General features: G+C 68.8%; 57 protein-coding genes (2 of these 57 cut by a window edge). 43 read left to right on the top strand and 14 right to left on the bottom strand.

Annotated elements, in window-relative coordinates; translation table 11 throughout:
- From BRESU_RS13260 to BRESU_RS13250, 3 genes are all read right to left on the bottom strand, one after another.
- Positions 1 to 308, bottom strand: the 5' portion of a protein-coding gene (locus BRESU_RS13260) for a hypothetical protein (RefSeq protein WP_245528566.1). It extends 763 nt beyond the left edge of the window; only the first 308 of its 1071 coding nucleotides appear in the window; it begins with the start codon at positions 306 to 308; its stop codon lies off the left edge, out of view.
- 106 nt (positions 309 to 414) lie between these two features.
- Entirely contained in the window at positions 415 to 1650 is a 1236-nt protein-coding gene (locus tag BRESU_RS13255) for a hypothetical protein (RefSeq protein ID WP_013270072.1), read from the bottom strand.
- A gap of 71 nt (positions 1651 to 1721) precedes the next feature.
- The gene (locus BRESU_RS13250; protein ID WP_013270071.1) at positions 1722 to 2654 is read right to left on the bottom strand and encodes a ribose-phosphate pyrophosphokinase; all 933 of its coding nucleotides are present in this window, start codon (positions 2652 to 2654) and stop codon (positions 1722 to 1724) included.
- A gap of 190 nt (positions 2655 to 2844) precedes the next feature.
- On the opposite strand from BRESU_RS13250, the gene BRESU_RS13245 reads away from it, so the two are divergent.
- From BRESU_RS13245 to BRESU_RS13235, 3 genes are all read left to right on the top strand, one after another.
- The gene (locus BRESU_RS13245) at positions 2845 to 3717 is read left to right on the top strand and encodes an outer membrane protein assembly factor BamD (RefSeq protein ID WP_041761620.1); all 873 of its coding nucleotides are present in this window, start codon (positions 2845 to 2847) and stop codon (positions 3715 to 3717) included.
- 55 nt (positions 3718 to 3772) lie between these two features.
- Positions 3773 to 5473 carry a DNA repair protein RecN gene (recN, locus tag BRESU_RS13240; RefSeq protein WP_013270069.1) on the top strand — a complete coding sequence of 567 codons (1701 nt, stop codon included), beginning with the start codon at positions 3773 to 3775 and terminating at the stop codon, positions 5471 to 5473.
- 160 nt (positions 5474 to 5633) lie between these two features.
- Entirely contained in the window at positions 5634 to 6041 is a 408-nt protein-coding gene (locus BRESU_RS13235) for a response regulator (protein ID WP_013270068.1), read from the top strand.
- 27 nt (positions 6042 to 6068) lie between these two features.
- Here the strand turns inward: BRESU_RS13235 and BRESU_RS13230 are convergent, their stop codons facing one another.
- Positions 6069 to 6587, bottom strand: coding sequence for a hypothetical protein (locus BRESU_RS13230; protein ID WP_013270067.1), 519 nt, complete (start codon positions 6585 to 6587; stop codon positions 6069 to 6071).
- Positions 6588 to 6764: 177 nt separating this feature from the next.
- Here BRESU_RS13230 and BRESU_RS13225 point away from each other — a divergent pair, with 177 nt between their 5' ends.
- Positions 6765 to 8291, top strand: coding sequence for a pectinesterase family protein (locus BRESU_RS13225; RefSeq protein WP_013270066.1), 1527 nt, complete (start codon positions 6765 to 6767; stop codon positions 8289 to 8291).
- Positions 8292 to 8304: 13 nt separating this feature from the next.
- Here BRESU_RS13225 and BRESU_RS13220 read toward each other — a convergent pair whose 3' ends face one another.
- From BRESU_RS13220 to BRESU_RS13205, 4 genes are all read right to left on the bottom strand, one after another.
- The gene (locus tag BRESU_RS13220; RefSeq protein ID WP_013270065.1) at positions 8305 to 9213 is read right to left on the bottom strand and encodes a hypothetical protein; all 909 of its coding nucleotides are present in this window, start codon (positions 9211 to 9213) and stop codon (positions 8305 to 8307) included.
- Between the two features lie 93 nt (positions 9214 to 9306).
- Positions 9307 to 9822, bottom strand: coding sequence for a hypothetical protein (locus BRESU_RS13215; RefSeq protein WP_013270064.1), 516 nt, complete (start codon positions 9820 to 9822; stop codon positions 9307 to 9309).
- Positions 9823 to 9837: 15 nt separating this feature from the next.
- On the bottom strand, positions 9838 to 10632 hold the full coding sequence (gene xth, locus BRESU_RS13210) for an exodeoxyribonuclease III (RefSeq protein ID WP_013270063.1): 795 nt from the start codon (positions 10630 to 10632) through the stop codon (positions 9838 to 9840).
- 56 nt (positions 10633 to 10688) lie between these two features.
- The gene (locus tag BRESU_RS13205; protein ID WP_013270062.1) at positions 10689 to 11666 is read right to left on the bottom strand and encodes a hypothetical protein; all 978 of its coding nucleotides are present in this window, start codon (positions 11664 to 11666) and stop codon (positions 10689 to 10691) included.
- Positions 11667 to 11826: 160 nt separating this feature from the next.
- On the opposite strand from BRESU_RS13205, the gene BRESU_RS13200 reads away from it, so the two are divergent.
- The 6 genes from BRESU_RS13200 to BRESU_RS13175 all read left to right on the top strand — a co-directional run bounded on the left by BRESU_RS13200 (position 11827) and on the right by BRESU_RS13175 (position 16732).
- Positions 11827 to 12921 (top strand): MBL fold metallo-hydrolase, encoded by a 1095-nt coding sequence (locus BRESU_RS13200; protein WP_013270061.1) that lies wholly within the window; start codon positions 11827 to 11829, stop codon positions 12919 to 12921.
- Positions 12918 to 13694 carry an enoyl-CoA hydratase gene (locus BRESU_RS13195; RefSeq protein WP_013270060.1) on the top strand — a complete coding sequence of 259 codons (777 nt, stop codon included), beginning with the start codon at positions 12918 to 12920 and terminating at the stop codon, positions 13692 to 13694. The genes BRESU_RS13200 and BRESU_RS13195 overlap by 4 nt, the downstream gene beginning before the upstream one ends.
- A gap of 62 nt (positions 13695 to 13756) precedes the next feature.
- Complete coding sequence (locus tag BRESU_RS13190) at positions 13757 to 14248, top strand: GNAT family N-acetyltransferase (RefSeq protein ID WP_013270059.1); 492 nt, start codon at positions 13757 to 13759, stop codon at positions 14246 to 14248.
- 39 nt (positions 14249 to 14287) lie between these two features.
- Complete coding sequence (locus BRESU_RS13185; RefSeq protein WP_013270058.1) at positions 14288 to 14851, top strand: DUF1285 domain-containing protein; 564 nt, start codon at positions 14288 to 14290, stop codon at positions 14849 to 14851.
- Between the two features lie 10 nt (positions 14852 to 14861).
- A complete protein-coding gene (locus BRESU_RS13180) occupies positions 14862 to 15527 on the top strand; it encodes a CoA pyrophosphatase (protein ID WP_013270057.1) in 666 nt (221 codons plus the stop codon).
- Positions 15524 to 16732: a CCA tRNA nucleotidyltransferase gene (locus tag BRESU_RS13175; protein WP_013270056.1), complete on the top strand. Its 1209-nt coding sequence runs from the start codon at positions 15524 to 15526 to the stop codon at positions 16730 to 16732. The genes BRESU_RS13180 and BRESU_RS13175 overlap by 4 nt, the downstream gene beginning before the upstream one ends.
- On the opposite strand, the gene BRESU_RS13170 is transcribed toward BRESU_RS13175, so the two are convergent.
- Entirely contained in the window at positions 16701 to 17660 is a 960-nt protein-coding gene (locus BRESU_RS13170; RefSeq protein WP_013270055.1) for an endonuclease/exonuclease/phosphatase family protein, read from the bottom strand. The genes BRESU_RS13175 and BRESU_RS13170 overlap by 32 nt on opposite strands.
- Positions 17661 to 17745: 85 nt before the next feature.
- On the opposite strand from BRESU_RS13170, the gene BRESU_RS13165 reads away from it, so the two are divergent.
- The 16 genes from BRESU_RS13165 to BRESU_RS13095 all read left to right on the top strand — a co-directional run bounded on the left by BRESU_RS13165 (position 17746) and on the right by BRESU_RS13095 (position 31071).
- Complete coding sequence (locus BRESU_RS13165; RefSeq protein ID WP_013270054.1) at positions 17746 to 18219, top strand: DUF4112 domain-containing protein; 474 nt, start codon at positions 17746 to 17748, stop codon at positions 18217 to 18219.
- A gap of 72 nt (positions 18220 to 18291) precedes the next feature.
- Complete coding sequence (locus BRESU_RS13160; protein ID WP_013270053.1) at positions 18292 to 18849, top strand: sigma-70 family RNA polymerase sigma factor; 558 nt, start codon at positions 18292 to 18294, stop codon at positions 18847 to 18849.
- A complete protein-coding gene (locus tag BRESU_RS16965; protein ID WP_013270052.1) occupies positions 18846 to 19586 on the top strand; it encodes an anti-sigma factor in 741 nt (246 codons plus the stop codon). Before BRESU_RS13160 ends, BRESU_RS16965 begins: the two co-directional genes overlap by 4 nt.
- Positions 19587 to 19879: 293 nt before the next feature.
- Positions 19880 to 21337: a DUF2793 domain-containing protein gene (locus tag BRESU_RS13150; protein ID WP_013270051.1), complete on the top strand. Its 1458-nt coding sequence runs from the start codon at positions 19880 to 19882 to the stop codon at positions 21335 to 21337.
- A 5-nt stretch (positions 21338 to 21342) separates the two neighbouring features.
- Positions 21343 to 21507 (top strand): hypothetical protein, encoded by a 165-nt coding sequence (locus BRESU_RS17435; protein WP_013270050.1) that lies wholly within the window; start codon positions 21343 to 21345, stop codon positions 21505 to 21507.
- Positions 21500 to 21766: a hypothetical protein gene (locus tag BRESU_RS13145; protein WP_013270049.1), complete on the top strand. Its 267-nt coding sequence runs from the start codon at positions 21500 to 21502 to the stop codon at positions 21764 to 21766. The genes BRESU_RS17435 and BRESU_RS13145 overlap by 8 nt, the downstream gene beginning before the upstream one ends.
- Positions 21763 to 22146, top strand: coding sequence for a M15 family metallopeptidase (locus BRESU_RS13140; RefSeq protein ID WP_013270048.1), 384 nt, complete (start codon positions 21763 to 21765; stop codon positions 22144 to 22146). Before BRESU_RS13145 ends, BRESU_RS13140 begins: the two co-directional genes overlap by 4 nt.
- Positions 22143 to 22619, top strand: a complete 477-nt coding sequence (locus BRESU_RS13135; protein ID WP_013270047.1) for a hypothetical protein — start codon at positions 22143 to 22145, stop codon at positions 22617 to 22619. The genes BRESU_RS13140 and BRESU_RS13135 overlap by 4 nt, the downstream gene beginning before the upstream one ends.
- Positions 22620 to 23080: 461 nt before the next feature.
- Positions 23081 to 23914 carry a flagellin gene (locus BRESU_RS13130; RefSeq protein WP_013270046.1) on the top strand — a complete coding sequence of 278 codons (834 nt, stop codon included), beginning with the start codon at positions 23081 to 23083 and terminating at the stop codon, positions 23912 to 23914.
- 81 nt (positions 23915 to 23995) lie between these two features.
- The gene (locus tag BRESU_RS13125) at positions 23996 to 24283 is read left to right on the top strand and encodes a flagellar protein FlaG (RefSeq protein WP_013270045.1); all 288 of its coding nucleotides are present in this window, start codon (positions 23996 to 23998) and stop codon (positions 24281 to 24283) included.
- Between the two features lie 138 nt (positions 24284 to 24421).
- Positions 24422 to 25252, top strand: coding sequence for a flagellin (locus BRESU_RS13120; protein WP_013270044.1), 831 nt, complete (start codon positions 24422 to 24424; stop codon positions 25250 to 25252).
- A 241-nt stretch (positions 25253 to 25493) separates the two neighbouring features.
- Positions 25494 to 28313, top strand: a complete 2820-nt coding sequence (locus tag BRESU_RS13115; protein WP_013270042.1) for an NHL repeat-containing protein — start codon at positions 25494 to 25496, stop codon at positions 28311 to 28313.
- An 87-nt stretch (positions 28314 to 28400) separates the two neighbouring features.
- Entirely contained in the window at positions 28401 to 29102 is a 702-nt protein-coding gene (locus BRESU_RS13110) for a hypothetical protein (RefSeq protein WP_013270041.1), read from the top strand.
- A complete protein-coding gene (locus tag BRESU_RS13105) occupies positions 29102 to 29533 on the top strand; it encodes a hypothetical protein (protein ID WP_013270040.1) in 432 nt (143 codons plus the stop codon). The genes BRESU_RS13110 and BRESU_RS13105 overlap by 1 nt, the downstream gene beginning before the upstream one ends.
- A 78-nt stretch (positions 29534 to 29611) precedes the next feature.
- Complete coding sequence (gene ssb / locus BRESU_RS13100; RefSeq protein ID WP_013270039.1) at positions 29612 to 30100, top strand: single-stranded DNA-binding protein; 489 nt, start codon at positions 29612 to 29614, stop codon at positions 30098 to 30100.
- Positions 30101 to 30162: 62 nt separating this feature from the next.
- Positions 30163 to 31071: a DMT family transporter gene (locus BRESU_RS13095; RefSeq protein WP_013270038.1), complete on the top strand. Its 909-nt coding sequence runs from the start codon at positions 30163 to 30165 to the stop codon at positions 31069 to 31071.
- 8 nt (positions 31072 to 31079) lie between these two features.
- Here the strand turns inward: BRESU_RS13095 and BRESU_RS13090 are convergent, their stop codons facing one another.
- A complete protein-coding gene (locus tag BRESU_RS13090; protein ID WP_013270037.1) occupies positions 31080 to 31649 on the bottom strand; it encodes a superoxide dismutase family protein in 570 nt (189 codons plus the stop codon).
- A gap of 122 nt (positions 31650 to 31771) precedes the next feature.
- On the opposite strand from BRESU_RS13090, the gene gyrA reads away from it, so the two are divergent.
- Complete coding sequence (gene gyrA / locus BRESU_RS13085) at positions 31772 to 34573, top strand: DNA gyrase subunit A (RefSeq protein WP_013270036.1); 2802 nt, start codon at positions 31772 to 31774, stop codon at positions 34571 to 34573.
- Positions 34574 to 34581: 8 nt separating this feature from the next.
- Entirely contained in the window at positions 34582 to 35376 is a 795-nt protein-coding gene (locus BRESU_RS13080) for an aminotransferase class IV (RefSeq protein WP_013270035.1), read from the top strand.
- Positions 35377 to 35400: 24 nt separating this feature from the next.
- Here BRESU_RS13080 and BRESU_RS13075 read toward each other — a convergent pair whose 3' ends face one another.
- Positions 35401 to 37338 (bottom strand): M61 family metallopeptidase, encoded by a 1938-nt coding sequence (locus tag BRESU_RS13075; protein WP_013270034.1) that lies wholly within the window; start codon positions 37336 to 37338, stop codon positions 35401 to 35403.
- A gap of 178 nt (positions 37339 to 37516) precedes the next feature.
- Here BRESU_RS13075 and serS point away from each other — a divergent pair, with 178 nt between their 5' ends.
- The 11 genes from serS (at position 37517) to BRESU_RS13020 (ending at position 47260) form a co-directional block, all read left to right on the top strand.
- Complete coding sequence (gene serS, locus BRESU_RS13070; RefSeq protein ID WP_013270033.1) at positions 37517 to 38932, top strand: serine--tRNA ligase; 1416 nt, start codon at positions 37517 to 37519, stop codon at positions 38930 to 38932.
- Positions 38932 to 39720 (top strand): 5'/3'-nucleotidase SurE, encoded by a 789-nt coding sequence (surE, locus tag BRESU_RS13065; protein WP_013270032.1) that lies wholly within the window; start codon positions 38932 to 38934, stop codon positions 39718 to 39720. Before serS ends, surE begins: the two co-directional genes overlap by 1 nt.
- Entirely contained in the window at positions 39717 to 40361 is a 645-nt protein-coding gene (locus BRESU_RS13060) for a protein-L-isoaspartate(D-aspartate) O-methyltransferase (protein ID WP_013270031.1), read from the top strand. The genes surE and BRESU_RS13060 overlap by 4 nt, the downstream gene beginning before the upstream one ends.
- Complete coding sequence (locus BRESU_RS16960; RefSeq protein ID WP_156796165.1) at positions 40358 to 41113, top strand: OmpA family protein; 756 nt, start codon at positions 40358 to 40360, stop codon at positions 41111 to 41113. The genes BRESU_RS13060 and BRESU_RS16960 overlap by 4 nt, the downstream gene beginning before the upstream one ends.
- Positions 41114 to 41199: 86 nt before the next feature.
- Entirely contained in the window at positions 41200 to 42300 is a 1101-nt protein-coding gene (locus BRESU_RS17710) for a peptidoglycan DD-metalloendopeptidase family protein (protein ID WP_013270029.1), read from the top strand.
- Positions 42301 to 42420: 120 nt separating this feature from the next.
- Positions 42421 to 42723, top strand: coding sequence for a preprotein translocase subunit YajC (yajC, locus tag BRESU_RS13045; RefSeq protein ID WP_013270028.1), 303 nt, complete (start codon positions 42421 to 42423; stop codon positions 42721 to 42723).
- A gap of 30 nt (positions 42724 to 42753) precedes the next feature.
- A complete protein-coding gene (gene secD / locus BRESU_RS13040) occupies positions 42754 to 44358 on the top strand; it encodes a protein translocase subunit SecD (RefSeq protein ID WP_013270027.1) in 1605 nt (534 codons plus the stop codon).
- Positions 44355 to 45338 (top strand): protein translocase subunit SecF, encoded by a 984-nt coding sequence (secF, locus tag BRESU_RS13035; RefSeq protein ID WP_013270026.1) that lies wholly within the window; start codon positions 44355 to 44357, stop codon positions 45336 to 45338. The genes secD and secF overlap by 4 nt, the downstream gene beginning before the upstream one ends.
- A gap of 42 nt (positions 45339 to 45380) precedes the next feature.
- Complete coding sequence (locus tag BRESU_RS13030; protein ID WP_013270025.1) at positions 45381 to 45998, top strand: membrane protein; 618 nt, start codon at positions 45381 to 45383, stop codon at positions 45996 to 45998.
- A gap of 6 nt (positions 45999 to 46004) precedes the next feature.
- The gene (locus BRESU_RS13025) at positions 46005 to 46634 is read left to right on the top strand and encodes a DUF998 domain-containing protein (RefSeq protein ID WP_013270024.1); all 630 of its coding nucleotides are present in this window, start codon (positions 46005 to 46007) and stop codon (positions 46632 to 46634) included.
- The gene (locus BRESU_RS13020) at positions 46631 to 47260 is read left to right on the top strand and encodes a squalene/phytoene synthase family protein (RefSeq protein WP_013270023.1); all 630 of its coding nucleotides are present in this window, start codon (positions 46631 to 46633) and stop codon (positions 47258 to 47260) included. Before BRESU_RS13025 ends, BRESU_RS13020 begins: the two co-directional genes overlap by 4 nt.
- A 121-nt stretch (positions 47261 to 47381) precedes the next feature.
- Here BRESU_RS13020 and trmFO read toward each other — a convergent pair whose 3' ends face one another.
- On the bottom strand, positions 47382 to 48779 hold the full coding sequence (gene trmFO / locus BRESU_RS13015; RefSeq protein ID WP_013270022.1) for a methylenetetrahydrofolate--tRNA-(uracil(54)-C(5))-methyltransferase (FADH(2)-oxidizing) TrmFO: 1398 nt from the start codon (positions 48777 to 48779) through the stop codon (positions 47382 to 47384).
- 135 nt (positions 48780 to 48914) lie between these two features.
- Between trmFO and BRESU_RS13010 the strand changes: the two genes are divergently transcribed.
- The 4 genes from BRESU_RS13010 (at position 48915) to BRESU_RS12995 (ending at position 52592) form a co-directional block, all read left to right on the top strand.
- Positions 48915 to 49724, top strand: a complete 810-nt coding sequence (locus tag BRESU_RS13010; protein WP_013270021.1) for a hypothetical protein — start codon at positions 48915 to 48917, stop codon at positions 49722 to 49724.
- Entirely contained in the window at positions 49721 to 50674 is a 954-nt protein-coding gene (locus BRESU_RS13005) for a hypothetical protein (RefSeq protein WP_013270020.1), read from the top strand. The genes BRESU_RS13010 and BRESU_RS13005 overlap by 4 nt, the downstream gene beginning before the upstream one ends.
- A 23-nt stretch (positions 50675 to 50697) precedes the next feature.
- Positions 50698 to 51588: a hypothetical protein gene (locus tag BRESU_RS13000; protein WP_013270019.1), complete on the top strand. Its 891-nt coding sequence runs from the start codon at positions 50698 to 50700 to the stop codon at positions 51586 to 51588.
- An 80-nt stretch (positions 51589 to 51668) separates the two neighbouring features.
- Positions 51669 to 52592, top strand: coding sequence for a CPBP family intramembrane glutamic endopeptidase (locus BRESU_RS12995; protein ID WP_013270018.1), 924 nt, complete (start codon positions 51669 to 51671; stop codon positions 52590 to 52592).
- A gap of 19 nt (positions 52593 to 52611) precedes the next feature.
- Here the strand turns inward: BRESU_RS12995 and uvrA are convergent, their stop codons facing one another.
- Together uvrA and BRESU_RS12985 are read right to left on the bottom strand one after the other, a co-directional pair.
- Complete coding sequence (uvrA, locus tag BRESU_RS12990; protein ID WP_013270017.1) at positions 52612 to 55551, bottom strand: excinuclease ABC subunit UvrA; 2940 nt, start codon at positions 55549 to 55551, stop codon at positions 52612 to 52614.
- A gap of 184 nt (positions 55552 to 55735) precedes the next feature.
- Positions 55736 to 55873, bottom strand: the 3' end of a protein-coding gene (locus BRESU_RS12985) for an EAL domain-containing protein (RefSeq protein WP_013270016.1). 1458 nt of this gene lie beyond the right edge of the window; 138 of the gene's 1596 nt are visible here — the last part of the coding sequence; its start codon lies beyond the right edge, outside the window; its stop codon occupies positions 55736 to 55738.

Raw genomic sequence — 55873 nt, 5'->3', positions numbered from 1 at the left:
GCCAGGATGGAGCCATAGGCGATCATGCCGCGCGACAGGGTCGCGGGGTCATAGGCCGCGCCCTTGTGCATGGCGTTCTGGATCGACTCGGCGTCGGGGAAGCCCGCCTGGATGGTGCCGACGTCGCGGATGAAGGACACATAGATGGAGGCGGCCTGGGCCACGCCCTCGTTGAGGGTGACCGGAGGCGGCGGGGGCGGGGGGGCTTCGACGACGACGACCGGTTCGGGAGCCGGTGTGCTGCACGCGGTCAGAACGGCGCTAGAGGCGGCGACGGCGATTGCCAGCGCGCGACGCGAAAAAGCCATTCGCATGGATGGTCCCCCGGATACGGATACTGAGGCGCGCTCCGGCGCCACGGCTTCTATATCGCGTTGTCTATGGTTTTCCGAACGTTAATCCCGGCGCGCGAGTTCATCTTTGTGGTGCCGGGGGCGCGGCGTTCAAACGCTGGGTCGGGCTCGCGCCGGGGGCGAGCGCGGGATTGGGCGTGATCGACGGCGCGGGCGGCACGACGGGGGTCACGGTCGCCGGCGTAGCGGGCGCGGGCGAGACAGGGAGTGGCGTCGACGGCTGTATCGGCTCGGTCCGGATGACCGGTGTCGCGGGCTGAGAGCGGCTCTGGGTCGGCGCGCCGACCGTGATCTGGCCGGCCGGCTGGCTGGTGCCGCGGGCACAGGTGGCCAGGTCGCGCACGACATGGCGGCCCAGGCAGAACTCGACCTCATAGCTGGGGCGCGAGGCGGCAAGGCACTGGAACAGGTTCAGCTTGGAACTGGCGAAACAGTCCTGGCTGGCGCGGTCGTACTGCAGGGCGTCTGTGTTGGAGACGGCGTTTTCGCCGGCTCCGTCCAGGACCGCCAGGGCGGCCAGGGCGAGGGCGCTCGAGACGGCGGGGGGATAGGGGGGCTGGCGCAGGCGCGGGGTCGAGACCCCGAGGCCGGAGCCGGAAGACGCTGCGGCCGACAGGCGCGCTACGTCCTCCGCATTGGCGACCATCCGGCGGGCGGACAGATCCTTGACGCCCTGGATGCGGGCCTCCCGGTCGGGCACCGGCTGGCGCGCCCACGACGCGCGGCCGTCCGCCTGGATGGCATAGGCGTCATTCTCGATCGAATCGGCGGCCGTGCGCAGGGCGGCAATATCGGCGTCCAGAACGCCCATGATCAGGCCGGCGGCGGCGTCGGCGCCCGGCAGGGTGGAAGCATAGGTCGGGTCGGCGACGATCCGGGCCACGGTCTGGTTGCGCGTCTCGCGATCCGTTCCATACTGGCGCACGCCCGTGAGGAACTCCGGCGACTGCAGCGCCAGGATCGAGGCGTAGGCCACCAGGCCGCGCGAAATCTGGTCCGGCTGGTAGGCGGCGCCGCGCTGCATGGCGGCGAGAATCGCCTCGGGGCTTTCGAAGCCGCCGCGCAGGGTCGCCATGTCGCGGGTGAAACCCAGATAGATGGCGGCGGACTGGATGACGCTGTCGTTCAGCGCGATGGGCTTGGGCTGAGCGGCCAAGGCCGCAGCGGCGGCGACCTCGGCGGCGACCCGCGTGGCTTCGGCTTCCTCGGCGGCCTTGTTCGACGCGCAGGAGGCCAGGGTGGCGGCGATCGCCAGCGCCGCCAGGGCCGATGCCCCACGGCTCGAAAACAGTCCCATCAATGATCCTCCGCAGCGTCCCCTGTCGGACTCAGATAGCAGGCTCCCGGCGGTTTTGAGGCAGGGTCGCCTCAGTCGAACAGTTTCGACACCGATTCCTCGTTGGCGATCCGCCGGATCGCTTCGCCGATCAGGGGTGCCACGGGCACCGAGCGGATCTTCGAACAGTTCGAGACCTCGAACGGCTGTTCGATCGAATCGGTGATGACCAGTTCCTTCAACGGGCCGTCGGTGACGCGCTGGACCGCCGGGCCGGACAGGACGCCGTGGCTGATGTAGGCCGAGACGCTGGTCGCGCCCGCGTCCATCAGCGCCTTGGCGGCGTTCACCAGGGTGCCGCCCGAATCGACGATGTCGTCGAACAGGATGCATTCGCGGCCCGACACGTCGCCGATGATGTTCATGACCTCGCTCTCGCCCGCGCGCGGACGGCGTTTGTCGACGATGGCCAGGTCGACGTTCAGACGCTCCGCCAGGGACCGGGCGCGCACCACGCCGCCGACGTCGGGCGACACGATCATCAGATTGCCGCGCTGGTAATGGTCGCGGATGTCCTGGGCCAGGACGGGCGTCGCCACCAGATTGTCTGTCGGGATGTCGAAGAACCCCTGAATCTGGCCCGCGTGCAGGTCCATGGTCAGGACCCGGTCCGCGCCGGCGCGGGTGATCATGTTGGCGACCAGCTTGGCCGAGATCGGCGTGCGACCACCGGTCTTCCGGTCCTGCCGGGCATAGCCGAAATAGGGCATGACGGCCGTGATCCGCCGCGCCGAGGCCCGCACGAGGGCGTCGATGCAGATCAGCAACTCCATCAGGTTGTCGTTGGCGGGGTAGGAGGTCGACTGGATGACGAAGACATCCTCGCCGCGCACGTTCTCCTCGATGACGGCGAAGACCTCGTTGTCGGCGAACCGTTTCACCTGGGCCTTGGTCAGGGGCATGTCGAGGTGATCGGCAATGGCCTGGGCAAGGGACCGATTCGAGTTGCCTGCGAGCAGCTTCATCCGGTCATCCTTTCGCCGTCATCGGACCGCCATTGAAGCGCGTTCCGTCTCGCGCGCTCTTTAGCAGCGCACCGGGCCGTAGCAAGCCGTCATCGTGCCCTTCTGGATGCATGGCGCGGCTGGCCGGGGGGTGATAGGGAACGCGGTCTTGGATTCCGGCTGGCCAGATCGGTCGCTCGGGTGTCGTGTGATGAGGTTTGTCTTGCCGACTTTCTCCCGGTCTTCGTCCGCCCTGCGACGCGGCGGCCTGATCCTGATGGCCGCGGCCGTCACCCTGACGCTGCCCGCCTGTGGCGGCGGTGCCGGTCGGCCGCGCCTGGCCTATGAGGAGCGGCCGGTCGAGCTGCTCTACAACACCGGTTACACGCGCCTCCAGTCGAACCGCTGGTCGGACGCCGTCGACTATTTCCAGGAGGTCGAGCGCCAGCATCCGTATTCGGAATGGTCGCGCCGGGCGATCCTGATGCAGGTCTACGCCCACTACCAGAACGGCAGCTACGAGGAGTCGATCGCGGCGGCGGACCGGTTCATCTCGCTGTTCCCCGGCAGCCCGTCGGCCGCCTATGCCTTCTACATGCGCGCCACCTGCCACTTCGAGCAGATCGTCGATGTGGGCCGCGACCAGAACCAGGCCCAGCAGGCCCTGGACGGACTGAGGGATGTGGCCCGCCGTTATCCGGGCTCGTCCTATGCCACCGACGCGACCGTCAAGATCGACATGGTCAACGACCAGCTGGCGGGCAAGGAAATGTCCATCGGCCGCTATTACCAGCGCGCCAACCTTCCGCTGGCCGCCATCGGCCGGTACAAGGCCGTGATCGACAACGAGGCCTACCAGCGCACGTCGCACACGCCCGAAGCCCTGTATCGTCTGGTCGAGGTCTATCTGAGCCTGGGCCTGAAGGACGAGGCGGAGCGCAACGGGTCGGTCCTGGGCTTCAACTATCCCGGCAGCCCCTGGTACTCCCAGGCCTATGCCCTTCTGACCGAACAGGGCGAGCAGCCCGGGACCGCCCCCACGGGACCGCGCGAAAGCTGGCTGCAACGGATCATTCCGGGCTGACTGTTCTCGCCTCGTTCCGGGCTAGACTGTCGCCGATGCCGAATCGTTTCGCCCCATGCTGACCAGCCTGTCGATCCGCGACGTGGTGCTGGTCGACGTCCTCGACCTTGAGGTCGACGCCGGCCTGACCGTGCTGACCGGTGAGACCGGAGCCGGCAAGTCGATCATCCTCGACGCCCTCGGCCTGGCGCTCGGCGGACGCGGCGAGGCCGGGCTGGTGCGGGCGGGCGCGAAACAGGCCGTGGCCACCGCCGTCTTCACCGCCCCCGACGATGCCGGCCTCATCGAACTCATCCAGGACAAGGGGTTCGACGTCACCCCGGGCGAGGACCTGATTCTGCGCCGCGTCCTGTCCGCCGACGGTCGCAGCCGGGCCTGGGTCAACGACCAGCCGGCCGGGGTCGCGGCCCTGCGCGAGATCGGGGCGCTGCTGGTGGAGGTGCACGGCCAGCACGAGACCGTGGGCCTTCTGGACTGGAAGACCCATCGCGGCCTGCTCGACGCCTATGGGGGCCTGGCCCCACAATTGGGCGGGGTCGCCGCCGCCGCCGATCGGCTGAAGGCCGCCGAAACGCGGCTGGAGGGCCTGCGCGCCGCCGCCGCCGATGCGGCGGCCCGGGCCGAAGAGATCACCCTGAACCTGGCCGATCTCGATGAACTGGATCCTCGCGAGGACGAGGAAACCGAGCTGGCGGGCGAGCGGGCGGTGCTGGGCGCGGCGGAAAAGGCCGTCGCCGATCTGGCCGACGCCCGCACGAATCTCGGTGGCGACAAGCTGAGCCAGAAGCTGTCGGCCGCCTTGCGGGCCGTCGAACACGCCCGCCAGCGCGCGAGCCAGGCCGGTGTTGAAGCCGATCACCCCGTTCTGGTCCGGCTGACCGCCGCGGCGGAGGCCATCGACCGCACCATGGTCGAGGCGGCGGAAGCCATTGCCGAGGTCGACGCTGCCGCCAATGCCTTCGATTTTGAGCCGGGCCGGCTGGACAAGGCGGAGGAGCGGCTGTTCGCCCTGCGCGCGGCCGCCCGAAAGCTGAACACCACCGTCCATGCGCTTCCGGCCTTGCGCCTGTCCCTTCGCGAACAGCTGCGTCTGATCGAGGACGGGGCGGAGGCCATGACCGCCGCGGCCCGCGAGGCAGCGGTCGCGCGCGAGCACTATGATGTGGCTGCGTCTCTGCTGAGTTCGGGTCGCGAGGCCGCGGCAGAGCGCCTGGCCAAGGCGGTGATGGAGGAACTGGGCCCGTTGAAGCTGGACCGCGCCCGTTTCCGCGTCGCGCTGGAGCCGGTGGCCGAGGGCCGTCGCGGGCCTCTCGGCGTCGAGACCGCCCGGTTCGAGATCGCCACCAATGCCGGCACGCCGTTCGGTCCGCTGGACGCGATCGCCTCGGGCGGGGAACTGGCACGCTTCGCCCTGGCCATGAAGGCGGCCCTGGCGGGGCGCGAGGACCAGCGCCAGCCGGTGATGATCTTCGACGAGGTCGACCAGGGCGTCGGCGGGGCGGTGGCCGAGGCGGTGGGCCAGCGGCTGAAGCGCCTGTCGACCGGGGCCCAGGTGCTGGTCGTCACGCACAGTCCGCAGGTCGCCGCGCGCGGGCATGCGCACTGGAAGGTGCGCAAGGCCGACGCAAACGGCGCGACCACCACGACGGTGGACGCGCTGAACGACGAGGCTCGGCGCGAGGAGATCGCGCGCATGCTGGCCGGGGCGGTCATCACCGAGGAAGCCCGGGCCGCGGCAAGGGCGCTGATCGGCTAGAGGTCCGGCCGCATGGGCCGGAACGGTTAAGGACGTCGGGCGTTTGCCCGGCGGGGATGATCCATCCTCCGACGCCGTGGGCGTCAGAGGATGCTGTTTTGCCAATCAAACCCTATGCCAGCGAACCGGACGTAGCGGTTCGCCCGCGCGTGACGCCGTCATGAGCGGCCGGATTCTGATCATCGAGGACGAGGTCCTGATCGCCTGGCAGCTGCGCGACGTGCTCGAGGATCTGAACTACACCGTGGTCGGCATGGCGGGAAACGCCCCGGCGGCCCGACTTCTGGTGGAGGATGGCCGCGTCGATCTGGCGCTCGTCGACATCCACCTGTCGGACGGCCCGACCGGCGTCGATCTGGGCCGGGAGATAGGGCAGGGGTCCGGGATCACCGTCCTCTACCTGACCTCCAATCCCGAGATGGTCCGCAACGGCGTGCCGGGGACCTTCGGTGTGATGAGCAAGCCGACGGACGACGATTGCGTGCGCACGGCCGTCGCCTTCGCCATGCAGTCGCGGCGTGGGGGTGCCTCGACGGTCGCGCCGCGATCCCTGACCGTCTTCCACTAAGGACGGGCACCGGCGCGGGGGCGCGCCCTAGCGCGCGCAGACCCGGGACGGAGCCGGCGTTTCCTCGTTGGCGATCCAGCAGGCCCGATCGCGCGAATCCCGACGATAGGTCCCGCCGATGGCGACGCGTTCCTCGGGACCGATCACTTCGAACAGGCCGCCTTCGCCGTCGGAGATCACCATGCGCAGGGCGATGTCCGGCCCGTCCAGCTGGAAGCTGCCGTCGCCGAACAGGGGGGTGAAGGTGCAGTCGGTCTCCGGGGCCGAGCCGACCTGGCAGCGGATCTGGCGGGCCCGGCCCGGCTGGTCGTCACGGCTGATCGGAACCGGCGTGTAGGCGGCGGCCTGGGGCTTGGCGGCGGTCGGGGCCGTGGGGACGGGCGGCGCGGGGGTGCCGGGTTTGGCCGCGGTCGCGCCCGTGTCCTCGGCCGGTGCCGGGGTCGTGGCCTCGTCGGCGGTCGGGGCGTCCACGGAGCCCTTGGCCTGGCTGCAGGCCGTCAGTGCCAGGCTGGCCACGCAGGCTGCCGCCATGATGATCGATCGCATCGTCTTCCCTCCCAGATCGTCGATATGCTGACGGCGACTGTCCCCCAAGCGTGGCCATGGGTCCAGTCTCGGTACGGGACGCGACCGGTTTCGTCAGTCCGCCGGTCCAGGGGATCTCGCTGGCGTCACGGCCGTGTGCGGCTAGGCTGTGGTTTTACCGATGAGGCGCGCCCCTTCATGCCATGGATCGATCTGTCCGAAGCCCGGCGTCGCCTCGCTCCGGCGATATGGCTGGCCTGTCTGGTGCTGGCGATGTCAGCGCCGCCGGCCCGTGCCGAAGGCCGTCCGCAGGCGGTGCTGCCGACCCTGTTTCCGGCCGATGGCGCTACCGGGGTCAATCCGGACACGCGTCTGGTTCTGACCTTCGACCGTCCGCCCGCGATCGGCGCGGCCGGTCAGATCCGCATCCTCGACGCCGCGGACGGACGCCTGGTGGACACGCTGGACCTGGCCCTGCCGGTGTCGCCCGTTCCAACCGGGCGCGCGACGAACCCGGACGGGACGACGCGACCGCCCACGCCGCCCCAGCCCGCCGGTCCGGACAATCCCGGCTTCCAGGCGACGCAGATCGGGGGGGCCTGGTTTCACTTCTTTCCGGTCATCGTCCACGGCAACACGGCGACGCTGTATCCACATCATGGCGCGCTGACCTATGGCCGAACCTATCGGGTCGAGATCGACCCCGGGGTGCTGACGGTCGGGGACGACGACACCGGTCGATCCTGGCGCTTCACGACCCGGGCCGGCCCCCCCGCCGCCGACACGGCGCGGGTGGTCGTGGCCGCAGACGGCAGCGGCGACTTCAATACGGTCCAGGGGGCGATCGACTTCGTGCCCGCCGCGCCGGTGGAGCCGGTCACGATCTTCATCCGCAACGGGCGCTACGAGGAGATCGTCTATCTGAACGGCAAGTCCAACCTGATCCTGCGCGGCGAGAGCCGGGACGGCGTGGTGGTCGGATACGCCAACAACAGCGCCTTCAACCGGATCCGGCCCGCCTTCACCGTGACGGCGTCCCGCGACATCCAGCTGTCGAGCTTCACGATCAACAACTATTTCTTCGGCCAGGCCGAGGCCCTGCTGATGCGGGGCGAGCGCAACATCATCGACCGGATGACCCTGAACGGATCGGGCGATGCCCTGACCACCCACGGCACGCTCTATATGGTCGACAGCCTGCTGACCGGCGATGGCGACACCATCCTGGGCTATGCGGCGCTGTACTGTCTGCGCTGCGAGCTGAGATCGGCCGGGCCGTTCAGCTGGACCCGGACGCCGCAGGGCAGCCACGGCAATGTCTTCGTCGACTCGACCTTCATCCATGTGGACCGGCCCCTGCCGTGGGAGATCACCCCGGCGGACGTGCCCGGCCGCAGCGGCCCCGGGGTCTTCGCCCGTCTGCCGCGAAACGGCCCGACCTCGTCCCAGATCAACTTTCCCTTCGCGGAGATGGTGCTGATCGACACCCGGACCGACGGAATCCCGCCCGAGGGCTGGGGCCCGGTCGAGCCCGAACCGGCCTTCGGCTGGTCGAACATCCGGCTATGGGAGTTCAACACCATGGATCTGGACGGGCGTCCGGTCGACACGTCGCGGCGTCACCCGGCGGCCCGGGTCCTGACCCTGCCGCGGGATGCCGCGATCCTCGACGACTACCGCCGCCCGGCCTTCGTCCTGGGGGGATGGGAGCCCGTCGTGCGCTGACGACGGTGCCGGCTCAGACCCCCAGGATCCAGCCTTCCTCGTCCTGGACCAGGGCGATCACGGCGTCGTCGGTGCCCTTCTTGGGACCGAACGCCTTCGACAGGTCGCCACGCTCGTCCATCAGGGCCAGGGCCTCGGCGGTGGTGCGGACCTGGGCCTGGTCCTTGAACTCGCCGGCCGCCACGGTCGTGGGCCACATCGAGGGCCAGACCTCGGCGACGACGACCGACAGGGGTTCGACGTCGGCCGTATCCAGCGCACGCCAGCCGGTGCCGAAGGGCCAGACGGCCGCGGACGCGCCGAGGCTTTCCAGCAGGCGACGCACCATCGGAATCCCGACCAGGGTCTGGCCGCCGACAGCGCCTGCGCCATGCATCTGCCAGTTCGACTTGGGCTGCAGCTTGCCGCCCTTGATGGCCAGTTCGGTCGCCCGGTACTCGGGAATGTCCGCGCCGGAGCCTGCGGGCGGCTTGGTCGTGGTCAGCCAGCGCTGGGCCTGCTTGGCCGGCGCGCCCCAGAAGGGCCAGGCCTCATCCGTCATCAGCCGGTTCATCTTGGCGGCGATCTGGTAGCGGTTGTTGGTGTTGTCGACCTTGTCGACGATGTTCGAGGCGACGAACTTCCACAGCGCGGACCAAGCCGGGGTATCCTTCAGGCCAAGCCGCGCGGCGGTGCCTGCCGGGTAGCCGAACGAGAAGTCGAAGCCCAGCAGCACGCGGTCGCCGCGTTTGGCATGGTCGGCCAGGATCGAGCGGATCATCGCCTCGCCCTCGGCCCGCGTCGCGACGTTGTGGGTCTCGGTATAGAGGCGGAAGCGGACGTCGCGCTTGGCCACGCCGATCCAGACGGAGTTCTCGCCCAGCTTCTTGCCCTCGGCAGCGGTCCAGTCGGCAATGACATAGGCGTCGAACAGGCGGGCCACGGCGGGCTCCTTGGAAAGGCGGAAATCGTTGGAAGGGGGCTTCTACCCTTCCGCTCATCCCGGCGAAAGCCGGGAAGAGCCGGGCGCGACAGATCAGCCCTTCAGCAGCGCTTCCAGATGCGACAGCCAGCGGCGGCCCAGCCGCATGGCCTCGGGCGGCGATCCGGTATGGCCGGGCGACATGGCGTTCCACAGGGCCAGTTCGAACTCGGGATAGCGGGCGTCGGCGAAAAGCAGCCGCAGCGTCACCTGCTCGGCGTCCGGGGCCATGACGTCGAGCGCCTTTCGGGCCTCGCCGCGCCGGACGCGGGCGACGACGTGGCCATCGACGATCAGTTCGCCGCCCTCGACCTCGTCGAAGGCATAGACCAGACCGTGGGCCCCGCGATCCCACAGGACGGCGACCTGGCCGCCGTCGAAGTCCAGGCCCGCGGCGCGGCCCTCGGCGGCCGAGATCGCTTCCGCCTCGGGCAGGGCACCCAGGGATTTCAGCATGGCCCGGCGCAGGCGACGCTCGGGCTCCATCCACCAGTTCAACGTCAGGGCGGCGGTGGTCAGGGCGGCCGCGGCGAGCGCGACCAGCAGGATGACGCGCAGGGCCTCAGCCATCTCGGGCCTCGCCCATCACTCGGCCAGTTCGATCACGACCGGGACGTGGTCCGACGGCTTGTCCATGTCGCGGGCGTCGCGGTGCGTCTCGACGCCGACGAACCGGTCGGCGGCCTGCGGCGACAGCAGGTGGAAGTCGATGCGTATGCCGTGATCCCGCTGCCAGGCCCCCGCCTGATAGTCCCAGAAGGTATAGGTGCCGGGCGGCTGGTTCCCGAGCTCGCCCGCCTCATAGAGGCCCAGCCCCTTCAGCGCGCGGAAGGCGGCGCGGCTCTCCGGCTGGAACAGGGCGTCGGTCACCCAGGCCGAAGGGGTCTTCGCGTCGTCCGGCGTGGGGATGACGTTGTAGTCGCCGCACAGGGTGAAAGCCTCTTCATTGGCCAGCAGGTCACGGGCGTGGGCGTTCAGCCGGCCCATCCAGCGCAGCTTGTAGTCGAACTTGCCTGTGCCGATCGGATTGCCGTTGGGCAGGTAGAGGCCCCCGACTCGGATGGGGCGGGGGGCCTCGATGAGGGCTTCGATGTAGCGGGCCTGGTCGTCCTCGCCCTCGGCGAGCAGGTCCGAACCGGGCAGGCCGCGCCGCACGTCCGAGACCGGATATTTCGAAAGCAGGGCCACGCCGTTGTAGGACTTCTGGCCGTGAACCTCGACGTTGTAGCCCAGGCTTTCGAAGGCCTCGCGCGGGAACTTGTCGTCGACGGTCTTGATCTCCTGGAAGCAGACGACGTCGGGCACGGCCGCTTCGAGCCATTGCAGGACCGTCGGCAGGCGGGCGTTGACGGAGTTCACATTCCAGGTGGCGATACGCATCGCCGGGAGCCTAGGCAGCGTCGCCCCCCCGAGCAAGCGCCCGGGGGGGCGTTTGATTACTGCGCGGCCGAGGCCGGGGCGGCGGCTTCCGGAACCACCGTCAGGCGGCAGCCGCCGCCGATGCGCTGTGCGGTTTCGCAGGGGTAGACCTGCTGCACGGCATAGGCGGTGTCGAAGCGGACGATGAAGCCTTTGCCGTCGGCGCATTTGGCTTCGTAGAAGCTGCCGTTGGCGTTGGCACCCATGTAGCGGGCCTCGGTCGGGTCGCAGGCGGCGGCTTCGGCGTTGCCGGCGAAGCGGCCCTTCAGCGTGGCGACCTGTTCGGCGGTGGTGGAGAAGCGGCACTTGCCGTTCTGACCGACGACCTCAAGGCATTCGGTCTTCTTCCAGCCCGTGGGCAGGCGTTCCAGCCAGTAGCCGTCGGTGCCGTTGCAGCCGATTTCATAGATCAGGTTGCCGGCGCTGGAGCGACCGATCGAGCTGCCCTGATCCGGCGTGCAGGTCACGCCGGCCTCGACGGCATAGGCGCTGACGACGCGCAGGACGTCCAGGTTCACGGGGTTGACGCACTGGGTGCCGACGTCGGCCGCGGGGTCACGGGCGCGCTCGATCTCGGCCTGACCGGCCAGCAGGATGCAGTCGGCGGCGACCGGCGGCGTGGACGAGATGAAGACGAAACCGGGCCCGGTGGCGCAGACCGCCTCGTAGAGTTTTTCCTGGGCGGGGGTCACGCCGCGCAGCTCGGCCGACGTCACCTGGCAGGGCGTGCTGGTGGCGGTCGCCAGGGCCTGGGCCGCGGCCATGTTCTCGGCGGGCGTGGGCGGCGGCGGCGCAGCCCGGTTGCGGGCTTCGCGACGCTGGCGCGCGTTCTGCTCGGTCTCGATGGCCTGACCGTCGACCGGCGACTGGGATTGCGCGCCTGTGGTGTTGCCGGGGATGTTGCTGCCGGTCGACTGCGCGCTGGCGGTCAGGGGCGCGAGCCCGGTGAGCATGATCGCGGCCCCGAAGGCCGCGAGGATGGAGGATTTGAACACGAACTGGCTCCTGGACCGCATTTCCCTGTGGGCAGAGCCTTGGCGGGGTGCCGGGACAAGGTCAAGACCGAGTTGCGGCGCGGGTGCGGCGAACGTCCGGCGCGCTGGACGGACAGGGCCGGCTCTGGCAAGAATGGGCCCGTTGCGATTGGAGACGGACTTGGCCGACGGCGTCATCACGAGCGAAGGCGAGACCGGGACCACCGGGAGCGGCCTGCGGGGCCTGGCCTATCCCCTGGGGACACCGCCCGCGCCGGGCGAGGCGATCGAGGCGGCACCCGGCGTGCTGTGGATGCGTCTGCCCCTGCCGATGGCTTTGAACCATATCAATGTCTATGCGATCGAGGACGGCGACGGCTGGGTCTTGGTCGACACCGGCATCCGCACCCCGGACAGCATCGAGGCCTGGGAAGCGGCCCTGGCCGGGCCGCTGGGCGGCCGGCCGGTCACCCGCGTCATCTGCACCCACATGCATCCCGACCACATCGGGCTGGCGGGCTGGCTGTGCGAGCGTTTCGACGCGCCGCTTCTGATGTCGCAGCTGGAGTACGTCACCGGGCGGATGCTGACCGCGGACATCGGCCCGGCCCCCGAAGACGGCGTCCGCTTCTTCCGGGCCGCAGGCTGGTCCGACGACCAGCTGCAACGCTATCGCGAGACCTACGGCCGGTTCGCCAAGGGGGTCGCGCCCCTGCCGGCCGGGTATCAGCGGCTGGCCGCCGGTGGAACGCTGTCTATCGGCGGGCAGGACTGGTCGATCGTGGTCGGCAATGGCCACAGCCCCGAGCACGTCTGTCTATGGCGTGGGTCGGATGGCGTCTTCATCGCGGGCGATCAGATCCTGCCGCGGATCTCATCCAATATCTCGGTCTGGCCGACGGAGCCGATGGCCGATCCCCTGGCCGACTGGCTGACGTCGCTGGAGCGGCTGGGCGAAGTGCTGCCGGCCGACACGTTCGTCCTGCCCGGTCACGGCGAACCCTTCACCGGCGTCCTGCCCCGTATCGAGGCGCTGAAGCGGGGCCATGCCGTCTCGCTGAAACGGCTGGCCCGGACGCTGCGGACCCCCAGCCGCGCCATCGACGTCTTTCCCGCCCTGTTCGCGCGTCCCGTCGGCGACGGCCTTCTCGGCATGGCGACCGGGGAGGCGATCGCGCACCTGAACCACCTGGAGGCGCAGGCCAAGGCCCGGCGCGAGCGCGATGCCGACGGCGTCGACTGGTGGACCACTCTCGAAACGGAGCCTGCCCAATGAGCGACCTGATCCAGACCGCCTTCGCTGACGGCGTCCTGACCGTCACCCTGAACCGGCCGGAAAAGAAGAACGCCATCACCCAGGCGATGTACGCCTCGCTGGCCGCGGCGACGCAGCGGGCCCGCACCGACGACACCGTGCGCGTGCTTCTGTTCCGGGCCGAGGGCGACAGCTTCTCGGCCGGCAACGACATCGCCGACTTCATCGCCATCGGATCGTCCGGCGGCGGTCAGGTGGTCGATGCGCCGGTCTTCCATTTCCTCAAGGCCCTGGCCGAGCTGGACAAGCCGGCGGTCGCGGCGGTGCGGGGCCGGGCCGTGGGTATCGGGCTGACGCTGCTGCTGCATTGCGACATGGTCGTCGTGGCTGAAGATGCGTTGCTGTCGGTGCCCTTCATCAACCTGGCCCTGGCCCCGGAAGCGGCCTCGTCGCTGCTCCTGCCGATGGTCATCGGTCATCAGCGGGCGTTCGAGATGTTCGCCCTCGGCGAGCCGATCGACGGACGCACGGCCCTCGCCTGGGGCATCGCCAGCCGCGCCGTGCCTGCCGCCGAGGTGGATGCGGTCGCCGCCGGCCTGGCCGCCAAGCTGGCGACGCGGGCTCCCAACTCGATGCGCAAGTCCAAGCAATTGATGCGCGACGCCGGGGCGCTGTGGTCGCTGATGCTGCGCGAAGGCGAGGCGTTCGGGTCCCAGATGTCGAGCCCCGAGGCGATGGAGGCCTTCATGGCCTTCAGCCAGAAGCGCGCGCCCGACTTTTCGAAGGCCGGCTGAACCGCGGCCTGTCACGGGTCCAAGGTTGAACCGGCGGGCCATAGGGCCTAGGTGCCCGCGCCATGTCCGCGTCCCCCGTTCCCGTACCCGTGCTCCGGATCGTTCCGGAAACCCCCGCCGACGCGGCCGAGGTCGACCGGCTGGTGCTCGACGCCTTCGGGCCGGGCCGGTTCGCCAAGACGGCGGAGCGCATCCGCGAGACCGCCCGGCTGGCGGCAGGATATGTTGCGCGCGAGGACGGACGCCTGGTGGGGTCCGTGCGTCTGTGGTCCATCACCATCGGCGGCGTGGATGCCGTCTTTCTGGGACCGATCGCAGTGGCCGCCGAGGCGCGGGACCGGGGTCTGGGCGCGGATCTGGTCGGGGCCTGTCTCGGCCAGGCGCAAGCGCTCGGCGTCGCGGGCGTGCTGCTGGTCGGGGATCTTCCGTACTTCTCGCGGTTCGGGTTCGCGGTCGCTTCCGACGTCAGAATGCCCGGACCGGCCGATCGGCGACGCGTCCTGTGGCTGGGGATCACCTCGGCCGCACCGCAGGGTCTCGCGCTTCCGGCCTGACGCCTTTCGCCGGACGGCGACGCGGCCTAAGTCTTGGGCATGAGCGGATCGGAGACAGCAACGGGCCTTGCGGGCCTGACCCAGGCGGCGAAACAGGCCCCCGGTCGGGGCCTGCCGCCCGTCCACCTGTGGCATCCGGACCATTGCGGCGACATCGACATCGTCATCCGCGCGGACGGCACCTGGATGCACGAGGGATCGCCGATCGGGCGGGCCGAGCTGGTGCGGCTGTTCTCCACCATCCTGAGACTGGACCCGGACGGCTATCATCTGGTCACGCCCGGCGAGAAGCTGAAGATCACGGTCGAGGACCTGCCGTTCCGGGCGGTGACCATGGAGCGGGACGGCGAGGATCTGGTCTTCACCACCGATGTCGGCGACGTCGTGCGGGCCGGGCCGGACCATCCCGTGACGGTCGAGACCGATCCCGTGACCGGCGAGCCAGCACCCCGCGTGCTGGTCCGGCGCGGGCTGGAGGCGCGGATCGCGCGGACCGTCTTCTACGATCTGGTCGAGGCGGCCGAGGTTCGCGATGGGCAGTTGATGGTGTCGTCGGGCGGTGCCTGGTTTGCGCTCGGGCCGCCAGGCGCGGGCGTGGCATGAGGCGCGCCGTATGAGTCTGACCTCCCTCAAAGCGCGGCTGATCGAGGGCCTTGCGCCGGCGGACCAGTGGCGGGCCGATGGAGCAGCCACCCGCTCGGACTTCGACCTGAATCCGGGGGCGTCGCGCTGGGTCGAAGGGCCGCTGAAGCCGGCGGCCGTCCTGATCCCCGTGCTGGTCACCCGCGACGGCCCTTCCGTGATCCTGACGCGCCGTGCCGACAGCCTGGCCCGGCACACGGGCCAGATCGCCTTTCCCGGTGGTCGGCTCGATGCGGGCGAGACGGCCGTGGAGGCCGCTCTGCGCGAGGCGCGCGAGGAGGTCGATCTCGACCCTGGGCTGGTCCAGGTGCTGGGCCTGTCGGACCCCTATGAGACCGGCACCGGCTATCTGGTCACGCCCGTCGTCGGCTGGATCGAGGCCGAGCCCGCCCTGGTGGCCTCTCCGGACGAGGTGGCCGAGATCTTCCGGACGCCGTGGGACTTCCTGATGGACCCGTCCAACCACAGCCGCGACCATCTGGAGGCCCCCGACGGCGCGCGGCGCTGGTACTGGTCGATGACCTGGCAGGAGCGCTACATCTGGGGGGCCACGGCCGGCATCATCCGGGGCCTGCGCCACCGTCTGTATGGCGAGGAAGACGACCTGCCGGCGGCCGTGGCCGAGGACGCGGCGTGACGACCCGGCTGGAGAGGCACGACTGGCTGACGTCGTCGGCCACCATCGCCGTCATGGACGCGCTGGAAGCCGCCGGCGGTCCGGACTGCGCCCGCTTCGTCGGCGGCTGCATTCGCAACGCCCTGGTCGGACGCCCGGTCGACGACATCGACATCGCCACGCGGCTGAAGCCCGAGGACGCCATGGCCGCCCTGAAGGCCGCGGGGCTGAAAGTGGTGCCGACCGGCCTGGCGCACGGCACCGTCACGGCGGTGTCGGAGCGTCGGCCCTATGAGATCACCACCCTGCGCCGGGACGTCGAGACCGACGGGCGCCGCGCCGTGGTCGCCTTCACCGACGACTGGGCCGAGGACGCGGCGCGCCGGGACTTCCGCCTGAACGCCCTCTACGCCGACCGGACCGGCGCGATCTTCGATCCGACGGGGCAGGGGGTCGAGGATGCCCTGGCCGGCCGGGTCGTGTTCGTCGGCGACCCGGACCGCCGGATCGAGGAAGACTATCTGCGCATCCTGCGCTTCTTCCGTTTCTTCGCCTGGTACGGCCGGGCCGCGCCGGATGCCGAGGGCCTGGCGGCCTGCGCGGCCCATGCGGACGGGCTGGCGCGGCTGTCGGCCGAGCGGGTGTCCAAGGAGCTGCTGAAACTTCTGGCCGCGCCCGATCCGCGCGCGGCGGTGGCGGCGATGCGGACGGCCGGGGTGCTGGAGCGACTGGTGCCCACGGTGCCGTCAGCCCGCGCCTTCGAGGCCATGGTCGCCCTCAGCGACGACCCCGTGCTGCGGCTGTCGGCCCTGCTGCCGGATGACGCCGTCGTCGTGACGGCGGCCGCGCAGGCCCTGCGCCTTCCCCGCGTCATGGAAGCACGTCTGGGGGCCGCGGCCGCAAGTCCACTCGATCCGGCGACGCCCGTCGCGACGCTGCGGGCCCTGACCTATCGCCTCGGGCGACAGGCCGTGCTGGACCGGCTGATTCGGGGGCTGGCCGAGGCGGACGGGCAGGGCGACCGCTCTGTCCTGACGACCGTGGCGGACTGGCCCGTGCCCCGGATGCCCGTCGGCGGTCGCGACCTGGCGAAGCTGGGCGTCGAGCCGGGGCCGGATACGGGCCGGATCCTCAAGGCCTTCGAGGACGAGTGGGTCGCGGCGGATTTCCCCGCGACCGGCCATGTGGAACGGCTCAGCCGGCTGGTGGCGGCGCGGCGCGGGTGAAGCGGGTGATCACCGGCCGGTGATCCGATCCGTTGCCGCGACCGAGGCGGCGGTCCAGCAGGGCCAGGTCCGGCGAGCGATAGACCTGGTCGATCGTCATGGCGGCGGGCGAGGGCATCGCGCTGTGCCAGGTGCCCGGCCAGCCGGGAGCGGGGATCAGGCCCGTCTCGGCCTGGATCTGGCGGCCGATGCGGGCGCTGGACACGCTGTTGAAATCGCCGGCGAAGATCATCGGACCGCTGTAGGCCTTGCGCCAGTTGGCCAGTCCGCGAGCCTGGATGATCTGGCCCCACTGGTACTGATAGGGCCACGGCCGGGTCAGGTGGACGCCCACGAGCGTGACGGGCCCCAGCGGGGTTTCGGCCACAAGGCCGTGGGCGTCGAGCTCCTCGGCATGCACCTGAACGGTGCGCAGTGGCCAGCGCGAGGCGAAAACATAGCGCGACGGCCCCTTCTTGCCGGGGTTGCGGTTTCCGGTCACCCGATAGGGGTAGGCCCCCACGATCCGGTCCATCTGTCCGGCGGGCGTGTCGCCGACCTCGACCAGGACGACGATGTCGGCACCGGCCGCCTCGATCGACCGGGCCATGCCTCCGACGTCGGTGTTCCCGACCCAGACATTGGCCGAATACAGGCTGAACTCCGGTGCCCCGACCGCCGCCGTTCCGGTCGGGGGAAACCACTGTGGCCAGCCGGCGACGGCCAGCACCAGCAGGGTCAGGCCCGTCGCCGCCGCGGCGACCCAGAGACGGAATCCAACCACCGCGATCGCGATCAGTCCGACGGTGAACAGGGCCGGCCCGACGAACTGGGCCAGGATATCGACCCAGCGATGCCCGACCCCGCTCAACGCCGCGGCCCCGATCGCCAGCGGGGGTCCCAGCAGGACCAGGGCTGCGCCGGTCAGGATCAGTCGGGCGCGGGACACGGGCGGCCTTTCGCGAAGACGCTTGCGTTCCGGGCTGAACGCGGCTCGATGTGGTGCGTTGACCACTCGCTTTTGGGAGGGCGGAATGGCGAAACGGTCGATCGGGGATATCGAGAAGATCTGGTCCAATGTCGAGGGCGTCAAGAAGCTGTCTGACCGCGCGGTCGGCTTCGGGCCTTTCGGCGTGGGTCTCGACGGCCTGCTGACCTGGATTCCCGTCGTGGGCACGGTCTACAGCGTCGGCACCAGCGGCTGGCTGCTGCTGCAGGCCACCCGGGCCAAGGCCTCGCCCGGAGCCCTGCTGCGCATGGCCGCCTATCTGGGGGCCGACAGCACCGCCACGGCGGTCGGCGAGGTCATTCCGTTCGGCCCGGACGTGATCGACTTCTTTTTCCGCGGCCACCTCCTGGCGGCCAATGCGCTGCAGAAGGACATCGAGACCACCCACTGGGTCGAGGCCAACGAGCGCGAGGCCAGGGCGTCGGGCGAGCACGACCGCCACGTCGCGGCCATGCGGGCCGATCCGAAGAAGCGGCGGATCGTCTATCTGCACGATTAGGCCGGCCGCCGCGCTTGACGCCCGCGCCCGGAGCGGCCCTAGTCCATCAAGTTGTGGTTTTCGGACGGTTTCATGGGTGCGATGCTGACGCGGGACGAGCTGGCCCTGGCGCTTGGTCGGGCGGGGGAGGGCGATCGCAGCGCCTTCAAAATCGTCTATGAGGCGACCTCCGCGAAGCTATTGGGCGTGTGCCTCCGTATATTGGCTGACCGCCAATTGGCCGAGGACGTCTTGCAGGACACCTATCTGACAGTCTGGAGGAAGGCCTCGACCTTCGACGCGACGCGCGCCAGCCCGATCACCTGGCTGGTGACCATCGCGCGCAACCGCTCGATCGATCGCCTGCGCTCGGCCTCGCCGATGCGCCGCTCGGTGCCGGTCGAGGATGCCCACGATCTGGCGGACGCGGCACCCCTTGCGTCGGACGTGATCGAGACCACCGACGACGTCGGCCGGCTGAACGTCTGCCTGGAGACCCTGGAGGACAAGGTCCGCACGGCGATCCGCACGGCCTTCCTCGAAGGCGTCACCTATGATGCCCTGGCCAGCAAGGAAAACGTGCCGCTGGGCACGATGAAGAGCTGGATCCGCCGGGGGCTGTTGAGGCTGAGGAGCTGCCTCGAGACATGACCGACACACCGATCGAACCCGCTGACGAGGATCGCGCCCTGGCCGGGGAACTGGCGCTGCGCGTCCTGCCGGCGGACGAGGAACGGGCCGCCCGGGCCCGCGAACAGTCCGATCCCGCCTTCGCCCGCGAGGTCGAGGCCTGGAACGAGCATCTGGCCGCCTTTGCCGCCGGGATCGCACCGGTGGCACCGTCGCCGGGCGTCTGGCCGCGCGTCGAGTCCGCCATCGGATCGGGCGCGTCTGGATTGGCCGCCAACGACAACGGCCGTGTCGCCTTCTGGCGCACCTGGGCCGTGGCCTCCACCGCCCTGCTGGCCGCCAGCGTCGCCGGCGTGGCCATCCTGCTGGCCCGGCCCGAGCCCGCTCCGATCGTGCAGTCCGCGCCCGAAGGCGGCGTGACGCGGGTCGCGACTGTGTCCCTGACCGAGGGCGGCGCGCCCGTCGTGGCCCTGGCCTATGACACCGCCACCGGCAAGATGTTCATCGCGCCGACGACGGCGCTCAGCCGCGAGACCGGAGTGCCCCACCTGTGGCTGGTCAAGCCCGAGGGCGGGGTTCAGCTGATCGGTGCCATTGACGGCTCCGCGACCAGCCGCCGCACCCTGACGGCCCTGCTGGCCGACCAGGCCGGTCAGGCCAGCGCCGTGGCGATCTCGCTGGAGGCCCCGGGTCATACCCCGGCGCCCGACACCCCGGATGGACCCGTCGTCGCCACCGGCGAATTGCTTCCGCTCTGACGCATCCATTCCCGCGGTCGCTTCGTAGCTCAATCTGACCGGATCGTTTCGGCGACGCCTTGTGCGACGTCGAGGGTCCTGACAGCCGCGATCCGGTCAGCGGGGAGGCCTCCCAGCCCTTCCATTGGTCTCCCCGCATCCCGCTGCCATGTGTCCGCGACGCCGTGCCGAGTTGTCCGCGTTGGCCTCGAAAAACCCATTACGATCAAAGGGCGTACCGTTTAGCGAGCGTCTGAACGCGCCCGGGTTCGAGGCTGAACGACACTGATCTCCGTCCTTCAACGGAGATTTCGATGCCTTCCAGCCAGAGTGCCCGCCTGAGCCTGCCCTATGTGGCAGCGGGCCAGCTTCAGAAACATGTGACCGTCAACGAGGCCCTGACCCGGCTGGATGGTCTGATCCAGGCGGCCGTCGTCAGCCGGACGGTCGCGGTCCAGCCGGCCGATGCCGACGACGGCGCGCTCTACATCCTGCCGCCGTCGCCCGGCGGTGCCGTCTGGTCGACCTGGAGTGCGGGTGACCTGGTCCGCGCTGAGTTCGGGGGCTGGACCCGCGTCCCTGTCCCGTCGGGCATGATCGCCATGGTGTTGGACGAGGGCGAGCTGGTCGTTCGCGACAGCACGGGCTGGTCGGCACCGACGATTGCCGGCGGTGCGGTCCAGAGCCTGACCCGGCTCGGAGTGAACGCCACGGCCGACGCCGGAAACCCCCTGACGGCGCGTCTGAACAGCGCTCTGCTGACGGCGCGTCCGCTGGCGGAGGGCGGGACCGGAGCCCTCAGGCTGGTCATGAACAAGGACGCGGCCACGGACGTCATGTCGGTGCTGTTCCAGACGGCCTACGCAGGCCGGGCCGAGCTGGGCCTGATCGGCGACGATGACCTGAGCCTGAAGGTCAGCGCGGACGGTTCCAGCTGGCGTGAGGCCTTCAGGGTCGATCCGGACGAGGGACGCGTGACGTTCGCGGCCGGCGCGCTGCGGACCGAGTCTGTGCTGCTCGACAGCACGACGACCTATGTCCCGCCCGCCTGGGCCCGGATGCTGACGATCACGGCCGTCGGCGGCGGGGGAGGCGGCGGGGCGGGCGCCTTCGCCGCTTCGGGCGAACGACCCGGCGGCGGGGGTGGCGGAAGCGGAGGTGTGAGCACGGCCCGCTGGAGCACGGCGGACCTGCCGTCCAGCCTGACCGTCGTCGTCGGCGCCGGCGGGGCTTCGGGTGTTCCGGGTCAGGCCAGCACGGTGTCGGGGGCCGGAGACATCCTTCTGGCCGCTCGGGGCGGGAGTGCCGGCGGAAGCGGTCCCTCGGGCGGCGCGGGCGGTCAGCCCGGCGTCGGGCTGATCCCGGCGAACGCGGGCGGGGCGTCCGTCCCCGGCGGTCCGGCCCCGGCGGGGTCCAGCCTGTCCGGTCCGGCAGCCCCGGGCGGCGGGGGCGCGGGGGGCGGTCTCGCGGCGACCGGAACCCTCCAGACGGCAGGCGCGGGCGGCGACGGTGCGCCCCTGATCAGACCCGCCCCTGGCGGAGCCGCAGGAAGCGGCATGGGCGCGGTCGGCGGAGATGCCGCGACGCCCCGTCTGGTCCTGGCCGGGGGCGGGGGTGCGGGCGGTGCGGCGTCGACGTCCGCAGGCGGTTTCGCCGGTGGGGACGGTGGTGGCTTCGGGGGTGGCGGCGGAGGCGGTGGTGCCGGGATCACGGCCGCGGGCCTTGGCGGCACGGGCGGGGCCGGCGCCGTTCTGATCCTCGCCGAGGGATGAGCGCCATGGCCCGCCCCGCCGAAACCCTCGATCCCGATGAGCATCCGTTGCTCGACGCCGACATCTGGGACCAGCCGCGCCGCCTGACGCGCCGCGAGGGGACCCTGTCCGCCGGGTCCGACTGGATCTGGATCCAACCGCATTTCGTGGAGGACGACCGCGATGACTGAACCCACATCTTCGCCCCTGGCCGAAGGCCGGTGGCTCTGGCGCAGGCTCTATGCCTTCCTGGCCAGCTGTGCGCTGCTTTGGCTGCTCGCCAATGCGATCGACCGGATCGAGCCGGAGGATCTCCCCCCGATTGCGTCGGGGCTGATGGGCCTGCTGGCTCTGACCGTCATCCTCTATCTCGTCGCCCCCACCGCCCAGCAACTGATGGTTCTGGTGGCCGATCTGCGCAGCCACCGGGTCCGCGGAGGCGCGCGATGAGCCGCCGGCTGTCGAGCCGGTCACGCGACCATCTGAAGGGGGTCCACCCCGCGCTCGCCGGCGTCATCGAGGCGGCGATCCTGACCAGCCCGGTCGATTTCATGGTGACGGAGGGATTGCGCAGTCCCGCCCGTCAGGCCGCCCTGGTCAAGGCCGGGGCCAGCCGCACCCTGAACTCGCGCCACCTCACCGGCCACGCGGTCGATCTCGCGGCGCTCGTCGACGGCAGGATCCGATGGGACTGGCCGCTGTATCCCCGGATCGCCGCCCACATCAAGGCGACCGCGGCGGCCAGGGGCGTGGCCTTGGTCTGGGGTGGCGACTGGCCCCGGCTCCGGGACGGGCCGCACTTCGAGCTGGATCGCAGGGTGCACCCATGAGGGCCCTGACCCTGCCGGCGGTGATCAGGACGTTGACGCCGCTGGGCTGGATCGCCGGGATCGTCGTCGTGCTCGCCGCGACCGGCCTGGTGCTGGGCGGGCTCGGTTTCCGCTGGGATCCTTTCGACCTGGCCCGCCGCCGGCTCGAGGCGGCCGAGCTGTCGATGGCCAGGGCCGAGGCCGAAGCGGCGGCGCGCTCGGCCGAGGCGCAAGCCCAGGCCGATCAGGTCACCCGACTCGATGCGGCCCTTCACACCCTGCGGTCCTTGGACCGCGCCACCACCCTTTCCATTCAGGAGGCCCGAACCGCCGATGACGCCGACCTTCCCCTGGCGACCGACCGCGCTGATCGCCTGCGCGACCATGACCGCGAGCTGTGCCGGATCGCTCCCGACCTCGCCGGTTGCGCCGCCGCGCCTGACCCTGCCGGCGCTGGCGAGCCGACCGTGCGACGTCTACCGGCTGCCCGCTGACCCCACCCTGTCCGATCTGGAGACCGGCTACATGACGCGGGGGCGCCAGATCGCCGACTGCGACCTGGCCCGGCAAATGGCGGTCGACACCCTGGTGGCCGAGCGGGAGGCGATCCAGCCGGGGAGACGTCCGGTTCGACCGCTTTTCCGCGGGTTCTGACGAAAATCTGGCAGGTGGCAGGTCTGGCACCCGCTTTTTTTGGCACCCTGCCAGTTCGCCTCGGGCCACCTGACCCGGCAGGAACTGCCGACCGCCGGGCATTTTCTGCCGATAGCGGTCGTATCGGGCACATTCTGCCGGGTGAGGGGCGTGGTTAAGGCAAAGTACCGTAGGGAAATCAGCATATTGGCCGTGCGTCGAAATCGTGACGCGTGGCCCGGCGATTGCTTCTGTCGACGTGAGCAAAATGCTCCCGACGGTCAAAATGACGGTCGGACACCTTGAAACAAGGACTTTCGTCATGGCGCTGAACAGCGTGAACACGAACTCGGGCGCCCTCGTCGCCCTGCAAAATCTTCAGTCCACGAATTCGGAGCTGGCCACTGTCCAGAGCCGCATCAACACGGGCAAGAAGGTCAACTCCGCAAAAGACAACGGCGCTGTCTGGGCTATCGCCCAAGGCCAACGCTCGGAAGTCAACGCCCTGGGCGCCGTCAAGGACAGCCTGGCGCGCGGCTCTTCGGCCGTGGACGTCAGCATCGCGGCGGGTGAATCGGTTTCCGATCTGCTCCTGCAGCTGAAGGAAAAGGCCCTGTCGGCCACCGACAAGTCTCTGACGACGGCGGCTCGCACCGCCCTGAACGAAGACTTCAAGGCGATCCGCGACCAGATCACCACGGTGGTCACCAACGCCAAGTTCAACGGCGTGAACCTGCTGGACAACTCGACCGGCACCGGCGGCTACAAGGCCCTGTCCAACACGGCGGGTTCGACCATCAAGGTGGCGGGTGAAAACCTGTCGCTGGGCGGCACCAACGTGACCGTGGCCACCACGACCACCATCGGCACCTCGACCCTGGCCACCACGGCTCTGGGTCTGGTCAATGCCTCGATCGACAAGGTTTCCGCTTCCCTGGCTCGCCTGGGTACCGGTGCCAAGGCGCTCGACACCCACTCGACGTTCGTCGGCAAGCTGTCGGACGCGCTCGAGAACGGCATTGGCAACCTGGTCGATGCGGATCTGGCGAAGGAAAGCGCTCGACTGCAGTCGCTGCAAACCAAGCAACAGCTGGGTGTGCAGGCTCTGTCGATCGCCAACCAGTCGTCCTCGATCCTGCTCGGCCTGTTCCGATAAGCAAACGACGGAAGGGCGGGGCATCGTGCCCCGCCCGACCGCTTTTCCAGGAGCCGCCGGCCTTCACCGGCGTGAGGAGCCATGGATAGAAATGTCAGTAACCGGGTAGTCGTCCCCATCGCCGTCGCCGCCTCGTCGCCCGCGACGCCGGGCGGAGATTTTCAGCAGGGACGCGCTGCGGAAGAGGCCGTCCGAGCCGCGCAATACCGGCTGGTCATCGAGGAAGGCCCCACCAGGGGCACCTTCGTCTACAAGACCCTCGACAGCGAGACCGGGAAGGTCGTTCGCCAGTTCCCGCGCGAAGAGGTCCTGAAGATGTCGGAGAGCGGGGGCTATTCCGCCGGGGGCCTGATCGACACCAGCGCCTGATTCCCCGGCGTTCCAAAAGGACTTCCAGACCGCGCGGGCAGGCCCGACGCGGTTAATCGGCGTGGTGAATCGCCGTTAACCATACGCTCACTGTTCTCGCTCTAGCCTCGCGGCCAACATCCCGGGGCAAGAAGACCTATGAGCAACAGCGTTCACACCAATGCCGCAGCCGCCGTCGCGCTGCAGAACCTGTCCCGCACCAACGACAATCTGACCGGCGTCCAGAACCGCGTCTCCACGGGCCTGAAGGTCCAGGGGGCCAAGGACAATGCCGCGATCTGGGCCATCGCCCAGGGCCAGCGGGCCGATATCGGCGCACTCTCGGCGGTGAAGCAGAGCCTCGACCGCGCCACCTCGATCGCCGACGTCGCCCTGTCCGCCGGCGAATCGGTCTCGGATCTGCTGAACCAGCTCAAGGAAAAGGTCGTCGCCGCCAAGGACGTCTCGCTGGGCACCCAGTCGCGCGCCCTGCTGAATTCCGACTTCAAGGCCCTGCTTCGCGCCATCAAGTCGGCGGTCGAGAACGCCTCGTTCGACGGCGGCAACATCCTGAACGGCTCGCTGACCAACGGCCTCAAGTTCCTCGCCAACGCCGACGCCACGTCCTTCGTGACCCTGTCGGGCAAGAACCTGACCCTGTCCGGCTCCATCATCTCGCTGGGCCTGGCGGACAGCCTGTTGACGGTCACGGGGGCCACGACGGCCCTGACCAAGCTCGACAACTCCATCACAGCGCTGAACTCGGCGCTGGGCGATATCGGTGCCCAGGCCAAACAAATCTCGGCCCACAGCACGTTCGTCACCAAGCTCAGCGATACGCTGGAAAGCGGGATCGGCAATCTGGTCGACGCCGATCTGGCCAAGGAAAGCGCGCGGCTTCAGGCCTTGCAGGTTCAGCAGCAGCTTGGTGCCCAGGCTCTGTCGATCGCCAACCAGGCGCCGCAGATCATCCTGTCACTCTTCCAGTAGGCCTCAGCCGAAACGGCGCACAGAGTGGCCGATGATCACGGGGGCAGGGCGCTGGCGGGGCATATGGGCCCTGTCGCCGAACCCGTAGAGCGCGAGCAGGGACTGAATAAGCGACTTGGGAAAGATCATCGTCTTGCTCCGGTCTGACGGGATCACAACACGATTCGCGGACCTTCGTTCCTGACCCGGACGTTAATGCCGCGTTGAGTCTGCTCTGTCAGAATGACGCCAGGAGCTCCGCGTGGCCGTCAACAACAGCTATCTGCTTGGACTGTATGGGGGAACCTACGACCCCGCGTCTTCGGCTGCGCTGACGAATCTGGTCACCAGGAAGGCCCAGCCGACGGCGCCGTGGAGCACGGCCGCGCAGGCGACCGCCCCCAAGCCCGACGCGCTGGTCCGGCAGGCTCTGGGGGGACGCAAGTTCGTCAACGAGGACGCGGCCCAGCTCGACGTGAAGGGGGCCTCCGCAGACTACAAGAAGCTGTTCGCCCTGTATCAGGGACTGGATACGCTGAACGCCCTTGCCAACCGGGCGTCGACCAAGGGTCTGTCTTCGAGCGAACTCGCGCTGGTCCAGAAGCGCTTCGCCGCCGGGCTGGAAGAGATCGGCGCCTATCTGCCCAAGGCCGAGTTCGAGGCGTTGCGGCTGGTGCAGGGCACCTCGACCAGCGTGTCCAAGACGACCGCCGCCGTGCCCCGCGACAGCGCCAACTCCATCACCGGCCCGATCCACGAAGGCGCGCTCGATACGCCCGTCGCCGCCTTCGCCGGGGACACCCGGTTCAACATCACGATCAAGGTGCCCGCGGGCCTGTCGACGACCACGACCAGTATCGCCATCGACCTTTCACAACTGGGATCGACGCCGCGCACGCTCGACGCGGTGACGGGCTTCATCAACGGCAAGCTGGCCGATGCCGGCTTCCAGACCCGGATCGGGCGTGACCAGATCAAGGCCGAACCCAAGACGGTGACGGTCAACGGCAAGCCGGTCACCCTGCCGGCGGGACCGGACAAATGGGCCCTCGCCATTCGGGGCACCTCGACCGAGACCGTCGGCTTCACCGCGCCGGACACGTCCGATGCCGTCTATGTCGTGCAGTCGGCGGGGGCGGCTGCCCAGACCGCGACCACGACGGTCAACGGTGTCACGACCACCAAGACCACCGTGCCGGCCAGCACCGTCAATCAGATCCTCAAGTTTCAGAGCGACGGCGGGTCTGCCGCCGCCCCGACGGCCGGCAATGTCGGCGAAACCCAATGGGTCGACGGTCGCCTGTCCCAGGAAAAGCTGCCCGATGGCGTGAAGACCGTGCGCGCCAGCGCCGTGGGGCCCGACGGCTCGCTCTGGTTGGTGGCCGACGTCGAGGCCGGGCCGGGTAATCAGCCGATCAAGGGCTCCCAGGATGTGGCGCTGCTGAAGTACGACACGGCCGGACGGCTGGTGGCGACCCGCACCCTGGGCGCGGCCTCGAGCGCGAGCGGGTTCGCCCTCGCGGTGGACGCCGACGGCAATGTCGCGGTGGCCGGGTCGATCACGGGGTCGCTGAACACCTCCAGCACCGACGCGGGCAAGGCCGGCGAGGTCGCGACCGTGGCCGACAGCTTCGTCACCGTCTTCGACAAGGACGGTCAGGAACAGTGGACCCAGCGTCGCGGCGCGCGTGCCGCCGACGAGGCCACCAGCGTCGCCTTCGGGGCCGGTGGCACGGTCTATATCGGCGGGCGGTCGAAGTCGGCGATGACCGGCTCGACCGCCGTCGGGGGCTGGGACGGCTATGTCCAGGCGTTCAAGGCGGGCGAGCCCTATCCGACGGCCGGGATCGTCGCCAAAGTCGTGGGGCAGGCCCAGTTCGGCACCAGTGCCGACGACGGTGTGGACGCGGTCACCGTCGACGGTTCCAACCTCTATACAGCCGGCGTCGAGAACGGCCGCGCCGTGGTGCGCCGCTTCACCCTCGATGCATCGGGGGTCCCCACCCTGGCCTCGACTCGGGACCTCGGGGTCATCTCGGGCGAGATCGCAGGGCTGGCCGTGTCGAACGGCAAGGTCATCCTGACCGGCACCAGTCGAGACAGCGGGCTGGCGGCCGGGACTACCACGACGGCCAATTCCGGCGGCAAGGATGTCTTTGTCGCCGCCCTGTCGATCGATCTGGTCGCGGCCGGCACCGATCGGCTGAACTGGTATGGCAGCGCGGGCGAGGATTCGGCGGCCGACGTGAAGGTGGTGGACGGCAAGGTCTGGATCACCGGCATCGCCAACCGCGCGGCGGATGCCAAGGACACCGACCCGACCAACGCCTATCTGACGCGGCTCGATCCGCTGACCGGCGCCGTCGAATACACCCGCACCTGGTCCGGCGACGGCGACCAGGCCAAGCCGATGACCCTGGCTGTGGCGAAAAACGGGGCCAGCGTCCTGGATCGCCTGGGCCTGCCGCAGGGCGAGATCGACCAGTCGGATTCCAAGCTGCTGACCGCGGCGACGTCGCTGCGCGTCGGCGACCGGTTCTACATCAGCCCGGCGGACGGAGGCCGCGCCACGGCCGTGACCATCGACGCCAAGGACACGCTGGCGACGCTGGCCCGCAAGATCAGCGTGGCCTCGGGCGGCAAGCTGAAGGTCACGGTCGCATCCGAAGGCGGGGCGGTCACCGGCAAGGACGGCGAGACCACCACTACGACGGGCGGGCTGCAGCGGCTGTCGATCACCGCCAAGGACGGCAAGACCGGGGCGGTGCTGACCTCCGGCGAAACGGGCCGCGACGCCCTGCTGGGTCTCGGGCTTTCGCCGGGCTACATCGGGCTGGCGGCAGCCGACACCAGGACGAAGACCTTTGGCCTCGGCCTGCCTTCGAACCTGACCCTGTCCAATGCCGACGCCATCAAGGCGGCCGGGGAGAAGATCCAGGGCGCGCTGAAGGCCGTCCGCGACGCCTATCGCGGTCTGGCCCCACAGGACACGTCCGCGACGACCGGCGGGACCGTTCCCGCCTATCTGACCAATCAGATTTCCAACTACCAGGCCGCGCTTTCACGTCTCACCGGTTCCTGACGCGGGCGTCCGTTCCCGGTTGACGCATGGGGGGCGCGCGGGGTTATTGAGCCCTTACGCTTTCGCCGCCCCCGAGTGCCCCGCACAATGCAGCTTCCCAACGACAATCGGGTGATCCTGGCCATCGGCGCTGCTGTGGCGATCCTGGCGGCGATCGTGCTGGCCCTGATGTTCGGTGGCAAACGGGATCAGACCGAGGCCCCGCCCGTCGACCGGCCCGCCGGTCTGCAGGTCGATCTGGCTGACGCGCCTTCTCTGGAGCCGACGCGCGAGCTGCGCTGTTTCGTCGACGGTCAGTTCGTCGGCATGGCAACGCTGGCCGACTGTGCCCAGCGCAACGGACTGGCGACCGACGGCCTCGATGTCGGCCTGGACGCAAGCGGCAACCTGTCGGCCGCGCCGACGGCGTCCTTCGCCCCGCCGCCTGAACTGCCGACGTCCCCGGTGGCAGACCTGAACGACGATTTCGGCAATCCCGGCGCACCCCTGCCTGAGAAGCCCGGCAGCCAGCCGCAACGGGAACCCCAGGTGCAGCGCGCGTCCGGTGCGCCCTGCCTGCGTTACACCGGTTCGGAATGGCGCCAGATCTCGACCGACATGAGCCTGGGTCAGTGCGTCCAGGCGCTTTACGCCGGGACCTGTGTCCGCCCGGGTGACGCACAGTACGGGCAGCACGGCGGCCTGACCCTTCGTCTCGTGCCGCGCCGGGTCGAGCAGTCCACCGACAACAGCCGGTTCCGTATCCTGGCCGACCAGGACCGGAACTGCCAGTTCCCGAGCCTGAACTGATGCGCGCGATCGTTCCCGTTCTACTGCTGTCTGCCCTCGCTGCGGCTGGATGCGCCGAAAAGCTTACGCCTCCCTACGACAAGGGCGTCTGCTATGCCCTGGGCACGCCGGAGGGCGAGGCACCGCAGTTCAACGTCGTAGCGCGCGACCAGCCGGCGATCGAATACTGCGCCGCGCGTCTGGAAGAGGTGCGGGCCCGGTTCCTGGGCATGGGAGGCAATACCCGCGAGATGATCGGCTCCTATCAGGGCCGCTTCATCTTCGTCGACGGACGCGGCGTGTCTTACGGCAAGTCGCTCGACGGGATCCGCTTCTTTGCGCTGGCGCGTACGGGTGACGGCCGACTGGCCGTGCCCCAGGCCATCGAGCGCGAGGCCAATGGGCTCAGCATCATCGAGGAAGCGGCACCGCCGACCCCGCCGGCGGGCTAGAACGAAACCGGAACACGTGTTAACGATCGGCGCGGGCAGGACCCGAGCGGTCGAGATTTCAGAAAGAGAACGAAACTCATGGCGGGAAGCGTCAACAAGGTCATCCTGGTCGGCAATCTGGGCCGCGATCCCGAAATCCGGTCGATGCCGAACGGCGACCGGATCGCCAATCTGTCGATCGCCACGTCCGAGACCTGGCGCGACAAGTCCTCGGGCGAGCGCAAGGAAAAGACCGAGTGGCACCGGGTGGTGATCTTCAACGACAACATCGTCAAGGTCGTTGAAAACTATGTGAAAAAAGGTTCGACGGTCTACATCGAAGGCGCGCTGCAGACCCGCAAGTGGACCGACAAGGACGGCGTCGAAAAGTATTCGACGGAGATCGTCGTGGGCAAGTTCAAGGGTGAACTGACCATGCTGGGCGGCCGTGACGGCGGCGGCGCGTCGCAGGGCGGCGGCGGGCGTTCCAACGACGACGACTATTCCTCGGGCTTCTCGACCGGCGGGGCCAACAAGCCGTCCGGTCCGCGCGAAAGCTACGACCTGAACGACGACATCCCGTTCTGATCGAAACGGCCTGTCACCGACTGTGAGGCGCATCGCACGACAGATCGTGCAATGAGCCGCCCGTGCCCGTAACTCCCGACAAGCCTCACAGCCCGCTGACCCTGATGGAGATCGGCGCGATCGTCGCCATCGTGGTGATCTGGGGGGCGAACAACGCGGCGGCCAAGGTCGCGACCGACGTCCTGCCACCCCTCCTCACCGGAGCGTTGCGGTTCGCCATCGCGTCGGTGTGCCTGATTCCCTTCGTCCGGCCGCCGTTTCCGAACTGGAAGAGCCTGCTGCTGATCGTGGTGATCGGTGGTCCGCTCCACTACGGTCTGTTGTACCTCGGCTTTTCGCTGGCCGAGGATGTCAGTCCGGTCTCGGTGGCGTCGCAGCTCTGGATTCCGTTTACGGCGGTGTTCGCCTTCGTGCTGCTCGGGGAGCGCCTGTCGATGGCGGCCCTGGCGGGGCTGGTCGTGGCCTTCGCCGGTATCGTCTGGATGACGGCGGACCCCCATGCGCTGCATGACTGGCCCGCCATCCTGATCGTCGGCGTCGCGAGCGCCTGCTGGGCCATCACCACGGTCATCGCGCGGCGCACCACCTCGATCCCGCCGCTCAAGATGCAGGGACTGCTGGCCATGTTCGCCCTGCCGACGCTGGCCATGGGGTCGGCCTTCACCGAGCAGGGACAGGTCGAAGCCATCCGCGCCGCGACGCCGCTGATCTGGGTGTGCCTGCTGTGGGCGGGGATCGTGTCGTCGGTGTTCGCGACCAGCATGGTGTTCTGGCTGGTCCAGAAGCGCGAGGCCGGACGGGTGACGCCCTATTTCCTCGCGACCCCGGTTGTCTCGATCGCCATCGGCTGGGGATTTCTGGGCGATGTTTTAACGCCGCAGATCCTGACCGGAGCGGCCCTGACCATGGGGGGCGTGGCGGTCGTGGCCCTGGCGGAACGCGGCTTGCGCGCGGGTGCCGCCAAGGCCTGACGTTCGGGTCAGCCGGCCGCCATAACCCCGCAGATCACGCGGTCGCCCGCGCCGCCGATCGGCTGTGAGGTGTGATCGTCGATGTTGGCGTGGATCACGATGGCCGATCCGTCGGCATCCCACAGCCATTCGCCGGGGCCCTCGTCTGCGATCCGGGCGCGGCTGGTGAACAGCTCGGCCGAGACGGAACCATCGGCGGCGGCGAAGATGTTGGGCAGGTCGCCGTCGTCGGGACCGTCTGCGTTCAGCAGACCGTGCGGCTTGGCGGGCATGCCGTGGTTCACATGCGCGCCCGCCGAGGTGAACGGCGCAGCGCACTGGCCGACCGAATGGATGTGAACACCGTGCCAGCCGGGCGTCAGGCCCGTCGCCTCGATGCGGATCAGAAGGCCGGTCGCGCCCTGGGTCACGACAGCGCGTCCGACGCGCGCGCCCGAGGTGTTCATCAGCGTGGCTTCACCGAAGTCGCCGGGCGTCGCACGGGCCCCCGTGTGGTCACCGTAGTCGTTGGCAGTGACGCTGACACAGGCACCCAAGGGTGCGATCAGGAGCAGGGCGGCGAGGGTGGCGGCGCGCATGGTTTCGTCCTTTTGGTCGAGCGGTACGGGGCGGCGCGAAACTTTGCCTCGCGGGCCCACGGGTGCTAGAAAACGTCGCAGTGAATCACGTTCCGATTCCGGCCAACTAAAGCCACAAATCCTTGACTGACGACAGCAACTTCGACGACGCGCCGAACCCCGAAGAGGGCCGCGGCGCGGGCGCTCCCCTGCCGCCTTCTTCCGGCGGCGACATCGCCGTGATCTCGATCGAGGACGAGCTGAAACGCTCCTACCTCGACTATGCGATGAGCGTGATCGTCAGCCGGGCGCTGCCGGACGCGCGCGACGGGCTGAAGCCCGTGCACCGTCGCATCCTGTATTCGATGCACGACCTGAACATGACGCCGGAGCGCTCGTACTCGAAGTGTGCCCGCGTGGTCGGTGACGTGCTGGGCCGGTTCCACCCCCACGGCGATGCCTCGGTCTATATGGCCCTGGTACGGATGGCGCAGCCGTTCTCGATGGGGCTGATGCTGATCGACGGCCAGGGCAACTTCGGCTCCGTCGACGGCGATATGCCCGCCTCGATGCGTTATACCGAGGCCCGGATGGCCCCGGCCGCCAGCGCCTTGCTGACCGACATCGACAAGGACACCGTCGATTTCCAGCCGAACTACGACGAGAAGGAGCTGGAGCCCGTCGTCCTGCCGGCGCGGATCCCGAACCTGCTTGTCAATGGTGCCGGCGGCATCGCCGTCGGCATGGCGACCAATATCCCGCCGCATAACCTCGGCGAGATCGTCGATGCCTGTATCGCCTTGCTGGACGATCCCGAGGTCTCCGATGACGCGCTGCTGGATATCGTGCCGGGTCCCGATTTCCCGACCGGCGGCGAGATCCTGGGCCGCACCGCGCCCCGCAATGCGCTGCGCGACGGACGCGGCTCCGTCGTCGTGCGAGGCGTCGCCTCGGTGGAGACGATCCGCAAGGACCGCGAGGCCATCGTCGTCACCGAACTGCCGTTCCAGGTCAACAAACAGACCCTGATCGAGCGCATCGCCGAGATGGTCCGCGAGAAGCGTCTGGAGGGCATCTCCGACGTCCGCGACGAATCCGACCGCGCGGGCATGCGGATCGTCATCGAACTGAAGCGCGACGCCTCGGGCGATGTGATCCTGAACCAGCTGTGGCGCTACACCGCCATGCAGTCGTCGTTCGGCGTCAACATGCTGGCTCTGAACCATGGCCGTCCCGAGCAGATGGGCCTGCGCAAGCTTCTGGAGGTCTTCCTCGACTTCCGCGAAGAGGTCGTGGTCCGCCGGGTCAAGTTCGAACTGGCCAAGGCCCGAGACCGCGGCCACGTCCTGGTCGGTCTGGCCGTCGCCGTCGCCAATATCGACGAGGTCATCCACATCATCCGCTCGTCGGCCGACCCGGCCGAGGCGCGCGAGCGGTTGCAGGCCAAGGCCTGGCCGGTCGGCGACATGATCGCCCTGGTCGAGCTGATCGCCGATCCGCGCTCGGTGCTGATCGACGGCAACAGCCTGAAGCTGACCGACGAACAGGCCCGCGCCATCCTGGGCCTGACGCTGAGCCGCCTGACCGGCCTCGGTCGCGACGACATCTTCGGCGAGGCGAGGGGCCTGGCCGACACGATCCAGGGCCACCTGACCATCCTGTCGGACCGCAAGAACATCCTGGCGATCATCCGCGAGGACCTGCTGGACGTCCGCAACCAGTTCGCCGTGCCGCGCCGGACCCTGATCGGGGAGGGCGACTTCGAGCTGGAAGACGAGGACCTGATCCCGCGCGAGGACATGGTCGTGACCGTGACCCACGGCGGCTACGTCAAGCGCGTCGCCCTGAACGCCTATCGGACCCAGCATCGCGGCGGCAAGGGCAAGTCCGGCATGACGATGAAGGACGAGGACGCCATCACCGGCGTCTTCTCGGCCTCGACCCACACGCCGGTGCTGTTCTTCGCCACCAACGGCAAGGCCTACAAGCTCAAGGTCTGGCGCCTGCCGCTGGGCGCGCCGACGTCGCGGGGCAAGGCCTTCGTCAACCTGCTGCCCATCGAGCCGGGCGACAGCATCATGAACGTCCTGCCGCTGCCCGAGGACGAGACGACCTGGGGTGACTACGACATCATGTTCGCCACCCGCTCCGGCGACGTGCGCCGGAACAAGCTGAGCGATTTCGCCACCGTCAACCGGGCCGGCAAGATCGCGATGAAGCTGGAGGACGGCGATCACATGGTCGGCGTGGCCCTGTGCACCGCCGAGGACGACGTCCTGCTGACCACGGCGGGCGGCCGGGCGATCCGCTTCAAGGCCGACGACGTCCGCGTGTTCAAGGGCCGGGATTCGACCGGGGTGCGCGGCGTGCGGCTGCAGGGCGACGACGCGGTCATCTCCATGGCCGTGCTCGGTCGGGTCGATGCGACGCCGGACGAGCGGGCGGCCTACGTCAAACACGCCAACGCCATGCGCAAGGCGACGGGGGAGAGCGATGATGAAACGACGGGGGTCGAGGCGGATGACGAAGGCGCGGAGGAGGGCGGCGACGCCCCCATCTCGCCCGAACGCATCGCGGCGCTCGGCGCGGCGGAGCAGTTCATCCTGACGGTGACCGAAACGGGCTTCGGCAAGCGGTCCTCCGCCTACGAATACCGCCGCACCGGTCGGGGCGGGCAGGGGCTGACGGCCCACGGTCTGGGCGGTCGCGCGGGCAAGCGTCTCGCCGCCGCCTTCCCGGTCGAGGAGAGCGACGACCTGCTGCTGGTCACATCCAGCGGCCAGATGATCCGCACGCGCGTGGGCCAGGTCCGCATCGTCGGCCGGTCGTCGCAGGGCGTCACCATCTTCCGCACCGCCGAGGGCGAACGGGTCGTGTCGGTCGAGCGGCTGGCGGAAACGGGCGGCGGGGATGAACCCGAGGTCGAGGGTGACGGGGAAGACTAGGGGGATCGGTGAGCGATATCCTGATCGACGGGCTCGCGCCCACCGAGGCCGACCTCCACTACCTCGCCCTGGTCAACTACGGGGCCTACACCTCGTTTCGGGTGGAGGACGGCGGCGTGCGGGGGCTGGCCCTGCATCTGGCGCGGCTGGAGGCGTCTTCGGTCGAGCTGTTCGGCGCGGCGGTGGGGCAGGGGCACCTGCGTGACCTGCTGCGGACCGCGCTGGGCGACCGGCGCGAGGCCTGGGTCCGGATCAGCCTGTTCTCGCCGGACATCTGGCCCCGGATGCCGTCAGGGGTCGGTGCGCCGAAGGTCATGACGTCCGTGTCGCCGCCACCCCCTCCGCTGGCCGACAGTCTGCGCCTGCAGGTCCAGACCTATGGACGCGAAGAGCCGCACATCAAGCACACGGCCAGTATGGGCCTGATCCGGGCCCGTCGATCCGCCCGCACGGAAGGGTTCGACGACGCCCTGTTCGCGGACCCGGACGGCGTGATCTCCGAAGGCAGCAGCTGGAACATCGGCTTCGTCACGGGCGACACCGTCGTCTGGCCGCAGGCCCCGATGCTGGCGGGCGTGGCCCAGGCCCTGATCGCGCAAGGCCTGTCCGCGGTCGGTCTGGATCAGCGCGCCGCGCCCGTGCCCGTCGCGGAGCTTTCAGCCTTCGACGCCGCCTTCATCTGCAACAGCGCGACCCCGGCCTGTCCGGTGATAGCCATCGGCAAGACGGCCCTTGACCCGCGCCCGGACCTGATTGCGCGCATCCGGGCCGCCTGGGCGGCGAACCCGGTCGAGCCGATCTGACGGCCCGACCGGTCCTGCGTCGGTCTAGCGCCGGCGGGCCGTGAACAGGTCGCCCAGACGATCCGGCGTGCCCTCGATCCGCTCCAGATGCGGATACTTCAGGCCGTCGTGATAGTCGAAGGTCACGGTACGGAAACGGGTGCCGTCCTTGACGATCAGCTCGATCTTCTCGTCCGTGCCTTTGGCCGCGGTCACGGCGTTCGACAGACGCGAGGCCGAGGCCTCCTCGCCGTTGACGGCGATGATCTGCATGCCGGGGGCCAGGCCCAGCTGGAAGGCCGGGCCGTTCCACATCACGCTGCCGATCTGGTTCGTCGCGCTGGTCTGGAAGCCGAGCGAATAGGTGAAGTCGTTGCGGCCGTATTCGCCGTACAGCGTCTTCTGATAGTCGCTGGGCGTGTCGGTATAGACCAGCCGGTAGCCGCCGCGCGTCAGGCCGTCCAGCGGCGCGCCCGGGCCGTGACCGTCCAGACGGGTGCGCAGGAAGGTGGCCCAGTCGTGCTCGACCACCCCGTTCAGCGTCGCGACCACCTCTTCGAACGTATAGGGGTTGGCGCTGTAGTCGCCGTCGTTCATGCCGAAGAAGGCCTTGGCGAAGTCGTCCAGCGAGCGGCGGCCGTTGGTCTTCTCGCGGATCAGGGTATCGGCATCCAGCCAGATCAGCTGGCCCTCGACATAGTAGTCCTCACTGCGCTGCCAGGCGCGCCAGCCGATGGGCGCGCGCTGCTGGATGATCGGATCGTTGACGGTGTCCTGCATCGCCCGCCATTCGCGGCCGACGGTGTTGTCATAGGTTGCGGCGTCCATGGCCAAGGCGTCCAGCGCCTGCTGGCGGTTGTGCAGGCCGGACCGTGCGGCCAGCACCTTGCCCCAGAACTGGGTCTGGCCCTCATAGACCCACAGCAGGGTGTTCTGCATCGGGATGTTGAAGTTGGCGACGTCCTGACCGGCCGGGCGCCGGTACTTGCCGTCCCAGGAGTGGGTGTATTCGTGGGCCAGCAGGTCGCGGTCGCCCAGCTTCGACTCCCAGCTGGTGAAGAACTCCGGGTCGACGCTGTTCTCGGACGACCGGTGATGCTCCAGCCCGATCCCGCCCAGGCGGTCGGTCATGGCCATCAGGAAATCGTAGTGGTCGTAGTGCCGGGCTCCGAACAGATAGTCGGCCTGGTCCACCAGGTTCCGCAGGATGCCGATCTGCTCATCGGTGGGGGCGATGTTCGAGGCCTCGTCGGCGACGATGTTCAGGCGGACGGGCGAGCGGCCGCCTGGATCCAGGTCGATCTGGCGATAGTGCTCACCCGCGAACATCGGGCTGTCGACCAGGACGTCCAGCGTCACCGGCTTGAAGGTGGTGGTGTTGCCGGCCGTCGTCTCGGGCTCCAGCGCCGTGCCGAACTGCCATCCGGTGGGCAGGGTGATGCTGGCCTGGGTGGTGATGTTCCGGTGGAAGCGCCCGGCCGGATACAGCAGCATCTTCTCCCACTGCACGTTCAGCATCTCGGCCGTCATGGTGATGCGACCCTGGCTTCCCGTCGTCGGCGACAGGTGCTGGAAGGTGGCGACGATCTCGGTCGCGCCCGCCGGAACCTCGATGTGATAGGCCCAGGGGCTCAGCGTATCGCGTATCCATTCTACCCGCTGGCCATTGGCGGTGATGATCAGGCCGCCCAGCTGGACGATCGGCCCGACCGGTCCGTGATTGCCGGGCAGCCATTGCGGGAAGAACAGGGTCATCGGCCCGGCACGCTCGACCGGAATCGTCTCGCGCACCTGATAGATGCGACGGTTCAGGTCCGTGGCGTCGACCTCCAGCCGCACCACGCCTGACCAGGCCTGATCGACTACGGCGGGGATCGGCTGGGGCGTCTGCGGGTGACCGGCATAGCCGTCGACCTGCGCCAGAGCCGAGGTCGAAGCGAGCAGCAGGGTCGCGAGGCACGCGGAGAGGGCGAGACGCTTCATGGGCAGGGATATCCGGGGGATGAACAGGGGCGCACATCGCGCCGCAGCGGGTGGGGCGTCAAGCGGCGCTGTTTTCCTTCTCCCGCAAGGGGAGAAGGGCTCTCTGGATGTTTGCGAGGACTCGCGACGCCCGCTAGGACAGCGGCTCATCCCGCCCGCCCCATGAAGACCGCCCGCCATGCATGACATCCGCGCCATTCGAGAGACCCCGGACACCTTCGTGGCGGGCTGGTCGGCGCGAGGCGTCGAGGATGCAAAGGCGCTGGTCGCCGAGATCCTGAGCCTGGATACCGCGCTGCGCGCCGCCCAGACGGCGGGGCAGGACGCGCTGGCCCGGCGCAATGCCACGTCCAAGCTGATCGGGGCGGCGATGGGCAAGAAGGACATGGCCGAGGCCGACCGGCTGAAGGCCGAGGTCGAGGGGCTGAAGGCCGAGATCGCAGCGGCTGAGGCCGTCGAGGCGGACAAGGGCACGGCCCTGCGCGACCTGCTGGCGGCGCAGAAGAACCTCGCGGCCGACGACGTGCCGGACGGCGAGGACGAGGCTGGCAATGTCGAGGTGTCCGTCTGGGGCGAACCCCGGCGGACGGGTCCGGCCAAGGACCATGCCGATCTGGGTGAGGCGCTGGGCCTGCTGGACTTCGAGGCGGCGGCGCGGATGTCGGGGGCGCGGTTCGCCGTGTTGAAGGGCGGACTGGCGCGGCTGGAACGCGCCATCGGCCAGTTCATGCTGGACCTGCAGACAACCGAGCACGGCTATCTGGAGGTCAATCCGCCGTACCTGGTCAAGGACGACGCGATGTTCGGTACAGGGCAACTGCCGAAGTTCTGGGAAGATCTTTTCCAGATGCCATTGGAACAGCGGGCCGAGATCGAGCGAACGCTTAAAGCCGCTTTTGCCGCAGGCGTGCACCTCGACGGCTTCGAGACGCTATCCGATGCGGAGTTCCAAGAGATGGGCAAGCGGATGACTTACTTCGAGGGCCGCCGCTGGCTCATCCCCACCGCCGAAGTCTCCCTGACCAACCTCGTGCGCGAGCAGATCACGGCGGAGGATGAACTTCCCTTGCGCCTTACCGCCCTGACGCCCTGCTTCCGGGCCGAGGCGGGGTCGGCGGGGCGGGATACGCGCGGGCTGATCCGCCAGCACCAGTTCCACAAGGTCGAGCTCGTCTCCATCACCACGCCCGAGGCCAGCGACGACGAGCACGAGCGGATGACGACCTGTGCCGAGACCGTGCTGCAGCGGCTGGGGCTGCCCTATCGCCGGATGCTGCTGTGCAAGGGCGACATGGGCTTCTCGGCCCGGAAGACCTTCGACCTGGAGGTCTGGCTGCCCAGCCAGGGGGCCTATCGGGAGATCAGCTCGGTCTCCAACTGCGGGGACTTCCAGGCGCGGCGCATGGATGCGCGGTTCAAGCGCGCCGGCGGCGGCAAGCCGGAGTTCGTGCACACGCTGAACGGCTCGGGCCTCGCGGTCGGGCGGACGCTGGTGGCGATCATGGAGAACTATCAGGACGAGGGCGGGCGGATCGCGGCGCCCGAGGCGCTGGTGCCGTACATGGGCGGCCTGACCCACGTCGGCGGAGCCTGATGAGAATCCTCCTCACCAACGACGACGGGATCGAGGCCGAGGGGCTGGCGTGTCTCGAGCGGATCGCGCGGACGCTGAGCGACGACGTCTGGATCGTGGCCCCGCATGAGGAACAGTCCGGCAAGGGGCGGGGGATCACCCTGACCGAGCCCCTGCGGGTCAACCGGTTCGGCGACAAGCGGTTCTCGGTCACGGGGACGCCGACCGACTGCGTCGTCCTGGCCGTCAACGACCTGATGCCGGAGCGGCCCGATCTGGTGCTGTCGGGGGTCAACCGGGGGCACAACGTCGGCGAGGACTGTTCCTATTCCGGCACGGTCGCCGGCGCGCTGCAGGGCATGGCCTTCGGCATACGCTCGATCGCCCTGAGCCAGTCGCTGGAGCGGTTCCACGACGAGGTGACCGCCCATTGGGAAACCTCCGAGACCTTCGCCCCCGCCATCATCAGCCGCCTGCTGGCCCAGACCTGGGAGCCCGGCGTGGTCATGAACCTGAACTTCCCGGCCCGCGCGCCCGAGGACGTGACCGAGGTCGAGGTGACGGTGCAGGGCTTCCGTCAGGCCGGTGAGATGCATGCGGTGAAACGCACCGACCTGCGCGGCCGCGACTACTACTGGATGAGCTTTCGCGGCACGAAACAGGACCACACGCCGGGCACCGACCTGCGCGCCATGGACGACGGGAAGATCAGCGTCACGCCCCTGCACATCGACCTGACGCACAGGCCCAGCGTGCATGACCTGAAGGGCGTGCTGGGCGGGGCCCCGCCCAAGGCGCTGGCGGAATGAACCTGAAGGACGACCGGGCCGGGCGGCTGATCCTGTCGCTGCGCCAGCAGGGGGTGACCGACCCCCGCGTGCTGGGGGCGATGGAATCCATCGACCGCGCCGTGTTCGTGCACGAGAAATTCCTGGATCAGGCGTGGGAGGATCAGGCCCTGCCGATCGACTGCGCCCAGACGATCAGCCAGCCCTATATCGTCGGCCTGATGACCCAGGCGCTGGACGTCCAGGCGCGCCACCGCGTGCTCGAGATCGGCACCGGCAGCGGCTACCAGTGCGCGGTCCTGAGCCGGCTGGCGCGCTATGTCTATTCCGTCGAACGCTATCGCAGCCTTATGGTCGAGGCCGAGGGCAAGCTGCGGACCCTGGGCATCGACAACGTCATCACCAAACATTCCGACGGCGGCCTGGGCTGGCCCGAACAGGCGCCGTTCGACCGGATCATGGTCACGGCCGCCTCGCCGACCGAGCCGACCGAGCTGCTGAAACAGCTGAAGCCCGGCGGTGTGCTGGTGTGCCCGGTCGGGCGGACCTCGGTGCAGATGCTGCATCGCTACACCGGCCAGGACGACGGCTCGTTCCGGCGCGAGAGCCTGTGCGAGGTGCGGTTCGTGCCTCTGGTCGAGGGAACGGCGAAGGAGGGGTGACCGCCCCCGCGCGGGCAGGCATGATGCGTCCTATGCGTGTTTTTCCTGCCCTGGCGTTCGGACTTTCTGTCATCGTTATCGGCTGGCCCGCCGCGGCGCAGACGCGGTCGGTGTGCTTCGAGCCCGGGACGGCCCAGCTGACCGCAGACGCCTATGCCGCCGTGCGCGAGGTGGGTCTGGAGATGCAGACGGGCCCGGGGAGATGGCCGCACGCCGTGCTCGGGGGCAGCGTCGCCGACGACGGATCGGCGCTGGATCGTGAGCGCGTCGACCAGGTCCTGCTCGAGCTTGTCCGGGTCGGGGTGGGCGTGGGTCGCGTGAAGATCGAGCCGATCCCATCCCCTTCCGCGCACTGTGTGCCCCTGGACGTCGGTCAGGACGACCCGCCCTATTATGCGCTCTGGCATTTCTGGCCGCTCTTCTTCCCTGAAGGCGGCACCGAGGTCGCGTCGGACGGGGCGCGCCGCATGCGCTTCATCGTGGCCGACTACCAGCCCGGGCAAACCGTCTATCGCGTGCAGGGTTACGCGGACACGGCCGGCAGCGCGGCCGCCAGCATGGCCGTCAGCCGACGCCGCGCCGACAACGTCGCCAGCGAACTGATCCGCCAGGGCGTCCGCTGGGACGACATCGTGGTCGAGGCCTTTGGAGAGACCCGGCTCGCCCGCCCAACGCCAGATGGCACAGGGGAACCGTTGAACCGAAGGGTTGTGGTGGATGTCAGAAGCCGGCCTGCCGCCTCGCCCCGTTAACCTTCCCGCCCAACTTTCGTGCTGTTTGCCGGGTTGGTAGAGGCAGCGGTGCGGGGCACGGTGTGATGCTTCCTGGGAGGGGTTCTATGCGGCTTTCGAACTGGCTGACGGCGGTGCTGCTTGTGGGCGGGGCGCTGGCGACGACGGCGTGCGCCAGCTATCCGACCGAGCCGCGCTATTCGACGCGGCCGATGACCGGATACGGGTCGGGCGTGGCGAACCAGCCGCAGTCGCCGGCGATCGAACCGCCACCCTATGAAGCGCCGCCGCCTTCGACCGTGCCCTACGAGAGCATCGAGGGCGGGGCCCTGCCGCCGCCGTCGTCCGGCGCGACGACCGGAAACCTGAACGGCGGAACCTATTCGCCGCCCCCGGCCTACCAGCCGCCGGCCTATACCCCGCCTGCGGCCGAGCCGGCCTATGTGCCGCCGCCTGCCTATCAGCCGCCCGGCGGGCCGGTCTCCACCAGCGCCGGGGCCGCCTATACGATCCGGAGCGGTGACACGATCTCGGGCGTCGGTCGACGCTTCCAGACGCCGGTCCAGACCCTGATCGACCTGAACGGCCTCGGCCCGCGCGGCGCGATCACGGTCGGACAGGACATCATCCTTCCCGACAGCGCGGTCGACACCGGCCCCGATCCCTATGCCACGGGCCCGGCCCCGCGCGGCGTCATGGTCCCCGAAAACGGGATGGCCCCGCCGCCGCCTCCCCCGCCTTCCGGCAACCCCGCGGCCCCGCCGCCGTCACGCCAGCCGGCCAGCAGCGGACAGGTCGGGACGGCTCCGATCAGCTCGTCGGTCGCCCTGCAGTGGCCCGTGCGCGGCGAGATCGTGCGCCGGTTCGGCCCGGTGGGGATGGGAGAACGCAACAACGGCATCAATATCGGTGCCTCCGCGGGGGCCTCGGTGGTCGCGTCGGCGGACGGACGCGTGGCCTATGTCGGCGACGACCTGGTGGGGCAGGGGCTGACGGTCCTTATCGTGCACCGCGACGGCTGGCGCACGGTCTACGGCCATCTGGGCTCGGCGACCGTGGACGACGGGGCGGACGTTCGCGCGGGCCAGCAGATCGGCACCGTGGGCCTGACCGCCGGCGACGGCCGACCCTCGATCCACTACGAGACCCGGCGGATGCAGGGCGACGAGCCGGTGGCGATCGATCCGCTGACGGTGTTGCCGAGGTAGCGGCGTTGCATTGTTGAAGGCTCGGCCCTAGGTATCGCGCCTTGTTTTCAAAGGGCGCCCCGACGTGTGGCCTGCCCGCGTGGGGATTGACCTATGACACCTACCGCTGACGCAGGCCCCATGGGCCTCATCGTGCAGTTTCTGCCCTTCGTCGCGATCTTCGTGCTGTTCTACTTCCTGCTGATCCGTCCGCAGCAGAAGCGCGCCAAGGAACACGCGGCCCTGATCGCGGCGGTCAAGCGCGGCGACACCATCGTCCTGTCGTCGGGTCTGATCGGCAAGGTCACGCGGGTCGAGGATGCCGAGGTCAACGTCGAGATCGCGCCCTCCGTCAACGTGCGCGTGGTCAAGGGCATGATCGCCGAGGTGCGCAATCGCACCGCGATCGCCGCGAACGACACCAAGGCCATTTCCAAGTCCTGATCCCCGACCGCTGAACCGGAAGTCGCGTCCATGATTCAGCTGTCCCGCTGGAAAGTCATCGTTCTGATCGCTGCGCTGGTGTTCGGCCTGCTGCTGGCCCTGCCCAATGTGCTGAGCCCGTCCCAGCGCGCGGCACTTCCGGGTTTCATGCCCAAGAACACGCTGAACCTGGGGCTGGACCTGCAGGGCGGGTCGTATCTGCTGCTGGAAGTCGACGTGGACGCGATGCGCACCAAGCGGATCGACAACCTGATCGAGGACATCCGCGTCGGGCTTCGCGAGGCCGGCATCGCCACCAATCAGATCACCCGCGAGTCGGGCGGGGCGGTGGTCACCCTGGCCGATCCGTCGCAGGCCGAGGCAGCCTATCAGGAACTGCGCAAGCTGATCGGCGCACCGGGTGCCAACGGCGCCGCCGAACGGGCGGCGACGCGCCTGTCCGATGGCCGCGTGCGCCTGGCCTTTACCCAGCAGACGCTCGACACGATGGGGGCCACGGCCGTGGACCAGTCCATCGAGGTCGTGCGCCGCCGGATCGACAGCCTCGGCACCCGCGAACCTTCGATCACCCGTCAGGGTGCCGAGCGGATCGTCGTCCAGGCCCCCGGCGAGAGCGATCCCGCCGCGCTGGAACGCGTCATCGGCCAGACGGCCCAGCTGACCTTCCAGATGGTGGACACGGAGAATTCGATCCAGGACGCGCTCGCCGGTCGGGTGCCCCCGGATGCCCAGCTTCTCGTCGGCGACGACGGACAGACGCCCTATCTGGTGAAGAAGCGGATTCTGGTGTCGGGTGAAAACCTGACCAAGGCCGAGGTCAGCGCCGACCAGAGCGGACGGCCCGCCATCGGCTTCCGCTTCGACGGTCAGGGCGCACGACGCTTCGGCGAGGCGACCGCGGCCAACATCGGCAAGCCCTTCGCCATCATTCTGGACGGCAAGGTCATCTCGGCCCCGACGATCAACGGCGCGATCCTCGGCGGCTCGGGCATCATCGAGGGCACATTCACGATCGCCCAGGCGTCGGAACTGGTAAATCTGCTGAATGGCGGGGCTCTGCCGGCTCCGCTGAAGGTCGAGGAACGCCGGACCGTGACCGCCGAACTGGGGGCCGACGCCGTCCAGAACGGCAAGATCTCGACGATCATCGGCTTCATCATCATCGTCGCCTTCATGATCCTGGCCTACGGCTTCCTGTTCGGAGGCATCTCGGTCATCGGTCTGGTGCTGAACGGGCTGCTCATCATCGCGGCCATGTCCCTGACACAGGCGACGCTGACCCTGCCCGGGATCGCCGGTCTGGTCCTGACGTTCGCCGTGGCCGTGGACGCCAACGTGCTGATCTATGAGCGGATCCGGGACGAGGCGCGGGCCGGTCGATCAGTGATCGCCAGTCTGGACGCCGGCTTCAACAAGGCTATGGGCACCATCATCGACGCCAACCTGACGACCCTAGTGGCGGCGGCGATCATGTTCATCTTCGGGGCCGGACCGGTGCGCGGCTTCGCCTGGACCCTGTCCATCGGGGTGTTCACGTCCGTCTTCTCGTCGGTCCTCGTGGCGCAGGTCCTGCTGGCCTACTGGCTGAAGACCACCAAATCGAAGACCCTGCCGATCGCGGAGAGCGTGCGATGACCTGGTGGCCCCTGATCAAGGTCCTTCCGCAGAAGACCAACTTCCACTTCGTCAAATACGCCCGGCTGGCCGCCGTGCTGTCGGTCGTGCTGTGCACGGCCTCCATCATCGGCTGCTTCTATCCGGGGCTGAACATGGGCATCGACTTCCGGGGCGGGGCCTCGATGGAGGTCTACAAGCCCGCCGGACAGTCCATCAACGCCGAGGCCATCCGCGAGGCCGTGTCCGGGCTGGAGATCGGTGACGTCGGCGTGCAGGGCATCGCGCGTCGCGATACCAACGTCGAGGACGGTTCGACCGCCATCGTGCGCTTCCAGGTCCCCGAGGGTCGCGACCAGACCGCGGTGGTCAACAGCGTCCAGAGCGCCATCAACCAGGCCGTGGGCCAGGTCAGCTATTCGGGCGTGGAGGTGGTCGGTTCCAAGGTCTCCGGCGAGCTGTTCACCTCGGGCCTGCTGGCCCTGGGCGTCGCGATCCTTCTGATGTTCGCCTATATCTGGTTCCGGTTCGAACCGCAGTTCGGCTTCGGGGCCGTCGCCGGCCTGCTGCACGACGTCATCCTGACCTTCGGCCTGATCGTCCTGTTCAAGCTGGAGTTCAGCCTGAACATGGTGGCCGCCATCCTGACCGTCATCGGCTATTCGATGAACGACACCGTCGTGGTCTTCGACCGTCTTCGCGAGAACCTGCGCAAGTACAAGACGATGCCCCTGCGCGAGGTCATCGACCTGTCGCTGAACGAGACCCTGTCGCGGACGATCATCACCGGCGTGACGGCGGTCATGGTGCTGGCGGCCCTGGCCTTCTTCGGCGGCGAGGCCCTGTTCGGCTTCTCGATCGCCCTGATGTTCGGGATCATCATCGGCACCTATTCTTCGATCTATGTCGGCGCGCCGATTATCCTGCTGTGGGGCGTCAAGCGCGGCGAACTCGCCGAGGATGCCAAACCCGTCAAGCTGGGGATGGCGAGCCGGCCCTGATCGCCCTAGCTTGCCGCTGACGACTCAGGGGGAACGACCACCATGGCCAATCTGCTTTCGAACTTTCGCACCACGCTGATCCTCAGCCTGGCGCTGGCGGCGATCATGATCTTTGCCTTCGCGCGCGTGTCGGGCGTCGATGCGCTGACGTTCGGACAGGCCGTGGCGCGCTGGGCCCACGTCGGGTTCGGCATCCTGTGGATCGGGCTTCTCTACTACTTCAACTTCGTCCAGATCCGGGTCATGCCGTCGATCCCGGGCGAGCTGAAGCCGGCCATCTCGAAATACATCGCGCCCGAGGCCCTGTTCTGGTTTCGCTGGGCGGCCCTGTTCACCGTGATCGCCGGCCTGGCCGTCATGGGCTTGAAGGGTCACGCCTATTCGGCCGAGGTCATGAGCTTCGGTTTCGCGGGTGGTCTGGTCGAGGGTGATCAGGGCTATGCGCTGATGGGCGTGGGCGTCTGGCTGGCCATCGTGATGTTTCTGAACGTCTGGGGCATCATCTGGCCGAACCAGAAGCGGGCGCTGGGCATCGTCGTCGTCGACGACGACAAGAAGGCCAAGGCCGCCCGGGTCGCCATGCTGGCCAGCCGCACCAACCTGCTGCTCAGCCTGCCGATGCTGACCTCCATGGCGATGTACCAGACCCTGTTTGGCTGATCGGCCATGACGGCGCCGCGCCTCGCCTTCGTCCTTCTGTTGCTGGGCGAGGGCATCCAGCTGGCGGCGATCGTCATCGGCGGGGCGCTCTATCCCGGTTACGACCACCTGCGTCAGTACATCAGCGAGCTCGGAGCCACGGGGGCTGTCACCGGGCCTGCGGTCAGCTGGCTCGGGTTCGTGCCCAGTGGCCTGTTGATCACGGCCTTCTGCGGGTTGGCCGGCTGGATTCTGCGCCGAAATCTCCTGGCCGTCGTCGCCTGTCTGCTGCTCGGTTGGTACGGGCTCAGCCTTGCCGGAGCAGGGCTCTATCCGTGCGCCTTCGAGTGCGCCCGGTCCGAGCCCACCCTGGACGCCCTGATGCACGACCTGATCGGGGGCACCGGCTATCTCACGGGCGTGGTCGGGCTCGCCCTGGCAGGTCTGTCGGCCCGTTCCGGCGCGGCTCCGTGGCTGGCGCCGCTTGGCCTCGGCTGTGCGGCCGTGGCCCTGCTCGGGTTTGGCGGGATCGTCGCCGACGTGGAACTGGGCGGTCTGTTCCAGCGCCTTCTCGAAAGCGCCATGGCCGTATTCCTGATCGCGTTCGGCTGGGCGCTGCGAAGGAGCGGGGTATCCAACCCGGCCGCGTCCGGATGAGCGAAGCCGGACTCGATGCCCAGGTCCGGGCCGCCGATCCAGATCGCTGGCTGTCCAGCCGGTTCGTGAGCGACCCGCAGGCCCGTGCCGACCTGATCGCGCTGTATGCGTTCGAGGCCGAACTGATGGCCATTCCCACGCGGGTGACCCAGCCCCTTCTGGCCGAGATGCGATATGCCTGGTGGCGCGAGCAGCTGGACGGGGTCTGGGCCGGGAGCGCGCGCAAGGGCCATCCTGTGCTGGAAGCCATGACAGATCTGGTCGGCCGGCACGGACTGGATCGCGCGCCGTTCTACGCCCTGATCAAGGCGCATATCGGCCGGGTCCATGGCGACCCGCACGACCTGGAGGCCTTCTATGTCGGTCCGATGCAGGCCGCGGTGCATCTGCTGGCAGGGGCCGGTCATGCCGGGACGGTCGTGGAGGCAGGACGATTGTGGGGTCTGCAGCAGGTCGGCCGCGCGACTGAGGCCACGCCGCTCAGACCTCTTGCCAACCAGGCGCTTCGCGCCCTTCCGGCGGCCGGGTTTCCGGCCGTGGCCCACGCCTGCTTGTCCGCCCGACCCCGGTCGGACGCCGCGCGGCGGATCAGGCTTTTGTGGTCGATCCTGACGGGGCGCGTCTGACGCGCTGCTGATTTAGATACAGGACGCCGCCCCAGGCCAGGGACAGGGCGGTGGCAGCGGCAATCACGGCAAAGGTCATCAACATGGCGATAAAAATGCGCATCGCCGGGTCGGGTTCCCGTCAGGCGGCGCCCCGCCACGCCTCGAGCTCGCGGAGCGCCCGCAGGCTCATCAACCGCTTCTTGGCCCGGCCACGTTCCTTCAGCGGAATCTTGACCCCCGCCTCGTCGATCTTGGGGGCGTCGAGGGGTGGCAGAAGGCCATAGTTGATGTTCATCGGCTGGAACTTCGACCCCGTCAGGTGCCCTCCGGTGATGTGCTCGACCAGCGCGCCGATCGCGGTATGGGCGGCGGGCGCATCCAGCGGCTTGCCCAGCCGTTCGGCGGCGGCGAGCCGCCCCGCCAGCAGCCCGGTAGCGGCGCTCTCAACATAGCCCTCCACGCCCGTGACCTGACCGGCGAAGCGCAGGCGCGGCATGGCCTTCATCCGCAGCTGGCGGTCCAGCAACTGCGGGCTGTTCAGATAGGTGTTGCGATGCAGGCCGCCGAGCCTGGCGAACTGGGCGTTCTGCAGGCCGGGGATCATCCGGAACACCTCGGCCTGGGCCCCGTGCTTCAGCTTGGTCTGGAAGCCGACCATGTTGAACAGTGTCCCCAGCGCATTGTCCTGACGCAGCTGGACGATGGCGTAGGACTTGACCAGCGGGTCGCGCGGGTTGGTCAGGCCGACCGGCTTCATGGGTCCGTGGCGCAGGGTCTCGCGCCCCCGTTCGGCCATGACCTCGATCGGCAGGCAGCCGTCGAAATAGGGGACATTCTCCCATTCCTTGAACTCGGCCTTTGGCCCGTCCAGCAGGGCGTCGATGAAGGCCTCGTACTGGGCCTTGTCCATCGGGCAGTTGACGTAGGCGGCGGCGTCCCCGCCGGGGCCTTCCTTGTCGTAGCGAGACTGACGCCAGGCGATGTCGAAGTCGATGCTGTCGGCGTGGACGATGGGGGCGATGGCGTCGAAGAAACTCAGCGCCTCCTCGCCGCTCAGCGACAGGATCGCCTCGGCCAGGGCGGGAGAGGTCAGGGGGCCGCTGGCGACGATCACGCTGTCCCATTCCTCGGGCGGCAGGCCCGCGATCTCCTCGCGCACGACCGTGACGAGGGGGTGGGCGTGCAGGCGGTCCGTCACGGTGCGGGAAAAGGCCTCGCGGTCCACGGCCAGGGCTCCGCCCGCCGGCACCTGGTTCACATCGCCGCTGGCCATGATGATCGAGCCCAAGGCGCGCATCTCGGCGTGGAGCAGGCCCACGGCATTGTGCTCCCAGTCGTCGGAGCGGAAGGAGTTCGAGCAAACCAGTTCCGCCAGCCCGTCGGTGTGGTGGGCGTCGGTCTTCACCCCCGGCACGCCGCGCATCTCGTGGATCACGACCGGCACGCCCGCCTGGGCGATCTGCCAGGCGGCCTCGGAGCCGGCGAGGCCGCCGCCGATGACGTGGATGGGGGACAGGGTGGGGGAGGGCGTGGTCATGCGGCTTCTTAGCCACGCCCGGCCAGTTCGTCAGCAGGCGTCTGTCGGGCGTCGTCGTCGCGGGCTATCATGGGGGCCGCTGACCGGTGGTGTCCTGGCGGGGCGTCAGCCGCACACGCTCGGCGAGGGGGCTTGATGAGCTACAAGGATGCACACGGCCGTCGGCTGAAGCTTCAGGCCGCGCTGCAGGCGACGGCGCGTGGGCTGCCGCGCCTCTGGCTGGGGGCCGGTGGCGCGCTGGTCGCCGCGGCGGTGGTTTGGGCCCTGCCGCTGGTCATGGCGGAAAGCCTCGACGTCGGGGGCTGGAGCGCCGGGGTGGCCACGACCCTGACGCTCGTCGCCGTCGGGGCTTTGGCCCGGCTGTCGATCAGCGCCACCCCCAGGGATGCGCGAGCGCTCGGCCTGGGGCCTCTGGGGTTCCAGTTCAGAGGGCCTGAACTGCGTCTGGTCGGGGCGGCGCTGCTGTGCCTGATCTTTCTGAGCATGATCGTGGCTCTGCTGGGCCTCGTCGTCCTGGCGATCTTCGGCGTGGCCGAGCTCGACGTGGCGGCGATCCAGACCCGGAACTGGGCGGCCGTCGGCCCGACCTGGAAGCTGGCGATCCTGGCCGCCGTCGGGATCGGAGCCCTGTTGATCCCGCTGCTGCTGGCCGTGCGGCTGTCGCTGTTCGTGCCCGCGACCCTGGGGCGGCGACAGATGGTGTCGCTGAACAGCATGGGGATCGCCTACGGCAGCTTCTGGCAAATCCTCGGCGGGCTGATCGTCACGAGCGCGCCGTTCGTCGGCGTGGCGGTGCTGACCACCGCGATATCGCCGGGCCATCCTGCGGGGGCCATCGTGCGGATCGCGGCGCTGTTCGCCCTGCAACTGCCCCTCATGCTCGGGTTCCTCGGCGCGGCCTATCGACAGCTCGAGTACTGGAGCCCGGAGCAGCCGCAGCCATGAAGCCGACCTTCTCGATCGGCGAGGCGCTGGCGGCACCGTTCCGGCTGGCCCGCCGACGGCCCGTGTCCCTGTTCCTCTGGGGCGCGATCATGACGGGGGTCATGGTGGCCCTCTATGCCCTGCTGGTGCCCGCCTTCGCGAACGTCCCCCTGGGCGAAGGCCGGGGCGAGGAGGCCGTGGCAGAATACATGCGTCAGTCGCAGATGTCGGCGGTGTGGCTCAATGCCATGACGCCCCTGATGTATCTGGCCATGCTCCTCGTCTGGACCGCGGCGGCGCGCGCGACCCTCAGCCCCGGCAAGGGCGACCGGCTGGCCTTCCTGCGGGTTGGCATGGACGAGGTCCGCGTGGCCGTCGTCTACGTCGCCTGGTTCCTTCTCTGGTACGTCGGCCTGATCGTGCTGGTGATGATCGGCTTCGCCCTCGGCCTGACGATCTGGTTCATCGACCAGACGATCGCCATCGTCGTCGGGGTGGTGTTCGGACTGGGCGTCGCCGTCGTCGCCACCTGGCTGTGGCTCCGGCTGTCCCTGATCGCGCCCGCGACCCTGATCCTGAAGGCCTTCGCGTTCGCGGAGGGCTGGGCCCTGACCCGTGGGCAGGTCTGGAAGCTGCTGGGGCTGAACCTGCTGAAATGGGTGATATCGATCCCCCTGATGTTGGGTCTTTATGCCCTCGTCGCGGCGATCCTCGCGGGCGCCTTCTTCGGCCAGGGCCTGACCTGGCCCGCCGATGCCCAGACGGTCGCCGATCTGCAACCCCTCTTCCGGACCATGCTGCCGGCAGGGGCCGTCGCCCTGATCCCCGTCGCAGGGTTCTATGGGTTCTATCTGGCGTTCAGCGCCGCCCCCTCGATCGTGGCGGCACGGCAGTTGCTGGATGGTGTGCCTGTGCCGCCCGCGCCCATCGTGGCTGACGCTGCGTCCGGGGATGGGCTAGAACCGGCGTGACACAGACCCCCGGGAGGGATTCGATGACGTTTTCGGCCACTGACGCGGCGTTCGAGGGCTTCCGCATGGTGCGCAGGCATCCTCTGGCGATGGTCTTCTGGGCCGGATTGTACCTGCTGGTGTTCGCCGCCTTCTTCGGCGCGTTCGGTGCCAGTCTGGCGAATATCCTGGCCTCCACCGAGACAATGCAGGGCACAGAGCCTTCGCCGGCGGATCTTGAAGGCCTCAGCGCGACCTATCTGGGTCTGTTCGCCCTCGTGGCTCCCCTGGGCCTCGTGCTGAGCGCGGTGCTCAACGCCGCCGTGGCGCGGGCCGTGGTCCGGCCGCAGGAGAAGGCCTTCGGCTATCTGCGTCTGGGGATGGACGAACTGCGGGTCCTCGCCGTGACCGTGGTGATGGCGGTCATCTTCGGCGTGGGAACGATGATCCTGTTCACCCTGATCGGGATCTGCGCCGGTCTGGCCGCCGTCGTGAACGTCGGCCTGGCCTGGCTCGTGGGGATCGTCCTGGGTCTGGGTGCGACCGCAGCGCTGGTGTGGATCATGGTGCGGCTGAGCCTGGCCGTGCCGACGACCGTTGCGGAGCGGCGCATCTCGCTCTTCGACACCTTCGGCCTGACCAAGGGGCATGCCCTGAGCCTGCTGGGCATGGGCGTGATCGCCTTCATCATGAGCATTCTCGTCGGCATGCTGATGGGCGTCGTGGCCCTGCCGCTCACCATGACCACGGGCGGGATCGAGCAGCTGGCGGCGCTGGAAGGATCGTCGAACATCGATGTCCTCAGCGCGGCCTGGCCGGCGATCGCCGCGTTCGTCGTCGTGAACGCAATCGTCTCGGCGCTCCAGCTGGCGGTTCTATATGCGCCGTTCTCCGCCGCCTATCTGGGGCTCAAGGGCCTGCCCCAGGAGGCGTGAGCCGGCCCGACCTGTCCAAGGCTTAACTTGGCCGTATCGCGGCGTGCGACTAGCCTGACGCCTTAACAGGGGTGGGCGACATGGCTGGACGGGAACTCTACGCGGCGGCACCGGGCCGGCAACGCAGGACGTGGTCGGTCGCGGCCGTGATCCTCGCCCTGGCCTTCGTGATCGTGGGACAGATCGGCGCCGTGGTGCCGATGCAGATCACCCGTGCCCTGCCGTCGGACCAGACGCAGTGGCCGACGCTCAGCTACATCCTGTTCGTGGCCTTCGGGCTGGGCGCGGCCCTGACCCTGGCCTGGGTCGTCTTCTTCGAGCGGCGTCGGCTGGCGAACGTGGGCCTGAACGGGGACTTCGCGGTCCGTTTCGGGCGGGGGTTCGGGCTGGGCCTGGCCTATCTGGCGACCGTGGTCTGCATCATCTGGGCGACCGGAGCCTATCGCGTCGAGGCGTCCGGCATCTTCCAGGCCGGCCTTTCGGCGGCGGTGCTGACCCCGCTGGTGGTGCTGCTGTTCGGCTTCATCGTTCAGGGCTCGACCGAGGAGATCGTTTTCCGCGGCTGGCTGATGGGGATCATCGCCTCGCGGCACGGGCTGGTGATCGCCCTGACCGTCTCGAGTCTGCTGTTCGGCCTGGCCCACGCCGGCAACATCGACCCGTCCCCCGAACTGGCTCTGGCCCTGGTCAACATCGCCCTGTTCGGTCTGTTCATCGGCCTGTACGCCGCGCGCGAGGGCTCGATCTGGGGCGTCTGCGGCTGGCACGCGGCCTGGAACTGGCTGCTGGGCACAGGCTTCGGCCTCGAGGTGTCGGGCGAGGTCGTCAACGTCACGCCGTCCATCGTCGACCTGCAGGCCGTCGACGGCGCGGCCTGGTGGCTGACCGGCGGAGCCTTCGGGCCGGAAGGCAGCGTGGTCGTCACGGCCGTGCTGCTGATCAGCGCGGTCGTGCTGGTGCTGCGGGGCGGTTTTGCGCGCCAGGGCGGACTGGCTCCGGCCTGACGCGCCGCCATTGGCGAAATCAGGCGCGCGCCTTCTTGCGCTCCGGCTTGGCCTTGGCCGTTTCCGCCGTCAGAGCCGCGACCCGCGCCTTGCGGCGCGTCTCGTGGCGGTCCAGCACCTCCTTGAGGTAGCGGCCGGTCCAGCTGGCGTCATTGGCGGCGACCTGTTCGGGCGTGCCCACGGCGACGATCTCGCCCCCGCCGTCGCCGCCCTCCGGACCGAAGTCCAGCAGGTAGTCGGCGACCTTGATGACATCGAGGTTGTGCTCGATCACCACGATGGTGTTGCCGGCGTCGACCAGTTCCTGAAGCACCTCCAGCAGCTTGCGCGTATCCTCGAAATGCAGGCCGGTGGTCGGCTCGTCGAGGATGTAGAGGGTCTTGCCGGTGGCGCGTTTCGACAGCTCCTTGGACAGTTTGACCCGCTGGGCTTCGCCGCCCGACAGGGTCGTCGCCGACTGGCCGACCTTGACGTAGTCCAGACCCACGCGGGTCAGGGTCAGCATCTTGTCCCGGATCGGCGGAACGGCCTTGAAGAAGTGGCCGGCCTCCTCGACCGTCATATCCAGAACGTCGGAGATGCTCTTGCCCTTGAAGACAATTTCCAGCGTCTCGCGGTTGTAGCGTTTGCCCTTGCAGACGTCGCAGGTGACGTAGACGTCTGGCAGGAAGTGCATCTCGATCTTGATCAGGCCGTCGCCCTGACAGGCCTCGCAGCGTCCGCCCTTGACGTTGAAGCTGAAGCGGCCGGGACCGTAGCCGCGGGCCTTTGATTCCGGCAGGCCCGCGTACCAGTCGCGGATGGGGCCGAAGGCGCCGGTGTAGGTCGCCGGGTTCGAGCGCGGCGTCCGGCCGATCGGCGACTGGTCGATATCGATGACCTTGTCGAAATGCTCCAGCCCCTCGATCCGGTCGAAGGCGGCGGGGGCGTCCGAGGCATTGTGCAGGCGACGCGCGGCGGCCTTGTACAGGGTCTCGATGGTGAAGGTCGACTTGCCGCCGCCCGACACGCCGGTGACGCAGGTGAACAGGCCGACGGGGATCTCGCCGGTGACGTTCTTCAGATTGTTGCCGGTGGCCCCGCTGATCTTCAGCGTCTTCTTGCGGTTGATCGGGCGGCGGCCCTCGGGCGGCAGTTCGATCTCGCGCTCGCCGGTCAGGTATTTGCCGGTCAGCGACTTCGGATTGGCCATGACCTCGGCTGGGGTGCCTTCGGCGCAGATCTGGCCGCCGTGGACGCCGGCGGCCGGGCCCATGTCGATGACATAGTCGGCGGTCATGATCGCCTCCTCGTCATGCTCGACGACGAGGACCGAGTTGCCGAGGTCGCGCAGACCGCGCAGGCTTTCCAGCAGCCGGGTGTTGTCGCGCTGGTGCAGGCCGATGGACGGCTCGTCCAGAACATACAGCACGCCGGTCAGGCCCGAACCGATCTGCGACGCCAGCCGGATGCGCTGGCTCTCGCCGCCGGACAGGGTGCCCGACGACCGCGACAGGCTGAGATAGTCCAGCCCGACGTTGTTCAGGAACCGCAGTCGGTCGGTGATCTCCTTCAGGATGCGGCGGCCGATCTCCAGCTGCTTGTCCGTCAGGCGATCCGACAGGGTGGTGAACCACAGATAGGCCTTGGAGATCGACAGCCAGCTGATCTCGGCGATGTCCTCGCCATCGATCTTGACCGCCAGGGCCTCGGGCTTCAGCCGCTTGCCCCCGCAGGCCTCGCAGGGGGTCTCGGACTGGAATCGGCCCAGTTCCTCGCGGACCCAGGCGCTGTCGGTCTCGCGCCAGCGGCGGTCGAGGTTGGGAATGACCCCCTCAAACGGCTTGGAGACCTCGTATTTGCGGGCATTGTCGTCATAGACGAACTTGATCTTCTCGCTGCCCGTGCCCTGCAGGATGACCTTGCGGGCCTGGTCCGGCAGTTCGCGCCAGGCAACATCCATCGAGAAGCCGTAGTGGCGGGCGAGGGCCTGCAGCGTCTGGGTGTAGAGCGGCGAAGGCCCGCGCGACCATGGGGCGACGGCCCCCTTGTGCAGGGTCTTGTCGCGGTCGGGGATCACCAGATCGGCGTCGAACGTCAGCTTCAGACCGAGGCCATCACAGACCGGACAGGCCCCGAACGGGTTGTTGAAGCTGAACAGCCGGGGCTCGATCTCGGAGATCGTGAAGCCGGAGACCGGACAGGCGAACTTCTCGGAAAAGAGCAGCCGGCGCGGCTCCTCGCCCTCGGCCGCATTCGCCCATTCGGCCACAGCGATGCCGTCGGCCAGATTGAGCGCGGTCTGGATGCTGTCGGCATAGCGCGCCTCCAGGCCCGCCTTGGTGACGATCCGGTCCACAACGATGTCGATGTCGTGCTTGAACTTCTTGTCGAGCGTGGGCGCGTCCTCGATGGCGTAGAATTCGCCGTCGATCTTCAGGCGCTGGAAGCCCGAGCGCTGCCACTCGGCGATCTCCTTCCGGTACTCGCCCTTGCGACCCCGAATGACGGGGGCCAGCAGCAGCAGCCGCTCGCCCTCGGGCAGGGCGACCAGCTTGTCGACCATCTGGGACACCGTCTGGCTCTCGATCGGCAGACCCGTCGCCGGAGAATAGGGCACACCGACCCGCGCCCAGAGCAGGCGCATGTAGTCGTTGATCTCCGTCACCGTGCCGACGGTGGAACGCGGGTTCTTGGACGTCGTCTTCTGTTCGATCGAGATGGCCGGCGACAGGCCCTCGATCAGGTCCACGTCCGGCTTGCCCATCAGTTCCAGGAACTGGCGGGCATAGGCGCTGAGGCTTTCGACATAGCGCCGCTGGCCCTCGGCATAGATTGTGTCGAACGCGAGCGAGGACTTGCCCGAGCCGGACAGCCCGGTCATCACGACCAGCTTCTCGCGCGGGATGTCGACATCCACGCCCTTGAGGTTGTGCTCGCGCGCGCCGCGCACGCGGATGAAGTTGTGCTTTTCGGTCATGTGGTCCGGGAACGCGGGAAGGCCGGACAGGTGTCCGGTGCAACATCGCTATATGGGCATTGATCCCCGTGATTCAGCAAGAACAATGTGGGAACATTGAGGCTGCTGTCCGCCAGCCCCCACTCCTGCAGAGCATCAGGGTGACGCTGACGTTTACCGGCCGGTCCGTGTCCGGCGGCCGGCGTCAGCCCCAGCCGACGATCTCGCCCATGCGCCTGCCCGGATCGAGCGCCTGCAACTGGGTGCGTGGTTCGGCCTCGGCCTTGCCGAACAGCCAGCCCTGGCCATGGTCGACACCGAGGTCGCGCAGGATATCGGCTGC

It is taken from the genome of Brevundimonas subvibrioides ATCC 15264 (assembly GCF_000144605.1).
Classification (GTDB): domain Bacteria; phylum Pseudomonadota; class Alphaproteobacteria; order Caulobacterales; family Caulobacteraceae; genus Brevundimonas; species Brevundimonas subvibrioides.
This window is presented reverse-complemented; position numbering and strand designations above follow the sequence as displayed.

Bases quoted from the DNA above. Each gene is read 5' to 3' on its own strand.
- BRESU_RS17435 (WP_013270050.1), top strand. From the start codon at position 21,343: ATGGCCCGCCCCGCCGAAACCCTCGATCCCGATGAGCATCCGTTGCTC.
- BRESU_RS13185 (WP_013270058.1), top strand. From the start codon at position 14,288: ATGAGCGGATCGGAGACAGCAACGGGCCTTGCGGGCCTGACCCAGGCG.
- BRESU_RS13030 (WP_013270025.1), top strand. From the start codon at position 45,381: ATGGCCAATCTGCTTTCGAACTTTCGCACCACGCTGATCCTCAGCCTG.
- BRESU_RS13190 (WP_013270059.1), top strand. From the start codon at position 13,757: ATGTCCGCGTCCCCCGTTCCCGTACCCGTGCTCCGGATCGTTCCGGAA.
- BRESU_RS13245 (WP_041761620.1), top strand. From the start codon at position 2,845: ATGAGGTTTGTCTTGCCGACTTTCTCCCGGTCTTCGTCCGCCCTGCGA.
- trmFO (WP_013270022.1), bottom strand. From the start codon at position 48,779: ATGACCACGCCCTCCCCCACCCTGTCCCCCATCCACGTCATCGGCGGC.
- BRESU_RS13060 (WP_013270031.1), top strand. From the start codon at position 39,717: ATGAACCTGAAGGACGACCGGGCCGGGCGGCTGATCCTGTCGCTGCGC.
- BRESU_RS13250 (WP_013270071.1), bottom strand. From the start codon at position 2,654: ATGAAGCTGCTCGCAGGCAACTCGAATCGGTCCCTTGCCCAGGCCATT.
- BRESU_RS13150 (WP_013270051.1), top strand. From the start codon at position 19,880: ATGCCTTCCAGCCAGAGTGCCCGCCTGAGCCTGCCCTATGTGGCAGCG.
- BRESU_RS13195 (WP_013270060.1), top strand. From the start codon at position 12,918: ATGAGCGACCTGATCCAGACCGCCTTCGCTGACGGCGTCCTGACCGTC.
- yajC (WP_013270028.1), top strand. From the start codon at position 42,421: ATGGGCCTCATCGTGCAGTTTCTGCCCTTCGTCGCGATCTTCGTGCTG.
- recN (WP_013270069.1), top strand. From the start codon at position 3,773: ATGCTGACCAGCCTGTCGATCCGCGACGTGGTGCTGGTCGACGTCCTC.
- secF (WP_013270026.1), top strand. From the start codon at position 44,355: ATGACCTGGTGGCCCCTGATCAAGGTCCTTCCGCAGAAGACCAACTTC.
- BRESU_RS13110 (WP_013270041.1), top strand. From the start codon at position 28,401: ATGCAGCTTCCCAACGACAATCGGGTGATCCTGGCCATCGGCGCTGCT.
- BRESU_RS13120 (WP_013270044.1), top strand. From the start codon at position 24,422: ATGAGCAACAGCGTTCACACCAATGCCGCAGCCGCCGTCGCGCTGCAG.
- xth (WP_013270063.1), bottom strand. From the start codon at position 10,632: ATGCGTATCGCCACCTGGAATGTGAACTCCGTCAACGCCCGCCTGCCG.
- BRESU_RS13025 (WP_013270024.1), top strand. From the start codon at position 46,005: ATGACGGCGCCGCGCCTCGCCTTCGTCCTTCTGTTGCTGGGCGAGGGC.
- uvrA (WP_013270017.1), bottom strand. From the start codon at position 55,551: ATGACCGAAAAGCACAACTTCATCCGCGTGCGCGGCGCGCGCGAGCAC.
- surE (WP_013270032.1), top strand. From the start codon at position 38,932: ATGAGAATCCTCCTCACCAACGACGACGGGATCGAGGCCGAGGGGCTG.
- BRESU_RS13105 (WP_013270040.1), top strand. From the start codon at position 29,102: ATGCGCGCGATCGTTCCCGTTCTACTGCTGTCTGCCCTCGCTGCGGCT.
- BRESU_RS13075 (WP_013270034.1), bottom strand. From the start codon at position 37,338: ATGAAGCGTCTCGCCCTCTCCGCGTGCCTCGCGACCCTGCTGCTCGCT.
- BRESU_RS17710 (WP_013270029.1), top strand. From the start codon at position 41,200: ATGCGGCTTTCGAACTGGCTGACGGCGGTGCTGCTTGTGGGCGGGGCG.
- BRESU_RS13130 (WP_013270046.1), top strand. From the start codon at position 23,081: ATGGCGCTGAACAGCGTGAACACGAACTCGGGCGCCCTCGTCGCCCTG.
- BRESU_RS13020 (WP_013270023.1), top strand. From the start codon at position 46,631: ATGAGCGAAGCCGGACTCGATGCCCAGGTCCGGGCCGCCGATCCAGAT.
- BRESU_RS13125 (WP_013270045.1), top strand. From the start codon at position 23,996: ATGGATAGAAATGTCAGTAACCGGGTAGTCGTCCCCATCGCCGTCGCC.
- BRESU_RS13135 (WP_013270047.1), top strand. From the start codon at position 22,143: ATGAGGGCCCTGACCCTGCCGGCGGTGATCAGGACGTTGACGCCGCTG.
- BRESU_RS13010 (WP_013270021.1), top strand. From the start codon at position 48,915: ATGAGCTACAAGGATGCACACGGCCGTCGGCTGAAGCTTCAGGCCGCG.
- secD (WP_013270027.1), top strand. From the start codon at position 42,754: ATGATTCAGCTGTCCCGCTGGAAAGTCATCGTTCTGATCGCTGCGCTG.
- ssb (WP_013270039.1), top strand. From the start codon at position 29,612: ATGGCGGGAAGCGTCAACAAGGTCATCCTGGTCGGCAATCTGGGCCGC.
- BRESU_RS13000 (WP_013270019.1), top strand. From the start codon at position 50,698: ATGACGTTTTCGGCCACTGACGCGGCGTTCGAGGGCTTCCGCATGGTG.
- BRESU_RS13215 (WP_013270064.1), bottom strand. From the start codon at position 9,822: ATGGCTGAGGCCCTGCGCGTCATCCTGCTGGTCGCGCTCGCCGCGGCC.
- serS (WP_013270033.1), top strand. From the start codon at position 37,517: ATGCATGACATCCGCGCCATTCGAGAGACCCCGGACACCTTCGTGGCG.
- BRESU_RS13225 (WP_013270066.1), top strand. From the start codon at position 6,765: ATGCCATGGATCGATCTGTCCGAAGCCCGGCGTCGCCTCGCTCCGGCG.
- BRESU_RS13140 (WP_013270048.1), top strand. From the start codon at position 21,763: ATGAGCCGCCGGCTGTCGAGCCGGTCACGCGACCATCTGAAGGGGGTC.
- BRESU_RS13160 (WP_013270053.1), top strand. From the start codon at position 18,292: ATGGGTGCGATGCTGACGCGGGACGAGCTGGCCCTGGCGCTTGGTCGG.
- BRESU_RS13090 (WP_013270037.1), bottom strand. From the start codon at position 31,649: ATGCGCGCCGCCACCCTCGCCGCCCTGCTCCTGATCGCACCCTTGGGT.
- BRESU_RS13255 (WP_013270072.1), bottom strand. From the start codon at position 1,650: ATGGGACTGTTTTCGAGCCGTGGGGCATCGGCCCTGGCGGCGCTGGCG.
- BRESU_RS13235 (WP_013270068.1), top strand. From the start codon at position 5,634: ATGAGCGGCCGGATTCTGATCATCGAGGACGAGGTCCTGATCGCCTGG.
- BRESU_RS12995 (WP_013270018.1), top strand. From the start codon at position 51,669: ATGGCTGGACGGGAACTCTACGCGGCGGCACCGGGCCGGCAACGCAGG.
- BRESU_RS13180 (WP_013270057.1), top strand. From the start codon at position 14,862: ATGAGTCTGACCTCCCTCAAAGCGCGGCTGATCGAGGGCCTTGCGCCG.
- BRESU_RS13230 (WP_013270067.1), bottom strand. From the start codon at position 6,587: ATGCGATCGATCATCATGGCGGCAGCCTGCGTGGCCAGCCTGGCACTG.
- BRESU_RS13145 (WP_013270049.1), top strand. From the start codon at position 21,500: ATGACTGAACCCACATCTTCGCCCCTGGCCGAAGGCCGGTGGCTCTGG.
- BRESU_RS13165 (WP_013270054.1), top strand. From the start codon at position 17,746: ATGGCGAAACGGTCGATCGGGGATATCGAGAAGATCTGGTCCAATGTC.
- BRESU_RS13005 (WP_013270020.1), top strand. From the start codon at position 49,721: ATGAAGCCGACCTTCTCGATCGGCGAGGCGCTGGCGGCACCGTTCCGG.
- BRESU_RS16965 (WP_013270052.1), top strand. From the start codon at position 18,846: ATGACCGACACACCGATCGAACCCGCTGACGAGGATCGCGCCCTGGCC.